Here is a 57098-nt window from a genome sequence, read left to right as displayed (position 1 = left end):
CTGCGTCCTGCCCGGCGCGCCCGACGCCGACGCCTACTGGAACCTGCTGATGCGCGCCGGTGACGCGATCGGCGAACTGCCCGCGCAACGCCGCGACGGGCACGGCTTCGACGACACGGTGCGCGGCGGCTTCATCGACGACATCGCCACCTTCGACAACGACTTCTTCACCGTCGCGCCGCGCGAGGCCGCCGCCATGGACCCCCAGCAGCGACTGCTCCTGCAGTGCGCCTGGCGGGCCCTGGAGGACGCCGGGCAGTCGCCGGCCGCACTGGCGGGCGGCGACACCGGCGTCTTCGTCGGCGTCATGGGCAGCGAATGGGCCCAGCTCCACCTCACCGACCCCACACGGGTCACCCCCCAGCTCGGGGCGGGCAGCAGCGCGGCGATGACCGCCAACCGCATCTCCTACCACCTCGACCTCAAGGGCCCGAGCCTCGCCGTCGACACCGCCTGCTCGTCCTCCCTGGTGGCCGTGCACCTCGCAGTCAACTCACTGCTGGCCGGCGAGTCCTCCACCGCCGTCGCGGGCGGCGTCAACCTCGTCCTCACCCCCGCACCCGGACTCGTCTACGAACGGATGGGCCTGGCCGCCCGGGACGGCCGCTGCAAGCCCTTCAGCACCGACGCCGACGGCATCGGCCGCAGCGACGGCGTGGGCGTCGTGGTACTGCGGCGCCTGACCGACGCCCTGGCCGACGGCCAGCGGATCTACGCGGTCGTCCACGGCACCGCCGTCAACCAGGACGGCCGCAGCAACGGCCTCACCGCCCCCAACCGGTGGTCGCAGCGCGAAGTCGTCGCCGCCGCCTGCCGGCGCGCCCGCATCACCCCCGCACAGGTGAGGTTCATCGAGGCGCACGGCACCGGGACCGCGCTCGGCGACATCATCGAGTGCGCCGCCCTCGGCGAACTGCACGCCGTGCAACGGGACGAGCCCTGCGCCATCGGATCCGTGAAAGGCAACCTCGGCCACACCGAGGGCGCCGCCGGCATCGCGGGCCTCATCAAGGTCGCGCTCGCGCTGCACCACCGCATCGTGCCCGCCAGCCGCTTCGCCGACCGCGAGAACCCCCAACTACGGCTCGCCGAACGCGGACTGCGGCTCATCAAGGCGCCCATACGACTGCCCGCCGACGACGTCTGGGCCGGCGTCAGCAGCTTCGGCATGGGCGGCACCAACGCCCACGCCGTCCTCGCCGGCGCCCCGCGCCCCCGCCGCACCCCGACCGCACGCGCCCCGCGCCCCGCCGCCCGCGCCGTGGGCGTGTTCACCGTCTCCGCCAACACCCCCGAGGCGCTGCGCCGCAACCTCGCCGTGCAGGCCGACGCCGTCGCCCGCCGCCCGCGCGGCGCCGCGGCCCCCCTGTGCTGGAGCAGCAACCTGGTCAAGACCGGCCAGTCCTACCGGGCCGCCTTCACCGCCCGCGACACCGTCGAACTCGCCGCCGCGCTGAGCGCCGCCGCCGACGACGAACAACTGCGCGCCGGCATCGCCGACCGGGCCCTGCACCCGCCGGCCATCGGCTTCCTCTTCAGCGGCCAGGGCGCCCAGGAACCCGGCATGACCGGCGCCCTCTACCGCGACAGCGCCTCCTACCGCCGCCACCTCGACACCGCCGACGACGTGCTGCGGCCCCATCTCGGCGCCTCCGTACGGGACATGATCCTGGACGAGGACCCGGCCGTGCACCGCACCGGCTGGGCCCAGCCCGCCCTGTTCGCCGTCGAGTACGCCCTCTTCCGCACCCTGGGGGACCTCGGCATCGAGCCCGACGCCGTCCTCGGGCACAGCGTGGGCGAGTTCGCCGCCGCCGTCGCGGCGGGCGCGCTCACCCTCGACGACGCGGCCCGGCTGGTGTCGGCGCGGGCCGCGCTCATGGAGCGCCTCCCGGACGGCGGCGGCATGCTCGGCGTCCGCGCGGCCCGCGCCGACCTGGCCGCGCTCCTCGCCGACGAACCCGACGTGTGCGTCGGCGCCGTCAACGGCCCCGACCGCACCGTGCTCTCGGGACAGCGCACCGCACTCGACCGGATCGCCGCCGCCCTGCACGGACAGGGGGTGCGCACCGACCGCCTGCGCGTCTCGCACGCCTTCCACTCCCCGCAGATGGCGCCGGCCCTGGACGGCCTCGCCGAAGCCGCCGCCGGCCTGCGAACGACGCCGCCCGCCCTGCCCATGGCCTCCACACGCTACGGCGCCATGCTCGACGACCGCCCCCTGGACGCCGCGTACTGGCGCGAGCAGGCCGCGGGCCCCGTGCTCTTCGCCGACGCCCTGAACGCCCTCATGACGGAGACCATGCCCGCCTGCCTCATCGAGATCGGGCCCAGCCCCCACCTCGTACAGCTCGCAGGACGCGCCGGACTGCCCTGCGGGGTCCGGCTGCTGCACCCCGTCCCCGGCCGCGAGGCGAGCGTGAGGGACCTCGCCGAGACCGTCGCCGCCCTCTACCGCTCGGGACTCGAACCCAGGTGGCGCGAACTGTACGAGCCCGCCCAGCGCACCACCGAACAGCTCGCCCCCTACGCCTTCTCCACCGAACACACCTTCTGGCAGCCCGCGCCGCGCCGCACCGACCGGCCCGAACCACCCGCCGCCCCGCCGCCCGCCACCGCCCCCCCACCGGCCGGCGCGCACACCGGCCCGCACACCGACGAGGAGACGGACCCCGTGCTCGCCGCGGTGATCGAGACGGTGGTGGAGGTGGGGGAGTACGACCCGCAGCGCGTCGGACGCCAGACCCGGCTCTACGCGGACCTCGGATTCGACTCAGTGATGATCATGCAGCTCAAGGACCGCCTCGAAGCCCGGCTGCCGCAGACGGAAGGAGTCACCGTGCAGCAACTGCTGCCCGCCCTGCGCTCGGTGGGCTCCCTCGCCGACTTCCTCAGCGACTGGAACAGCGTAGGAGCCAGGACATGACCCCTCACGACGCGCCCGGCGCACCCCTGCACATCGCCGGCACCGGCACCGCCCTGCCCGGCGACCCGGTCGACAACGCGCGCCTGGGCAAGACCTTCGGGATCGACGAGGAGTGGATCGACCTCTTCGTCGGCACCCGCACCCGCCACTTCGGCTGGGACCTCGCCACCGGCGAGATCCGGCACAGCCTCACCGACCTGTGCGCCGAGGCGGCCGCCCGCGCCGCCGACGCGGCCGGCGCCCGCCTGCAGGACCTGGACTTCCTCGTCCTGGCCACCACCACACCGGACCGGCTGCTGCCCACCACCGCCAACGAGGTCGCCGACCGGCTGGGCCTGGACCACCTGCCCACCTACCAGATCCAGGCAGGCTGCTCGGGCGCCGTCCAGGCCCTCGACCTGGCCCGGGCCCTGCTCGCCGCCGGGCACCGCAGCGGACTCGTCATCGGCGGCGACACCACCGCCCGCTTCCTCGACCCGAGCCGCACCCCCACCGACCTGCCCACCCAGGAACTCGTCAACTACGTCCTGTTCGGCGACGGCGCGGGCGCCGCCGTCGTCAGCGCCGAACCCCTCGGCGAGGCCCTCGCCGTCCGCACACTGCTGCACCGCTTCAGCGGCCGGGGCCGGACACCGGGCCAGATCATCGACTGGGACGGCCCGGTGCGCCGCGACGCCGGCCGGCAGATGCTGTCCGAGGACTACAAGGCCGTCGAGGAGGGCGTGCCCGTCCTCGCGGGCGAGATCTACTGGGAACTGCTCGACTCCGTCGGCTGGACCCCCGCCGACGTCGACTTCCTGCTGCCGCCGCAGCTGTCCGCCCGGATGACCCGGCGCATCACCGAGAGCCTGGGGGCGTCCACCGCGCACGAGGTGTCCTGCGTCGTGGACACCGGCAACACCGGCAACGCACTGCCCCTGCTCCAGCTCGACAGGCTCCTGGACCGGCTGCCGGACACCGGGCGGGCCCTCGCCCTCGTCGTGGAGTCCAGCAAATGGATCAGGGCCGGCCTCGTCCTGGAGCGCACGCACGCCGCGGAGCCCCGCCCATGACGACACCCTTCCAGCGCCTGCGCGAACTGTCCGCCTCCGGACAGCTGGCCCGCGCCCACCCGCAGGTGGCCCCGCTCCTCGCGGAGATCACCGACGCCGGCGACCGCGAGCCCGCCGCCGTCCTCGCCGAACTGGCGCGCTGCGGCCACCTGCTGCGCGGCCTCGCCGCCCCCGACGTCCTCGCCCACCACCCCGACACCCCCCTCGTCACCGTCGCCGTCACCGGGCACTCCACCCTCGCCCAGCTCCCCGACGCCCTCACCGCCGAACTCGCCCGGCACGGACTCCTCGCCCGCCTCCTCGTCGGCACACACGGCGCCTACCTGCGCGACCTCACCGACCCCGACAGCGAACTGCGCGCCCCACAACCGGACCTGACACTGTGCCTGCTGGACGCGGACGCCGTCTTCGACCGACTCGGCACACCCTGGACCACCGACGACGCCGAAACGGCCTGCGCCCGGCTCGGCGAACGCGTCGCCGCCATCGCCGCCGCCCACACCGCGACCGGAACCGGCACCCTCGTCCTCAACACCCTGCCGCTGCTGCGCCGCCACACCCAGCAGATCATCGACCAGCGCCGGCGCGCCCTGCTCGGCGCCCTGTGGCGCGAGTTCAACGCCCGCCTGCTGCGCCTGACAGCCGACCACCCCGCCGTCACGGTCGTCGACCTCGACCCCCTGATCGCCGACCTCGGCCCGGCCAGCGACCCACGACTGGCCCTCTACACCCGCTCGCCCTTCACCGAACAGCTCCTAGGCGCCTACGCCCGCGAGGCGGCCCACATCCTGCGGGCCCGCAGCGGCCTGACCAAGAAGTGCCTCGTCCTCGACCTCGACGACACCCTGTGGGGCGGCGTCCTGGAAGAAGTCGGCGCCGACGGCCTCGGCGTCGGCGACGACCTGCTCGGCGAGCCCTACCGCCAGATGCAGCGCACCGCCCGGCAACTCGCCGCCCAGGGCGTCCTGCTCGCCGTCAGCAGCAAGAACGACGCCGAACCGGCCGTACAGGCACTGCGCGACCACCCGGACATGACGCTGCGCCCCGACGACTTCGCACGGATCAACGCCAACTGGGAACCCAAGGACGCCAACCTCCGCGACATCGCCCACCACCTCGGCATCGCCACCGACGCCCTCGTCTTCGCCGACGACTCGCCCCAGGAACGCGCCCTGATCCGCCGCAGCCTGCCCGCCACCCCCGTCGTCGCCCTCGGCCGCGAACCCGCACTGCACACCGAGGCACTGCTGCGCGACGCCTGGTTCGACACCCCGCACGTCACCGACGACGACCGGCGCCGCACCGCCCGCTACCGCCAGGCCGCCGCCCGCGACGAACTGCGCCAGGGCGCGGGCACGTACGAGGAATACCTGCACGACCTCGGCATCGTCGTGCACGTCGCGCCGCCGGGCCCGGCCGACACCGCCCGCGTGTGCCAGCTCTCCCTGCGCACCAACCGGTTCAACCTCACCGGCGAGCGGCTCCGGGCCGCCGAACTCGCCGAGATGGCCGCCGACCCGGCCCGCCGGGTCCTCGCCGTACGGGTACGCGACCGCTTCGGCGACAGCGGCCTGGTCGGCGCGCTGCTCACCCGCGACGAGGACGACGGCCTGTACATCGACAACATGATGCTCAGCTGCCGGGCCCTGGCCCGCGGCGTCGAGGACGGCTGCCTGGCCGCCGTCCTCGAACACGCCCGCTCCCGCGGCCTGCCCCGGGTCAGGGCCCGCTACCGGGCCACGCCCGCCAACGCCGCGGCCCGCGGCTTCTACCCCTCGCTGGGCTTCACCGAGGAGCCGGGCGCCGGCCGCGAGCGATGGTTCCGGCACGACCTCGGCCGGCTCCCGGACCGGCCGGGCCACCTGACCCTCGAGGTCCGACTGGGAGGAACGGCCGATGAGCACCACACGCCCCTGGGATGAGTTCGCCGGCTTCGTCTCCCTGCTCCGCGACGAGCTCGGCCTCGACCTGAGCGAACAGCAGGCGGCGGCCGACTTCGACGCCCTGCCCTCCTGGGACTCCGTCCACCTGCTGCGCCTCGTCACGCTCATCGAGCGCGAGACCGGCCGGCGGGTGCCCGTCGCCCGCGTGCTGCAGGCCCGTGGACTGCGCGAGGTCCACGCCCTCACCCGCCCCGACCGCGAGGACCGGCCATGACCGCCCCGACAGGCCCCGCCACGCGGTCGCTGGGCGAGCCCATCGCGTCGACCACGGTGCACACCGACTGGTCCGACGTACGCGCGGACCTGCGCACGCACGGCACCGCGCTGGTCCACGGGCGCCTCGCCGACTGGCGGCCCAAGGACCCCGACGGCCCCGAACTGCGCGCCGTGCTCGGCCGGGACTGGGCCCGCTACCGCGACATCACGCACGAGGACATGCGCGGCCGGTACGCCGCCTCCCGCCGCCTGCTGAAGTACGCCGCCGCCGCCGCGCTGCGCGCCGACGCCCGCGACCTGGAACTCATGTACGGGCCGACCGGCCGGCCCTATCTGCGCGGCTGCGACCAGATCGACATCAGCCTCAGCCACACCGACGACCTGCTGCTGGTCGGGCTGACGACACGGGGCCTGATCGGCGTCGACGCGGAGCGCTCGGACCGTCGTATCTACAGCCGCGGCCTGGACCGGCAGATCTGCACCCCGCACGAACGCCTCACCGTGTCGCGGCTGCCGCTGGCCGAGCGCGACCCGAGCCTGGTGCGGCTGTGGACCCTGAAGGAGGCGTACAGCAAGGCGATCGGCCAGGGGCTGCAGTTCCGGTTCACGGAGTTCGGGTTCGGCGCCGACGGCCGGCCGACCCAGGTGCACCGCCCCGACGGCACCCCGGGCACCGGCGACGAGTGGACGTTCTGCACCTATGTGCTCGGCAGCGACGGCCTCGAGTTCTGCGTCAGCACCGCCGTCTACGACGCGGGGCTCGGCCGCACCCTGGACGCCGAGATCACCACCATGCTCGACGCCGACGCCGTCGCCGCCCTCAACGAGGCGCTCAGCGGGGTGCGCCCGCACGGCTGACTCCCGGTCACAGGTCCTCCACCACCGACGCCGTGGCCTCCAGGACGGCGCTGCCGGCCTGGACGAGGCTCAGCGTGACCGGCGTCAGACGCCGCCCGTCGGCGTCCTTGCCGAGCCGGTCCCACACGGCCGTGCAGCGCATCGGCAGCTCCGGGTCCGCGTAGCCGCGGAAGTGCACGCGCAGGGCGCCCAGAGTGCTGTGCGCCGGCTTGAGGGCGTACGCCCGCCAGGCGGTCAGCAGCGCCGTCTGGCGGACCGCCTCCAGGAGCAGCGCGTGCGCGGGGACTGTGCTGGGCGGCAGCGCCACGTCCACGGCCAGCTGTCCCGGGCACGGCGTCACCGGCCGGCGCAGCAGGACGTCGCCGACGAGGTGGCGCCCCACGTCGGCCGGGGCGACGCGGGCGCCCGGCCCGGGCGCGGCCGGCGTGGCCGAGGCGGCGTCCGCCGCGGCGGCCAGGGCCGCCCGGGAGCGCTCCCGGTGGCCGCGGTGCACCGTCGGCGCCAGGAACACCACGCTCGCGCTCCCGCTGCCGCACGGCACGTCGTCGATGCGCGGGGCGATGGCGAACTCCAGGACCCGGGGCACGCCGTCGACCACCTTGTCGGGGCGCACGCGCAGATGCAGGTCCAGGGGGGCGGGGGAGGACCGCACCCGCCAGGGCGTGACGTCGTCGGCGCGCAGGTCGAAGCGGTAGAAGACGCCGACGCGGGCCGCGGGCACACCGAAGTGCGTGTGCCCGATGAACTCGCCCGCCTCGCGGACCATCTCGGCGGCCGCCCGCAGATCGTGGTGACGGCCGGCCCGCTCGCCGAACGGCCCCAGCCCGTCGGCCAGCTCGCCGGCCAGGACGAACTCCTCCTCGACGTCCGGCGCCGCGGCGACGGGATGCAGCCAGGACCGCGGGCGGTGGACGAGGTGCCGGACGGTCCCCGCCGTCCGCCGCCGGCCTGCGCCGGGCGCGCGCTCCATACTTCCCCCTTCTGTACGGACCGTGCTCGCAACACGATGCGTCGAGGGTGCACGGATTCGGCCACGCCCGGCCAGCCCCGCCCGCTGACAGCTTGCTGCGCGGCACCTACTCCGCCGGCAGGCCGGGCCCGCCCTCGTCGAGGAGCCCGGCCAGCGCCACGTTGACGCCCGCCTGGAACCGGCTGGAGGACTCCACCTGCTCCATGATCTCCGAGATGTACCGCCGGCAGGTGCGCACCGACATGCCCAGCCGGCGCGCGACCAGCTCGTCCTTGTGGCCCTGGGCCATCAGCTTGATGATCGACCGCTTCAGGTCGTCGGCGACGGGGGTCTGCGCCGTGGAGCCCGGGGTGAACGCCGTGCCGGTGTCCCACAGATGCTCGTACACCTTGCACAGGAACGCCACGAGGGTCGGCTCCCGCACGACGACGGCGCCCGGCGGCCGGTCCTCGACGTGCTCGGGCAGGAACACCGCCTCGCGGTCGTAGATGATGATGCGGTCGATCAGCTCGTCCGTGGTGCGCACCTCGGCGCCCGCCGCGGCCACCGCGCGGATGTACGACGTCGTGGTCAGGTCGCTGCGCACGGTGTGCTGGTAGAGATGCCGCACCCGCACGCCGCGCGCCAGCCGGGCCAGGGTGAGCGGGCGCGCGTTCTCCAGATACCGGGGCGGGCGGGGGCCGCCCGGCTGCGCGGTGAGGATCTCCGTGCGGCAGCGCGCCCCCCAGTCGTCGAGCATGGCCTGCAGGACCCGGATGTCGCTGATCACGTCGAACGCCTCGGCCTGGTTGCGGCGTCTGCGGCTCTCGAAGTAGGCGGGCTGCAGCGAGCGCATCCGGGTGCGCACGTCGGTGACCGCCTGCTGCAGCTCGTGGATCTGCTGCTCGGTCGGCCCCACCAGATCGGCCGCGGCGGCCTCGGGGCTGACCGGCATGAGGGTCTCGGGCTCGCCCGGCATCGGATGCAGCAGGCTGAACTCCGTCAGGGTCTGCTCGACCCGCACGGCCACCTCGAGCGACGTGCCCAGCGCACGGGCGATCTGCTCGCGGTCGAACCGCCCGAGTGTGACCGCCTTCTGGTAAGCGGTCGCGCATATGCCGTCGAGTTCGTTGGAGTTCGGCCCGGAAAGAGAACCTTCTTGCATTACGTTGTCGCACCCCCGTACGCAAAGAGAAAAGCTGTCATGCAACTTTACGTCATCGAGAATCGCTTGGAAGCGGCTGGAGCGGCAGGGCAGTCTTCTGCGTGGAGAAGCCAAGCATAAATAGGGGGCAACGATGAACAAGGGCATGTTCGCCAAAACGGCAGCGGCCGTGTGCGCGTCGTTTGTGATTTTGGGAAGTCTTGGTTCAGGTTTGGCGGAGGCGTCAACTCCGGATGTGTCGGTCGGTCTCTCGCCTCTCATCGTGGTGCTGACGGGGGACACCTCGATGTGCCCGGAAGACGACCAGTGGGGTTCCGCTTGCCCGTGACCGGCGCGGTCCGGTGCACGACACCCTGAACGGCGTGGCTCCAGGCGGCCGCCGGGCATGGGGGAGACGGTGGAGTCCGAGGCCGGCTCCCGGACCCCCCTCCGCGCGACGCCGCTCATGACGCCCCGCTGTGCGGCACCTGTGTGCCGTGCGGCGGGGCGCTGCCTCTGCCGCCGCCGGCCCGCGGCGGCGGCGGTATCCGGCCGTTCCCGGCCGCCTACGGGGCGCCCGGCCCGGTCCCGCTGCGGCCGACCGCATGAGCGACTTCTGCCCGAGAATTTACTCCGAGTTTCTTGAATATGCGGCTCATGTGCGTTTCGACGGTTTTCGTGCTGATGCCGAGGTGAGCGGCAATGCGCTGGTTCGTGTATCCGGCGGAAACCAGATGGGCGATCTCCGTCTCCCGGGCACTCGCCGCCGCGAGCGGAGAATTGGCGGGCCGACCGGAAGAGCGGCCTTTCTTTTCCTCGGCGATCCCGTTCGCGAAGGAAAGCATCCATGAATTCCCGTGGCCGGCCGAGACGGCGGCCGCGAGTTCGCCCGGGAATTGTGCGGCGTCCTGGTCTCCGCATTCCCTGCGGGTGCGCGCGAGCCCGAGAGCCAACGGGGCAATGGCATGCCCGTGGCCGAGGAAAAGAGCCGCGCGCAGTCCCCGCTCGAATCGAGGAGCGGCCCGCCCGGGCATGCCCAGACGCAGTTCCGTCTCGCCCAGCCACCGGCAGGCCTCCAGACGGTCGACCCAGTGCGCGCCCTCCGCCGCGCCGCCCGGCGTCCCCCCGGCGGGCCCTGCGCCCGCGTCCGCTCCCGCCGCGCCCGCGCCCAGCGCCCGGTCCACGCGATCGGCCGCATCGCGCGCCGCGGCGGTCGCGCCGCCCAGCACGTGCGCGGCGCCGAGCAGGGCGGCCACCGCGAGCCCCGGCCCCGCCTCGACGTCCTCGGACACCGCCCGCACGGCGCGCTCCACCGTTCCCGCCCCGGCGCTCACGCCGAGCTGAGCCATCTCCACGGCCAGCGCCAGCCGTTCGGCCCGCACCCCCCGCCCTCCGTCGCCCGCCTCCATGCCGCGCGGGGGCGCGTCGAGCAGCGCCCCCGCCTGCGCGTACCTGCCGAGCCCGCGCAGCCCGCGCACCCGCCACAGCACCGCGTCCGCGGCGGTCGCGTCCGCGGCGGCCGGCAGCCGGTGCCACGTCGCGGCGTACAGCCGCTCGGCCGCACCCGGCTGCCCGGCCAGCACCAGCGCCTCGGCCCGCCACAGCGCCGGCTCCACCGGATCGCCCAGCACCGCACCGGCCCGGGCCAGCGCCCGGGCCGCCCGGGCCGGCTGGCGCCACAGCGTCTCGCGCGCCGCCTGGGCCAGCACCCCCGCGTCGTCCGCCGTCAGCGCGTCGCAGTCGACGAGATGCGCCGCCAGCGCGAGCGTCTCCCCGGCCGCGCGCAGCGCCGCGACCGCCCGCAGGCGGGCCGCGTGCCGCCAGCCCGCCCCCGACGCATGGTGGATCCGGGCCCGGACGGCCGGCCGGACGAAGCGGAAACGCCGCCCGTGCGCGTCCGGCACCACCAGACTCTCGGCGTGCAGCGCGTCCAGAGCGCACAGCACGTCGGACTCGGGAAGCTGGGCCGTCGCGGCGACCACCGACGGCAGGAACGAGTCGCCGACCACGGCGGCCGCACACGCGGTGCGCCAGCCCAGCGACGACAGGCAGTGCAGATCGAGCCCCCGCGCCGCGGCGGCCGACGGCGGTACACCGGTGGCCACTTCGAGCACGCCGTACACGCCGCCGCCCGCCCCGCCGGCACCCGCGCCGCCGCCCGTTCCGCACGACGGCCCGCCCGCGCCCGCCCCGCCGAGCAGCCCCGGCACCCCGCCCGCGTCACGCAGCGCCACGGCCACCGCCACCGGGCCCGGCCCCGCGGGCAGCAGCGCCCGCATCCGGTCGTCGGACAGCGGCGCGAGACGCAGATGGTGCAGGTTCGGGGCCTCGTAGGCCAGGGCCGTCAGATGCCGGTCCGCGGGGACCGCACGGTGCGCGAAGACGGTCAGCACCGGAGCCCTCGGCGGACAGCGCACCAGGTACTCGATGAAGTCCGTGGTGAGCGCGCAGGCCCGGTGCGCGTCGTCCAGGACCAGCAACAGGCCCCGGCCCGAGGCCAGTTGGGCGACGGCGGCGCGCAGCGCCCGCAACAGGCCGTAGTGGCCGGCCGCCCCGTCGGCCATCCCGCCGGTCATCGCGTGGGCCGTCCCGTCGGCCGCCTGCGGGCCGTGCAGCGAGGGGAAGACCGCCGCCAGCCGCCCGGTGGCCGCCGCGCCGAGCTGCTCGAACAGCGAGCCGTCGGCCCGGGCCAGGACGTCGTCCAGCGCGTCCACGACCACCTCCAGCGGACGCGTTCCGCCGCCGCGCGGGATCCGGCCCGCCGCGACCGTCCAGCCGTCCCGCCGGGCCGAGCGGACCAGGCGACGCAGCAGATGGGACTTGCCGACCCCCGGCTCACCGCTGACCCGCACCACCTGCGGGCTCTGCCCCGACAGGGTCAACCACCCACGCAACAGGCCCAGTTCGGCATCCCGCAGGAACACCGGACCCCCGAGCCGGGCCGCTGCTCCAGGCACTGGCGCCGCTTCCGGCACGACAACCTCCTTGCGCGAATATCCGCCAGGAAAGAGTGCCCCGCCCCGAGGAGCCGGCCAAGTCGCGGCCGCTGTCCACACCTTGCCTGGCAGAAAGTCCGCCCCGGGCGCGGAGCCCTGCCGAAATGTCGGGGAGAACCCTGAACGGCCCCACGACACGGACAGCGAAGGTCTCCCGAATGCTTTGACATCTGAAGGGAGAACAGATGCGAACAGATGCGGGCATGCTTTACCTGAACCTTTCACGCTCTCCGCCCCACCCGCGCTCCTGGAGTTCCTCTCAGGGGAAACCCCGACTGGCGCACCGGCCGCCCCGCGCACACCCTCGGTCGCGTTCTTGCGTGCCCGATTCCTTATCCCGCGGAGAGTGAAAGTGCCCACCCCCAGCAGCGTCCGGCTGCGAATCGGCTATGCCTGCGGGGCCCTGGTGACTGGCGCGTTCACGACGCTCCCAGGGCTCCTGCTGCTCCCCTACCTCACCGACACCCTCGGCGTGGGCGCGGCCCTCGCCGGATGCGTCGTCCTGATCCCCAAAGCGTGGGCGGTGCTGCTCACCCCCCTCGCCGGCCGCGCCGGCGACCGCACCCACGCCAGACGAGGCAGCAGACGACGCCACATCCTGACCGGCGGCCTCGGCGCCGCCGCCGGATTCGCCGCGATGCTCGCGGGCGTCACCGACGGCGCCGCGGGCGCGGCCTGGACAGGCCTCGGATTCCTCCTCACCGCGACAGCCTTCGCCTTCTTCCAGGCCGCCTACGCCGCGCTCCCCGCCGACCTCGCGGACAGCCCGCGCGAACGGACCCGGCTGGTCGGCGGCCGGGTGGCGGGCATCGCCGTGGCCGCCCTGACCATCGGCTCGGCCGGACCCGCCATCGCCGACGCGGACGGCGGCAGCCTCGCCGGACACCGCTGGGCCGGCCTGTTCGGCGCCGCCGTCATGGCCGCCGGAGCCCTGGCCGTCGCCTTCGGCCCCGCCCACACCCGCCCCGCCCACACCCGCCCCGCCCACACACGCCCCGCGGCCCCGCCCGCACCCCCCGCCCCACCCCGCACGGCGGACGGCGCCCACCCCGCACGCCGGCTCGCCCTGCTGCGCGAGATCCCCGCCTTCGCCGCCCTGCTGCGCACCACGGCCCTCCAGATGGCCGCCACCGGCTGCCTGCTCGCCGCGGGACCGTACTTCGCCGAACACATCCTGCACGACCCCGACCTGACACCCCTGCTCGTCGCCGCGTTCGTCCTGCCCAACCTGCTCGTCGTCCCCCTGTGGACCCGCTTCGCCGCCCGCCACGGACACCGCGCGGGACTCCGCACGGCCTGCGCCCTCTTCGCCGGCGGCTGCCTGCTGCTGGCCGCCGCGCCCGCCCTGCCCGCACCGTACGCACCCGCCGTGCTGCTCATCATCGGCACGGCACACGCCGGCCAACTCCTCTTCCTCTACGCGATGCTGGCCGAGACCACGGCCCACGACAGCGCGCACACCGGCCGCAACCGCGTCGGCGCGCTGTCCGGACTGTTCAGCGCAGCCGAGGCCCTCGGCATCGCCGCCGGACCCTTCCTGGTCGCCCTCGTAGCGCTCCAGCCCTTCGGCTACACCCCCTCCACCACCGGGCAGGCGGCCCACCAGAGCGCCACCGCCCAATGGGGCGTCCTGGCCGCGATGTCACTGCTCCCGGCCCTGCTCACCGCCGCCGCACTGCTCCTCCTGCGCGACCGGCGCCCCGGCACACCCGCCCCGACCATCGCGCAGACGACCGGCGAGCTCGCACAACCCCGGCTTTAGGCGGCGGATCGACGCTCGGTGCCGCGCCACCCACCCGAGCCGGCGCACCCGTGTCGAAGAGGGGCCTTCCATTGAGCATGACCGACGAAAGGCCGGTGAGGGGTGCGCAGGCGCCGCCGAAACCCGCGACGACCCGCCCCACCTCGCTGCGCGAGCGCACCGCCGAACTCGTCGCCCTGCGCGAGCAGGTGGCCCGCGGACCCAGCGAGCAGGCCACCCGGGCCCAGCACGACAAAGGCAAACTGACCGCCCACGAACGCCTGCGGCTCCTCTTCGACGAAGGGACGTTCGTCGAGATCGAAGGACTGCGCCGGCACCGGGCCACCGGATTCGGCCTGGAGTTCAAAAAACCGCACAGCGACGGCGTGGTCATCGGCTGGGGCCGGGTGCACGAGCGCACCGTCTTCGCCTACGCCCACGACTTCCGCATCTTCGGCGGCGCACTCGGCGAAGCCCACGCAGCGAAGATCCACAAGGTGATGGACCTCGCCGAGGCCGCCGGCGCCCCCGTCGTCGGCCTGTGCGACGGCGCCGGCGCCCGCATCCAGGAAGGCGTCACCGCACTCGCCGGATACGGCGGCATCTTCACCCGCAACGTCCGCAACTCCGGAGTCATCCCCCAGATCTCCGTCGTGCTCGGCCCCTGCGCCGGAGGCGCCGCCTACTCGCCCGCCCTCACCGACTTCGTGTTCATGGTCCGCGGCACCTCACAGATGTTCATCACCGGACCGGACGTGGTGCAGGCCGTGACCGGCGAACACGTCACCCAGGAACGACTCGGCGGCGCCGACAGCCACGCCGCCGTCTCCGGCGTCGCCGGCTTCGCCTACGACACCGAGGAGAGCTGCCTCGAGGACGTCCGCTACCTGCTGTCGTACCTGCCGTCCAACAACCGCGAACTGCCCCCGCCGGCCGACGCCGACGACCCCGCGGACCGCCGCTGCGACCGCCTCCTCGACCTCGTCCCCGCCCAGCCCAACCAGTCGTACGACATGCGCGAGGTGATCGCCGAAGTCGTCGACCACGGCGAGTACTTCGAAGTCCACGCCGGCTGGGCGCAGAACGTCGTCTGCGCGTTCTCCCGCCTCGACGGGCAGGTCGTCGGCATCGTCGCCAACCAGCCCGCCGCCCTCGCCGGCGTCCTCGACATCCACGCCTCCGAGAAAGCCGCACGCTTCGTCCAGTTCTGCGACGCCTTCAGCGTGCCGCTGGTGACCCTCGTCGACGTGCCCGGCTTCCTCCCGGGCGTCGACCAGGAACACGGCGGAGTCATCCGCCACGGCGCCAAACTCCTCTACGCCTACTGCAACGCCACCGTGCCCCGCATCTCCCTCGTCCTGCGCAAGGCCTACGGCGGCGCGTACATCGTGATGGACTCCCGCTCGATCGGCGCCGACATCGCGCTGGCCTGGCCCTCCAACGAGATCGCCGTGATGGGCGCCGAGGGCGCCGCAGGCGTGATCTTCCGCCGGGAGATCGCCGCCGCCGACGACCCCGACGCCGTCCGCGCACAGAAGATCAAGGACTACGAGACCGAACTCATGCACCCCTACTACGCGGCCGAGCGCGGCCTCGTGGACGACGTGATCGACCCCGCCGACACCCGCTCCCGGCTCATCACCGCCCTGTCCATGCTGCGCTCCAAACACGTGCCGCTGCCGGGACGCAAGCACGGGAACCTGCCCCTGTGAGCGCCGGGAGGAACAACCCCGAACCCGCCACCGAGCAGGCGCTCGCCCAGGCCTCCCTGCGGATCCTGCGCGGCAACCCCACCCTGGAGGAGGTCGCGGCGCTCGCCACCGCCCTCGCGGCCCGAGCGCGCACCGCGAGCGGCGGCCGCCGGCCGCACACCCCCGCAGGCCCGGCCGACCCGACGGCGCGCACCCGCCGGCAGCGACCCGGCGAGGACTTCAGGGCCCCCGGGGCATGGGCCTCGTGACCCCACGCCCCCCGGCCCCGGACCCGCGCCGCAAACCCGTCGCCCGGACCGGCGCCCCCCGCACCCTCGCCGCCCCCATCTGCGCAAACGACACGTAGGGGAACAACCATGTCCACGGTCAACGAAGCACCCGCCGCGCAGACCGCGACCCGGCACAAGGACGTGCGACGTCTGCACCGGGTCGTCATCAGGTTCGCGGGTGACTCCGGCGACGGCATGCAGCTCACCGGCGACCGCTTCACCTCACAGACGGCCTCGTTCGGCAACGACCTGTCGACACTGCCGAACTTCCCCGCCGAGATCCGCGCCCCCGCCGGAACCCTGCCGGGCGTCTCCTCCTTCCAGCTGCACTTCGCCGACCACGACATCCTCACCCCCGGCGACGCCCCCGACGTCCTGGTCGCGATGAACCCGGCCGCACTGAAGGCGAACATCGCCGACGTCCCCCGCGGCGCCGAAGTCATCGTCGACACCGACGAGTTCACCCCACGGGCGATGACGAAGGCCGGCTACGCGACGTCCCCCCTCGAGGACGGCTCACTGGACGGCTACCGCACCCATCCGGTGCCCCTGACCACCCTCACGGTCCAGGCGCTCAAGGAGTTCGACCTCTCACGCAAGGAGGCCGAGCGCAGCAAGAACATGTTCGCGCTCGGTCTGCTGTCGTGGATGTACCACCGGCCCACCGAGGGCACCGAGAAGTTCCTGAGGTCGAAGTTCGCGAAGAAGCCCGACATCGCGGCCGCCAACATCGCCGCGTTCCGGGCGGGCTGGAACTTCGGGGAGACGACCGAGGACTTCGCGGTGTCCTACGAGGTCGCGCCGGCCGCGCAGGCCTTCCCGGCCGGCGTCCACCGCAACATCTCCGGCAACCTGGCCCTGTCCTACGGCCTGATCGCCGCCTCCCGGCAGGCGGATCTGCCGTTGTTCCTGGGCTCGTATCCGATCACGCCGGCCTCGGACATCCTGCACGAGCTGTCGAAGCACAAGAACTTCGGCGTGCGCACCTTCCAGGCCGAGGACGAGATCGCCGGGATCGGCGCGGCGCTGGGCGCGGCCTTCGGCGGCAGCCTGGCCGTCACCACGACGTCCGGTCCGGGCGTGGCCCTCAAGTCGGAGACGATCGGCCTCGCCGTGTCACTCGAACTGCCCCTGCTGATCGTGGACATCCAGCGCGGCGGCCCCTCCACCGGCCTGCCCACCAGGACGGAACAGGCGGACCTGCTCCAGGCGATGTACGGCCGCAACGGCGAGGCCCCGGTGCCGATCGTGGCCCCGCGCACCCCCGCCGACTGCTTCGAGGCCGCACTGGACGCCGCCCGCATCGCCCTCACCTACCGCACCCCCGTCTTCCTCCTCTCCGACGGCTACCTCGCCAACGGCTCCGAGCCCTGGCGCGTCCCCGACACCGGCCGACTCCCCGACCTGCGCACCCAGTTCGCCCAGCACCCCAACCACACCCTGGCCGACGGCACCGAGGTGTTCTGGCCCTACAAGCGCGATCCGCACACCCTGGCGCGCCCCTGGGCGATCCCCGGCACGCCGGGACTGGAGCACCGCATCGGCGGGATCGAGAAGCAGGACGGCACGGGCAACATCTCCTACGACCCGGCCAACCACGACTTCATGGTCCGCACCCGCCAGGCCAAGATCGACGGCATCGACGTCCCGGACCTCGAGGTCGACGACCCGCACGCCGCCCGGACCCTGGTACTGGGCTGGGGCTCCACCTACGGCCCGATCACCGCGGCCGTCCGCACGCTGCGCGCCGCCGGGACGCCCATCGCGCAGGCCCACCTGCGCCACCTCAACCCCTTCCCGCAGAACCTGGGCGAGGTCCTCGGACGCTACGACAAGGTGATCGTCCCCGAGATGAACCTCGGCCAGCTCGCCACCCTCATCCGCGCCCGCTATCTCGTCGACGCCCACTCCCACAACCAGGTCAACGGCATGCCGTTCAAAGCCGAGCAGCTCGCCGCGGCGCTCAAGGAGGCCATCGATGACTGAGACGTCGACACACCACCCCGGCGGCACGACCGACGCGCTCGCCCTCGTGCCCAAGGCCGAGGCCCGGCAGTCCATGAAGGACTTCAAGTCGGACCAGGAGGTGCGCTGGTGCCCGGGCTGCGGCGACTACGCGATCCTCGCCGCCGTGCAGGGCTTCATGCCCGAACTCGGCCTGGCCAAGGAGAACATCGTCTTCGTCTCCGGGATCGGCTGCTCCTCGCGCTTCCCGTACTACATGAACACCTACGGCATGCACTCCATCCACGGCCGCGCCCCCGCCATCGCCACCGGCCTGGCCTCCTCGCGCCGCGACCTGTCCGTCTGGGTCGTCACCGGCGACGGCGACGCCCTCTCCATCGGCGGCAACCACCTCATCCACGCCCTGCGCCGCAACGTCAACCTCAAGATCCTGCTCTTCAACAACCGGATCTACGGCCTCACCAAAGGCCAGTACAGCCCGACCTCCGAAATCGGCAAGATCACCAAATCCACCCCCATGGGCTCCCTCGACGCACCCTTCAACCCGGTGTCCCTCGCCATCGGAGCGGAGGCCTCCTTCGTCGCCCGCACCGTCGACTCCGACCGCAAGCACCTCACCGACGTGCTGCGCCAGGCGGCCGCCCACCCCGGCACCGCGCTGGTCGAGATCTACCAGAACTGCAACATCTTCAACGACGGCGCCTTCGAAGTCCTCAGGGACAGGCAGCAGGCGCAGGAGGCCGTGATCCGCCTGGAACACGGCCGGCCGATCACCTTCGGCGCCGACGCCTGCCAGGGCGTCGTCCGCGACCCGGCCACGGGCGAGATGAAAGTCGTCGCGGTCACCGAGGACAACAAGGCCGACATCCTCGTCCACGACGCGCACGCCGCGTCCCCGACCACCGCCTTCGCCCTCTCCCGCCTCGCCGACCCCGACACCCTCCACCACACGCCCATCGGCGTCTTCCGCAGCACCGAACGAGCCGTCTACGACACCCAGATGTCCCGCCAGCTCGACGACGCCGTCGAACAACACGGCAAGGGCGACCTCGCCGCGCTGCTGGCCGGCGGCGACACCTGGACCGTCGCCGGCTGAACCGGCAGACCCCCTCACCACCGCCGGGAGGCACAACGCCGTGCCCCCTCGACGCTGCCCAGCGGCCCGCACACCACCTGCCGCACCGCCGACGCGGCACGCGCGGCACTCGCGCAGGAGCCCACCGCACGGGCGCGGCGCCCCGCTGGGGAGCGCCCCCGCCCACCGCGCCGAAGGCGCCGCCGCCGGTTTCAGCCGAACCAGGTCTTGACGGCGAGCAGCAACCGGTCATGGGCGTCGGCCGGCCCGAGCCAGGCGATGTGCCCGTCCGGGCGCACGAGCACGGCCTGCGCGCCGAGCTCCGCGGACGGCTCGGCCGCCACCACGTCCAGCCGGTCCGCCCACGCCGACAGATCCGGCAGAGTGCCCTCGCCCGACCGCCCGGGCCCCAGGACCAGACCACGCCCAGACGACAGCAGGGGCCCGGCCGGGACGACCCCGTCCGGCGTCCTCAGGGACACCTCGGGCAACACCGCCCCGAGCAGCGGGTGAGCCGGCCCGCCGTCCCCCGCGAAGGGGTAGCGGACCTTGGTCACGTACTGCACGAGAAACGCGTTGACCTCGTCGGACCGCATCAGCTCGGCGAAGATCTCACGCAACGGGGCGGCCTGCTCCAGCGGCGTCTGCAGCGGAATCTGGGCGAGCGCCCGGCGACAGGCCCGCTCACCGACCGGCCGGCGCTCGTCGTCGTACGTGTCCAGCAGCCCGGCCGGGGCCCAGCCGCGCACGGCGGCGGCCAGCTTCCAGCCGAGGTTCACCGCGTCGTGCACGGCGGTGTTCATCCCGTGCCCGGACGACGGCGGATGCGGATGGGCTGCGTCCCCCGCGAGGAAGACCCGGCCGACCCGGTAGCGCCGCGCCAGCCGGGTGGGACTCCCGTACCGTGTCATCCACCGCACGGCCCGCAGGTCCGGAGCCCGCCCGGTGATCCGCTCGATGGTGGAGCGGATCTCGTGGACCGTCACCGGCACGGCGCCGCCCGGCGGCTCACGGTCGAACTCGACCGTCATCAGCCGCACTTCGCAGGGGTCGGCCGGATTCACCGGCAGCACCCCGAACTGGCCGTCCGGATACGAACCGGCCCTGAACAGCGCCTGGGACTCGTCGTCCACGACGACGTCGGCGATGACGCCGTAATAGGAGGGGGCCAGCACATCGAAGTCGAACCCGGCGGCCTGCGCCACGGCGCTGCCGGGCCCGTCGCACCCCACGACATACCGGGCGCGCATCCGGCCCGCGCCGTCCCGCCCGGCCACCGTGAGCGTCACCCCGGCCGCGTCCTGCTCGAGGCCGACGACCTCCGCGCCGAGACGCACCTCGACCCCCAGCTCGACCGCGCGCTCGCGCAGCAGCTGCTCACTGCGCCACTGCGGCACGATCAAGTCGTAGTCCGTCTTGGCGAGTTCACCGTCGATGTCCCGGTAGACGAGACCGAAGTGCGACCGGCCCCACGTGGGGGTGTCCGGGCCGAAGAAGCGGCCCGCCAGCCCCCGCATCCGCAGAAAGTCCGCGATGTGCGCGTTGAGGAGCATGCCGCCCGAACGCTCGGGCAGCTCGTCGCGGCGCTCCAGGACAACGGTGGGAACCTCGGCCAGCCCCAGCTCGCAGGCGAGCATCAGACCGGCCGCACCCCCACCGACGATGATCACAGGATCAGACATGAACAGCAGCCTCCGCCACCGCCCTTAAGCCCGGACAAAGCCCCCGACGCACCCCTCCCGGGCGCCCGCCGACGCCCAGGACCGTGCACGTGCAGGGCCACCGGCCTCAGGCCGGGACGCCGCCGTGCCGCGAGAGGCGCGGCACGCCGAGCAGTACGCGCGCCTGGCGGCGCCGGTTCGCCGACCTGTGCCTGCCGGGCCAGGCCCGCTGGTGGCCCACGCGCGCTCCTGAGCCCTGCGCCCGGTCGTGGGATTTCCGGCCGGCTGACGCACGTCTGGTCTACCAGGGCAAGGAGGACACGCTCCGAAATACCTAATGTCTTATCTTGTCGGGTTTGGTTGCCGGGTCTATCGGAGGATCGAGTGGGACTGTCAGGAAGAACATCCGTCCACAGGATGCTGGCCGCGTGCGCCGTGCTGTCGGCGATCGCGGCCACCGCGGCCGTGACCGGCCCTGCGCAGGCAGCCGAGCCCGCACCGGCGCAGCGGTGGATCGTGCAGCTGAAGGACACCGTCACCGATCCGGGCAAGGTCGCAGAGGAGCAGACGAAAGGCCTGGCGCGCGACGGCCGGAGCAGACTCCGGCACGTCTACAACGCGGCCGCGGACGGGCTGGTCCTCAAGGGCTACGCCCTGGAGGCGACCGCGGAGCAGATCGCGTCCATCCGCGCCGATCCCCAGGTCGCCGCAGTCGAACGTGACGAGCAGGGATCCGTGCCCGAGCCCGTTGCCGGTCCGGCGCCGAAGCCGCCGCAGCAGCGGACGGGCAGGCCCGGGCAGGGCGGCGTCCTGCATGCGGGCGACCCCTTGCTGGCCGGGCAGTGGGGCCTGTTTCGGATCGGTGCCGTGGCCGGCGGCGAGCGCGGCTTCACCCTGCCCTCCCCGGCCCGGGTCGGGGTCGCCGTGCTGGACACCGGCATCGACGTCAACCACCCCGATCTCCGGGTCGCCGGGAGCGTGAACTTCTCCGGCGCGGCCACTGCGGACGACTTCTACGGTCACGGGACACACGTCGCAGGCATCGTCCAGGCACTCAGTAGGTGTTTTTCAACCCGATGCCGCGTTGGCGAGCAGCTCGTCGAGTGATGCCTCGTGGGGCTCTGATCCGAGTCCCCTACTTGGTTTCGTTCGATTGTTCGATGGAGTGGGAGTGCCGGTGGGTTGCGACTCGTTCGCGGGTGGCGCATCGGCGGGAGCAGTAACGGCGCTCCGGGCCGCTGCCTTGGGCGATGAAGACGTTCTGGCAGCTAGTTGAGGCGCAGATCCTTCCCGGCGGGCGTTGGCGGTCCCAGACGAGGACGGTCAGGGCCATGCAGGAGGAGGCGAGGAGCCACTCGTCCCAGGCGGCGTTGTCGTCGTGGTCCAGGTGAGGATGCCAGGGGGTGTTGCCGCCGTGCGAGGTCAGGCGGAGCGGTCCGGTGTGGTCCAAGAGAAGGCGGTTGAGGGTGGCCGCGGCGCCGTCCGCGTGCTCGGCCGCGAAGACTTGCCGCAGTAGGTCAGCGGCTGCGCGCATCCCGGCAACATCCCGAGTCGTGAGTTCGATGGGGTCAGCCTCACCGTATGCACGAAGCACGCCGGCGACGGCGATTGGGTCAGGGTGCTCGTCAGCGAGGGCGTTGATCAGGGCGGCGGTGCGCCGAGCCGTGGTCAGCACGGAGTGCCGAGTGGACCAGTCGTCGCTGTTGAAGGACACCTGCGGAATGTAACGCATCTTGCTGAGTTTTGAGTTACCTCCGTAACGTCTTGTCGATGACAAAGCGTTACTCACTCCGCTTCTATCTCGCTGGAGCAGTGGCAGCTCGTGCGGGGGACGAGATGTCGGGACCGTCGCTGATGCTGGCAGCATTCGCCCTGGCCGGATCGGCCGTCGACGCGTCGTCGCTGCTCGCGGGCATCACGATCTCTGCTGCGGTGGGTGGGCCGGTGCTCGGAGCGCTCCTTGACAGAGCCGGACGGCCGGGACGCCTGCTGACCGGGGCCCTCGTCCTGTATGCGGCGGGGCTGGGGATGATTCTCGCGGGACTGGGCCGCTTGCCGTTCGGTGTCACCATCGTGATCGCTGTGGTGGCGGGGCTGCTGGGGCCGGCCCTGTCGGGCGGATGGACGGCCCAGCTGCCCCGTGTGGTGCTGGGCGACCGCCTGCCCCGGGCAAACGCGCTCGATGCCATGACGTTCAGCGTGGCGAGTCTGGCCGGTCCGGCTCTCGCAGGGGGCGTTGCGGAGACGCTGGGGGCCTCGACGGCCGTGGTGGTCTCCGCGGTGCTCATCGGCTTGGCGCTGCCCGCTGCCTGGATGCTGCCCGCCCGTTCCGGCCGGACGCAGGGTGCTCAGGCAAGCTCAGTGGTCAGTGATCTCGCTGCTGGTCTGCGAGTCGTCGTCGGGAGACCGTCATTGGCCCGAGCGACCCTCACCTCGGTCCTCTCGTGCTTTGCTCAGGGCATGCTGGCGGCCTGTATTCCGCTCCTGGGCGAGCGCGTCCTGGGCGGAGCCGGCCGCGGCGCGGTGCTGCTCTCCTGCACGGCGATCTCCGCGATGATGGCCAACGCCGTACTCGCGCGGTTTCCACGTGTGGTCGCCCCCGACACGGTTATCTGGGTCAGTGCCCTTGTCCAGGCTGCCGCGTTGTCCTTGGCCATATGGGGTCAACCAGCCGTGCTCATCGTGGCCGTACTCATCGCCGGGATCGGTGAGGGACCTCAATTGGCTGCCTTGTTCGCAGTCCGCCACCGGGAGGCCCCTGAACGACTGCGCGGGCAGATATTCACCACCGGCGCCAGCTTGAAGATCACCGGATTCGCCCTGGGGGCGGCGGTTGCCGGACCGGTCGCGACCCGGTCCCTTCCAGGCACCTTGGCGCTCGCAGCGAGCGTGGCAGTCCTCGCCGCACTGGGATTCTTCGCTGTCCCGTCGGCATCTGCCACCCCGTCCGAGGACCGTGCGAGATCGGATTGATCAGGCGCGGGCTGCCGGAGGCTTCTTGGTCCACTGGCTGGTGCGGGGGCTCTTTCGGGTGAGGCGCCGGGTCATCATGGTGATGAGTGCCCAGTTCAGGTGGGCTTCGGAGTGCTGGGGAAGGCGTTCGTAGTCGCGCGCGTTGCGGCGGGCGTTCATGCACCAGCCGATCGTGCGCTCGACTTTCCAGCGGCGGGGCAGGACGACGAAGCCCTTGGCCCCTTTGGGCCGGGAGACGATGCGGAGGCTGAGCCAGAGGCGTTCGCGGGCCCAGCCCACAAGTTCACCGGCGTAGCCGCGGTCGGCCCAGACCTGGGTGATCTGCGGCTGAGTGAGGCGCAAGCGCCAGAACACGTCGCGGGCGGCGTCGCGGTCCTGGATATCGGCGGGCGTCACCGTGATCATCACGGGCAGGCCGAGGGTGTCCACGGTGATATGTCGCTTGCGGCCGTTGATCTTCTTCGCGGCGTCGTAGCCACGGCTGTTCCTGCCAACGGTGGAGGCGCCCTTGACCGACTGGGAGTCGACGATCAGCGTGACCGGGTGCGGGCAGCGGCCCTTGCCGGTACGAATTCGGCGGCGGAGCTGGTCACGGATGTAAGTGACGACCCCGGCCCGGTTCCACCGCCAGAAAAACCCGTAAACCGTCTCCCACGGAGGGAAATCCGCAGGCAGGGCCCGCCACTTCGCGCCGTTGTCGACGATGTAGCGGATGCCGTCGACGATCTCCCGCCGGGGCCACTTCTCCGGATGCCCGCCGGTCTTGGTCTGGCAGGCCGGGACGGGCAGCAGGGGTTCCAGCAGTGCCCATTCGGCGACGGAGGTGTCGGACGGGTAGCGGCGGCGACGGGGGACAGCGGGCATGGAGGGCTCAGCAGGGGTGATCGGCGGTGGGCAGAGGCTATTTGGAGAGCTGGGCAAGAGTGGCGCGGACGCCGGTGAGTTGGGCGGTGGCGAGCTGGGCCCATTCGTCGTCGGGGTAGCGGGCCAGGTGCGGATCGAGCGTGCCCGTGATCACCCGGGTGAGGCGGCCGAGGATCTGCCGGAATTGCCGCTTGTCGTACTCGATCCAGTCCGCGGGGTCGTCGGAGAACATGAACCCGTCGCGGCGTGTCCATGTGATCGGCGTCAGGTTCTCCGCGGCGACGACGTCGCGGACGTGCCGGATGCCGCGGCCGATCTGCGAGCGGGTCAGGCGGGTGGCGGCCATGAGCTGGTAGGTGTGCAGGCCGGCGGGGCGTGCTTCCATCAGGGCGACGCGGACCAGGTCGCCGTAGTGCTCGGACAGCGGCCGGGCCTCCCGGCGTCGCGGCATGGCCTACTCGCCCTTGAGCAGCTGGACCAGCTGCTCATCAAGGGTGAACTCGCCGTTGTCGAGGGCTCCTTCGAGCCAGTCCGCCGCGGCGCGGACCCGGCCGATCTGCCGGCGGACGGTCTCACGTTCGTCCTCGGTGAACTCCTGCCCCCGCAGCTGCGGGACCAGGCGGCCCAGGGTGGCTACGAAGTTGTGGCAGGAGCCGACCAGGTCGAGGTACTCGATGGTGTGCTCGATCGCGCGGACGGCCGGGGTGCGCTCCCGGATCCTGTCACGTGTCTCGTTGGAGTTGTCGAACTGGGCGCGGTTGACGAGCATCCGGGTGGTGTCGTCCCGCATCGTCTTCCGGGCGACATCCGGGCGGCGCAGCAGACTGCTGGTGACCTCCTGCGCGACGGTGTCGTCCCGGGTCAGCTCCGTGACGACCCGCACCCGTTCGGCCGGAGTGACGTGCTCGGTGACCGCCGGCCGCTTCAGCAGGTCGGTGGCGACCTGGGCGGCGACCTCGTCATCACGGGTCAGGTCGGCCACGGCCTGGACCTTCTCATCCACCGTGACCGGCCGGTCGACCCGCTGGCCGACGGCCCGCTTCGCGCCGTCCGGCGTCCACTGCCTCGCCCCCGTGCGCGGGTTGAACGGCGCGTCCTCGATCGCCGCCCACCGCTCGTCCTCGTCCACGACCGACGCGAGGATGCGATGAACAGTGAACGACACGCCCTCCCTGCGGCGCTTGGCCGGCCACCGGTTGGCGGTGTAGCGCCAGTCCTCCACCGTCCGGCGCTCCACCCCGATGTCGTCCGCGAACATCTGCAACGACTCCGTCACGGTGAACAGGTCGTCCGTGCCGTTCGGCATCGACCCGCCCACCGCCCTCATCGGCTCAATCTCCAACGCCATGTCACCGAGGGCAAATTGCGAGCGGGCGATCTGCGCGATCAGTTCCTTCGCCCGGGTGACGAGCTGTTCGTAACGCTGCCGGGTGACGTTCCCGATTCGGTCGGTCACGTCGGTCATGATGACCACCGTCCTCGCCCGGGTCCGGCCCAGCCGCCACGACGGGACCGATCAAAGGGGCGCCGGCCCCGGTCACTGTCCACCGTGACGCGCGCGCGACACGCCGGGGCAGGGCGTGAACCAGGGGCGCTCGAAGCGCTCGGCAGTCGCTCCCAACTACCTTGCAAATCCTGGGGTGTTGGAGGTGTTGGCGAGGCGTTCGGCTATGGCGTTTCCGTTACGCCGTTCCGTGACGCCCGCCGCTGGCGGCAGGCCCGTACCCGGCAACGGTCCGAGCAGTACACCGCCGCCTTTGACCGCTCCACTCCTACCGTCCACGACCGCCCGCAGACCGGGCACTCCGCCTGCTCTCCCCGCTGCATCGCCATGACCCGCTGGCGAGTCTGCTGAAGCCTCCGCCACCGTCGTGACCTGCACCGCCCCGAGCAGAACACCGCCTCCGCCGCCATCGTCTGCGGAAGCGGATCACCGCACTCCCGGCAATACCGCCGAGCCGTCCCGCCAACCCCCACGACTCAGATCATCCAGGCGTAGCCACCTCACGGCCAGGGATCAAAAACACCTACTCAACAACAGCGTGGGAGCGGAAGGCGCCGCACCCGGCACCCGGCTGTGGAACGTCAAAGTCATCAAGGACGACGGCTCACTGCTCAACTCCGACCTCATCGCCGGACTGAACTGGCTCGTCCAGAACGCCAAGGCCCACAACATCCGGGTCGCCAACCTGAGTCTGAGGACCCCGGACAGCCTCCTGCTCCACCAGGCGATCCGCCTGGCCGACCGGGCAGGCGTCACCCTGGTGGCCGCCGCGGGCAACGACGGCACCACCGCCCCGAACTACCCGGCTGCCTACCCGGAAGCAATCAGCGTGGCCGCCACCACCGTGTTCAACCAGAAGGCCGGCTTCTCCAACCACGGAGCATCCTGGGTCGACATCGCGGCCCCCGGCGCCGGCATTCTCTCCACCCTCCCCACCCACCCCACGCCCCCGGGCGAAGACTACGGCTTCGAAGACGGCACGAGCATGGCCACGCCCTTCGTCTCCGCCGCGACAGCGCTGTGCCTGACATCCGGACACTGCCGGGGTGCCGTCGGTGACATCCGGCGGACACTCGGCCGGGACTCGCTGCCCATCGCCGGCACCGGCACCGAGTACCGCTACGGACTCGTCCAGGTCGCCTGCTACTGGCAGACCGCCCTCCGCTGCTCGCGCACGAACACCGCCGACAAGGTCTCCTGACGACGCGGTCCCGTGCCCGGCCGTGTGCCCGGGACCACGTCGGGCCGGCCGATCGGGGCCGGCGAGCGACCGGGCGAGGACTGCAGCCCCAGGCCGGCTCCTCGTCCTGTGGACGGGGACGGCGTCCTCATCCGGATACTCGCCGTCCTGCCCGTCGCAGAGGACGAACCCGTCGGCCGAACGGACGGACCAGCCCGGCGAGGGACACAAGTACGGCCGGACGACACGCAGTTGGTGTAACGGCTGTGGTGACAGCAGCGACAGGGCCGCGACAAGGAAGCCCACAACGGTCGGCGGCCCTGTGCGGTCTCACTGTGCGTGGGCGGCGCCGACCGGCCGTCCCGTCGTGAGACCAGCAGGGGGAACACCATCATGAGACCGCGGCCTGTGCCCCTGACCTGAACGGCCGCCGGCGTGGCCGACCCGCGGGCCGGCCACGCCCACGGCCCCGCAGCACGACCTTCCCCCCCCCGGTCCGGATCCCGTCCACGGCATCCCGGTACGCCACGTGAACGCGATCGCGTCGATCACCTCCCCGGCCGTGCCGTCTCAAGACATGGGTTCCTCGCCGTCAGGCTCGGCGGGCGCAGGACGTGAGGCGATCGGCGAGCGCGATGACGAGGTCGCGCAGTTCAGCGGGCCGCTCGATGACAAACGGCCGGTCGAGTGAGGCGAGTGTCCGAGGCAACCAGTCGAGCCGCTGCGCCCGCAGCTCGACGCGCAGCCAGCGCTCGGCCGCCGCGTCCTGGCCGGCCGCGGGCTCGTGCTCCTCCAGGCTCGCGACGCCGGCGGGCAGGTGCGCGCGGATCTGCTCGACTGTCCCGTGGATCCGCAAGGTCACCTCGTGCTGGTACTCGGCCGTGGCGAACCCTGACAACACGCGCTGCGCCGGATCGGCACCCACGGGCGCTTCGAATGAGCCGGGCAGGGTCCTCGCGTCCGCGATGCGATCGAGCCGGAAGGTCCGGTCCTCGCCGACCTGGGCGTCCTTGCCCGTGACGTACCACCGGCCCGCATGGGCGACGATCCCGTACGCGTGCAGGGTGCGTTCGCTGCGCCGTCCGTCGCGGTCGGTGTAGCGGATCGAGACCGGCCGACGGTGGCGCACCGCATCGGCGACGGTGAGCAGGAGCCCGGTGCCCGGGTGATCCAGCTCGCCGGGCTGATCCGTGAAGGCGAGAGCTTCCAGGAGGGCGTCGAGCCGGCGCGCGATGTGCTGGGGCAGCACCCGCCGGATCTTCGCCGACGCCGTCTCGTTCGCCGTGCGCTCCGCCGTCGTCAGCCCCGCCCGGCGGCCGGCGACCAGACCGAGCAGCACGGCCAGCGCCTCGTCGTCGCTGAGCATGAGCGGAGGCAACCGGTACCCGGGAGCCAGCCGGTACCCGCCGTAGCGGCCGCGCACCGACTCCACGGGCACGTCCAGGTCGATCAGCTGGCCCACATACCGCCGCACCGTGCGCCCTTCGACGCCGAGACGGTCGGCGAGCTCGGCCACAGTCCGGGTGCCGCCCGACTGCAGCAGCTCCAGGAGCGTCAGTACGCGGCCGGTGGGTCGTGGCATGTTCGCAGCCTAACGCGAATACAGGACCGATTCTGTCCCCTATTTCTCCTAGCCTGCGACATGTACGCCCCCAGCACGGCCAAGGAGATTCCCATGGACTTCGTCTCGATCCGCATCATCACCAGCGACGTCGCACGCCTCGTCGAGTTCTACGAGCGAGCCACAGGGATGCAGGCGACACGGGTCACCGAGGACTTCGCCGAACTCAGGACCGCGGGCGCGACCCTCGCGATCGCCGGCACCCGCACGGTCCCGCTGTTCGCCCCGGGCTCTGCCCGCCCGGCGGACAACCACAGCGTGATCACCGAGTTCCTCGTCGACGACGTGGACCGCGTTCACCAGAACCTGACCGGCTTCGTCACCGACTTCGTCAACGAGCCCACCACGATGCCCTGGGGCAACCGCTCGCTGCTGTTGCGCGACCCCGACGGCAACCTCGTCAACTTCTTCACCCCCGTCACCCCGGCGGCCATCGAAAAGTTCGCACGCTGACACCACGCACAGCCGCTCACGCGGGAGCCCCGAGACCCCAGGGCTCCCGCGGAGCCGCGGCCGCCGAGTCCAGCAGCGCCACCAGCAGAGGACACCGCAGCGCACCGCCGGCCCCCGAAGGACGGCTGCGCCTCTGCCTGCGGGTCGACGCCGGACGTCCGATCGCACACGTCGCTGCGGAAGCAGGGTCGGTGACCTTCGCGCCCCGGTCCGGGCTCACACTCGCCGCCCCGCCCTCTCAGGCGGAAATGACGGGGCAGGCGTTTAATCGGATGTGCGTGCGGCGCGGGGTTGTTAGGTTCGCCGTGTGCCGAAGCTGAACCAGATCATCGCAGTCGAAAAGGGCGTCAAGTCCAAGGCCCTTCAGGAGCTCACCCAGGCTCACCAGGACGTGCAGAAGCCCGCCCTGCTGGCCGGCATCTCCCGGACCTACCAGCCCAAGGACGAGGAGGGCGAGCAGCTGCCGCCCGAGTCCACGCGGGTGCAGATCAAGGCCGAGGACGCTCTGCGGGCGACCGCCGGGACGCTGACGCGGCTCTTCGACGTGACCGCGACGAAGGACTGGGCGAACCGGTCCGCGGCCGCGGACGTGGTGGTCGACGGTACGGTGCTGTTGCCCCAGGTGCCCGTCCCCTACCTGTTGTTCCTGGAGAAGCAACTCACCGACCTGCACACCTTCGTGCGCAAGCTGCCAGTGCTCGACGCCTCCGAGTCCTGGAACCTGGACCCCTCGACGGACTCGTGGAAGACGGACCCGGTGCGGACCATCCGCACGAAGAAGGTTCCGCGCAACCACGTGAAGGCCGAGGCCACGGAGAAGCACCCGGCGCAGGTCGAGGTGTACTACGAGGACGTCCCGGTCGGTTACTGGACCACGGTGAAGTTCTCCGGCGCGCTGCCGGCCCGGCGGGTCAACGAGCTCCTCGACCGTGTTGAGAAGCTCCAGCAGTCCGTCAAGTTCGCCCGCGAGGAGGCGAACAACACCGAGGTCACCGACCAGCGGGTCGGCGACGCGGTATTCGGCTACCTGTTCCGGTAGCCTCCACACACGCCCTCCGTCGCGAGCGGAGGGTGCGCGATGAGCGCAAGCTGAAACTGATGTTGAAGCTGATGAAGGGGTGTCAGTTGGGGGTTCGAATCCCTCTCCCCGCACCACGTGCGGGGGTGGCCCAAGCCTGGCAGAGGCGGCCCCGTGAAACTCAGATTCTCGCTCCAGTCTCAGTATTCGCCGCCGAACACCGGATCGACCGAGCGTGGGCGAACATCGACGGATGGGGGTTCAAGTCCCCTCGGCGCCTCTCTCGTGGCGCTGTAGTTCAAAGGCAGAACACGTCGATCTCAACATGACCCGCGGTTCTTAAACGCCGTCGGTGTGCGCAAATGGGTGGCAAGCTGGAGCCCGGGAGCTGGACATGCTTCCGGGCTCCGTCACGTTCCGGCCCGCGGCTTGTGCTGTGCGACGCGAGGGAGTCGTCCTCTTCGCGGAGCCACCGGTCGGGCGACGGCGGCTGAGGGCCGGGGCCGGTGGAGAGTGCGCGGCAGCACCCGGGTCAGCCTCCGAGCCGGTGCGCAAGATGGAGCAGATCTTCCAGGTGCAGCACCCGTCCGTCGAATCCGGGGAGGGGAACGTGCAGCGGCCGGGTCCAGCGGTCGGGGACGGCGTCCAGCCCGTAGTACGCCCCCGCGAGGCCTCCGGTCACCGCGGCGACGGTGTCCGTGTCACCGCCGAGGTCGATCGCCGCGCGCATCGCGTCCTCGAAGCCGGAGGTGGTCCGCAGGGCCCAGACGGCGGAGCCCAGGCAGGGCCAGACGGCGCCGTTGAACTCGGTCGCCTGGTCGGGGTGCCAGTCGGCCGCGAGGACGGTGGCGTAGCGATCACGGTGGTCGGGGTGGACGTGAGCCAGGATGTCCGGAAGCGCCGCGAGGGGGTCGCTGCCCTCGAACGCGACGCGAATGAGCTCGTGGAAGATCGCGGTGCCTTCCCAGGCCGCGCGGTCGCCGTGGGTGAGGGCGGCGATGCGCCGGGCCGCGTCCATGGTGGCTTCCCGGCCGGCGGCTGCGAAGTGGACCGCGGAGGTCGACGCCCGCATCAGGGAGCCGTTTCCGGCTGCTCTCCGGTTGACCTGGGAATGGATCGCGGCGGCGAGATCCCAGGGCATGCCGTTGGTCAGGACGTCTTCGGTCTGCAGGCCGATGTCCTTGGGCTCTGATGCCGCCCACCGCTGGAAGCGGGCGAAGACGTCCGGCAGATCCAGACCGCCCCGCTCGAGCAGGGACTCCGCGACCAGGACGGCCATCTGCGTGTCGTCGGTCGCCTCGCCGGGATCCCAGCCGCCGCCTCCGCACATCTCGCCACCCGAGCCGGGGGAGGGGAACCGCGCGGAGAAGGCTCCCCGGGGGCCGAACTCGAAGGGGCCGCCCAGGGCGTCACCCACCGCTGAGCCGACGATCACGCCGGCGGCCCGCTGCATCCGCTGCATCCGCTGCATCCGCGCAGGTTATCTGCGCCGCGCAGACGGCCGCGGCCCTATAGGCGCCGCGCAGACGGCCGCGGCCCTATGGTCCCGCGCCGTCGCGTCCGGCCGGACGATCTGAACGACCGACCGCATACCGGCAATCAGGCGGCGACGAGCTCCTGCTCCCGCTCACGGTCCGGCGTCTTGACTGCGGGCTTCTTCTTGTTCGGCAGCGAGAGCCGGAAGACCTTGTGCCACGCGGAGAACACCTGCTTGGGCAGCGGCCCGGTGACGTACTCCAGCTCGTACTTCTCGAACAGCGCGCGCACCTTCACCGCGACCTCGGCGTACCGGTTGCTCGGCAGGTCCGGGAACAGGTGGTGCTCGATCTGGTGCGAGAGGTTGCCGGTCATGAAGTGCATGGCCTTGCTGCCGCTGATGTTCGCCGAGCCCATCATCTGGCGCAGGTACCACTGGCCGCGCGTCTCGCCCCTGATCGACCGGCGCTCGAAGACCTGCACGCCCTCGGGGAAGTGCCCGCACATGATCACCGAGTGGGTCCAGACGTTGCGGACCAGGTTCGCGGTGAACGTGGCGGCGAGCGTGGGCAGGAACGACGGCCCCGACAGCAGCGGGTGGATCACGTAGTCCTTGAGGACCTGCCCCCGGATCTTGCGGCCCACGGCCCGGGCCCGCGCCCGGAACTCCGGGTTCCCCCGGCGGCGCTTGTGCAGGTTCTTGCCGAGCTCCAGGTCGTACGCGGCGATGCCGTACTCGAAGAAGCAGGCGTTGAGGAAGTTCCACAGCGGCTGGCCGAGGTGGAAGGGGTGCCACTTCTGGTCCTCGTCGACGCGCATGATGCCGTAGCCGAGGTCGTTGTCCTTGCCGATCACGTTGGTGTACGTGTGGTGCAGCTCGTTGTGCGAGTGCTTCCACTGCTCGGACGGCGAGACGTGATCCCACTCCCAGGTGGTGGAGTGGATCTTCGGGTCCCGCATCCAGTCCCACTGGCCGTGCAGGATGTTGTGGCCGATCTCCATGTTGTCCATGATCTTCGCCACGGACAGCCCGGCGGTGCCGATCAGCCACGCCGGCGGGAAGAGCGAGAACAGCAGCACGCCCCGGCTGACCAGCTCGAGCTTGCGCTGCGCCGAGATGACCTTGCGGATGTAGGCGGCGTCCTTCTCGCCGCGGCCGGCGATCACCTCGTCGCGGATCGCGTCCAGCTCGCGGCCGAGCTCCTCGATCTGCTCCGCGCTCAGGTGGGCGGTGGGGTCGATGGCGGTCAAGGTGCTCCTACCGTTCGATGTCGCAGGGGCCCGCAGCGGCGGACACACAGGTCTGGATGAGGACGCCGGGCTCGGCCTCGGTGATCTCGCCGGTGCGCAGGTCGCGGACGGCGCCCGCCTTGAGCGGCGTGATGCAGCCGAAGCAGATGCCCATGCGGCACCCGGAGGGCATGAGCACGCCGGCCTCCTCGCCGACGTCCAGCAACGGCGTGGCGCCGTCCGCGTCGACCGTCTTGCCGGAGGCGCTGAACGTGACCTCGCCGCCGTCGCCGGCGACGACGATGCTCGGGCGGAAGCGCTCGGTGTGCAGGCGCTTCTCGACGCCGTGCTCGCTCCAGTGCTGTTCGGCGGCGTCGAGCAGGCCCGCGGGCCCGCAGGCCCAGGTCTCGCGCTCGGCCCAGTCGGGCACGAGTTCGTCGAGACGGGCGATGTCGAGCACGCCGTCCGTGTCGGTGTGCACCTCGGTGAGACGCAGCTTCCCCTCCGCGGCCAGGCCGTGCAGCTCGTCGCGGAAGATCACGTCGTGCGGCCGTGGCGCGCAGTGGACCATGACGACGTCGTCGAACCCGGTGTCGCGCAGCATGCCCATCACCGGCGTGATGCCGCTGCCGGCCGTCAGATAGAGCACCTTGGCCGGCTTGGCCTGCGGCAGCACGAAGTCACCGGTCGCCTGGTCGAGCTGGATCAGCGTGCCCGGTCTCGCCCTGCGGACCAGATGGTTGCTGACCTTGCCGTCCGGGATCGCCTTCACGGTGATCGTGACGCGGCCGTCCTCACGGCTTGTCGGCGAGGTGATGGAGTAGGCACGCCACAGGCGCACCCCGTCGACGTCGACCCCGATCCGCACGTACTGACCGGCCGTGTGGCCGCGCCAGCCCCGTCCCGGCCTGATCACGACAGTCGCGGCGTCACCCGTCTCGGGGTGCACCGCCTCGATGCGCCCACGCAGGTCAGCGCCCGCACGCAGCGGGCTGACCAGGTCGAGGTAGTCCGACGGCAGCAGCGGCGTCGTGACCATCTCCAGCAGTTTCCACGCCCTGCTGCGGAGCGCTGCACTCGTCATGACTCCAGCTTGCTGCGCCGCAGGGCGTAAAGTCCTGACCGCAGGACGTAAATCTGCTCGACAGAGTTGTTCGCAGGGAACAAAGCATGAGTCATGTGATCCGCAGAGCCAGCGAGCTGGCCCTGGACGAGACGACGGTCACCGCACTGCGGGCCGCACTGAGGACCACCGCCGACGAGGTCGTCCAGGCGATCATCGACGAGGTCCCGCCCTACGCCAACGCCCTGTCGGGACACATGGGCGCCACCATCCGCCGGGCCGTGCGCACCGCCCTCGGGCACTACCTGGACCTCGCGAGCGGGAACGCCACAGGCGGCGACGCCGGTGACGCGGCCTACGAGCTGGGCCGCGGCGAGGTACGCGACGGCCGCTCGATGGACGCCCTGCTCAGCGCCTACCGCGTCGGCGCACGCGTGGCCTGGCGAGGCCTGGCGGCGGGCGCCGTACCCGCAGGGCTGCCCGCCGCCGAGGTCGCCAAGTTCGCCGAGCTGACCTTCGCCTACATCGACGAGCTCTCCGCCGCGAGCGCCGCGGGCCACGCCGACGAACTGGCCGCCCGGGGCAGGGCCCACGAGCGCCACCTGGAACACCTGGCCCGCGACCTCCTCGCCGGCGCGAGCCCGGACATGCTGCTGGCCTCCGCCCAACGCGCCGGATGGCAGCCTCCGGTCTCGCTGACCGCGGTCCTGCTGCCCGCCGCCCAGGCCCGGCCCGCCTACCGCACGCTCGACCCGAGCACCCTCGTCCTCGACGACTCCCCGGACGCCACCGGCGTGCTCCTCGTCCCCGACGCCGACCGGTCACATCTCCTGCGGCAGCTGACCGACCGCGCGGCCGTGGTCGGCCCGGCCCGCCCGTGGATTCGCGCGTCGGCCTCGTACGCACGGGCCGCACGCGCGCGCTCCCTCTCCTGCGACATCCGCGACACCGAGGACCACCTGCCCGAGCTGGTGCTGAGCGCCGACGCGGACGCCTTCGCAGACCTGCGCGCCCGAGCCCTCGCACCGTTGCAGGCCCTGCCCGTCGCGACCGCACGGCGGCTGGAGGAGACGCTGCGGGCGTGGCTGCTGCACCAGGGCAGACGGGACGAGGCGGCGGCGGCGCTGTTCGTCCATCCCCAGACCGTCCGGTACCGCATGTCCCAGCTGCGGGAGCTGTTTCCCGACCTCGCATCGCCCCACCGGGTCCTTGAACTGACACTGGCGGTCGGCCTGCGGACCGGCTGACGCACACCCCGACCGCCCACCACCGCATCCGCGACCGCGCCCACCACCGCATCCGCGACCGCGTCCGCGAGCGGTCCAGGAACCGGGCGGTGAGAACGGCCTTCGTGCCGGCGCGGAGGCGGACGCCGCCCTGCACGAACCCACCCACGGCCGTGCGGCGCGCTGCAGCCGGCTGACCGACGACGCGGCCAGGCCCGATCACCAGGGGCGGACGGCCGACCGGACCGGCGGGCACACCGCGCGAGGGATGATGAGCACGCAATGACGGAACACGAGGCCAGGAGCTTGCATGGCGAAGCGGGTCCACCGACCCCGTGAGGACGCGGAGTTCGATTTCATCCTCCGGACGAGCGCAGTCCCGGTCCTCGCCTACTTCACCGGGACATGGCCCAAGGCCATCGAGCCCTGCCGGGAGATGGACCTCGTCGTCAGTGCCGTCGCCGACGACTGCACGGGCCGCCTGACGGCCGTCCGCACCGACATCACGCGCTGTCCGGCCGCAACCGAGCGGTACGGGATCACCGGAGCCCCCTCCTACGTCCTGCTGAAGGAGGGGGCGGCGGTGGCGCACGGCACAGGGCCCACGACCGTCGCCGAGCTGCGGAAGCTCCTGGAGGGCCACCTCTGAGCGGCCGCTGCGGCACACGGCCACGACGCCGGCCCGGCATCCGCCGGCAGCAGCACGAGCCCCGCGGCCCGAACGCCAGGGAAGCCGTCCTGCCTGCCCTGCGCGTCTGCACGGTCTCCCACCGCACCCGCCACGACCGCATCGCCGAAGCGCTGCAGATCATCACTGCCGGACCGAGCGCCACACCACCGCGTAGCGATCTGGGGCCCGCAGTCCCCGGCTCGCCGTGTACGCGGGCGGTGCTGCTGCACTCCAGGCGGCGCTGGGGGACCTCCAGCTCCGCGACGCCGCCACATCGTGGTCGTGATCCCTTCCTTCAGGAGCGCTGCCACGTTCCCCGCCCGGGGTCGGCCCAACTCCTGCCTGTAGCAGCCGCGTTGGGGCGCCCTCATTGGCTGACGGGTGATGCTCCGGGCGCGATACCGGCCTTCATGACCGCAGCGAACCAGCCGGCCACAGTCCACTTGAGGGCGTTCACCGAGGCCGACCTCGGCTTCCTCGACCGCCTCTGCACGGACCCCGATGCGCTCGGCGAGTTCGAGTGGCCCGGATTCGGTGATCCGAGGGCACGCCGCAAGCGGTGGGAGATCGACGGGCGCATCTCCGCCGAGTCTGCGGCGGTTGCGATCGTGCTGGCCGACGACACGGTTGTCGGCATCGCCGGCTGGAGGCCCCGCGGCTTCCCGTCGGGTGTCACCTACGAGATCGGCGTGGGGGTGCTGCCCGAGCATCGTGGACAGGGGGTGGGCACGGCGGCGCAGAAGCTGCTCGTGGATTACCTGTTCGGCCGCACGACTGCGAACAGAATCGAAGCCCTCACCAACGGCGGCAACCTCGGAGAGCAGAAAGCCCTCGAACGCCTGGGGTTTTGCCGGGAAGGGGTCATGCGCGGCAGGTCCTTTCAACACGGCGCGTATGTCGATGTGCTCGTCTACGGTCTGCTCCGCACCGAGCATCGTCCCGGAACGCCATGAGCGCCCCCCAACCTGTTTCAAAAGCAGGCGGGAAAAGGCTCACCGTCTGCCGTGGTTGCCACGTCGGCCGAGCAGTGCTCAAGACCTGTAGAAACCGGCGGCACCGATCGAAGGGTGAAGCGTGACGTCTCAGCCTGCCCCGAACCTGGAGAGTCTCTACCCCGAACTCGGCCAGGACGGAACGCTCCAGATCGCTCTGCAAGGGGCCGTCCAACAGGCCGGACATCGGATTGACGTACTCCCCGAACGAGCCCCGGGGTGGAGGCGAACAGGAGCCCGTGCGGAGGGTCGCGCGCGGACGACGGACGTTCACCTGGGTGTCCAGGAACGCTGCTTCGTCATGAGTTTCCGGGAACGCGGCGTCACGATGGCCAAGGGCGACACAACACGCTTGGACGAGGCTGCCACGGCCATCGGAGTCTGGCAGGCCGGCGCTGACCTGAAAGATCTGCGATCCGCATGCCCGTTCGTCCACTACGGGCCTTTGGCCGAAGCCCACGAGCGCGGCACCGCCGTCGAGACCATGTGGACGATCTACCGGCAGACCACGGCGACTCACGTCGACCACGACCTTATCGAGGCTGCATACGCTGAGCCGCGGTTGCGAGCACTCTTCCCCTTTCACAGCCACAGGTCGCTGAACTTCAGCCGCTGCACCGGATTCCCCTACACCCACGATGTTCCGGTGATTACCTCCGTGGACGGGAAATACCGCGTCACCTGGTGGAAGACTCGCTCGCCGCACGGCCCGGCGGACATCGGAGAGACTGAGAACCCTCATGACGCGGTCGCTCTGGTCCTCGTCCACCTTCCCGCCGGCTGCGGGCCGGCGGTCGCCGGCACTGCCGACGATCTCGACACATCAGATTCCGCATAAAGGGCGGGGAGTCCTGGACAGGGCTCGCCACGTGCAGCCGGTGTCGACGACGTAGTGGATCGCGTCGACGATCTCGCGGCGGGGGTGCTTTTCGGGCCGTCCCCCGGTGGGGGTCTCGCAGGCCGGGACGGGAAGCAGGGGGCTCGATGAGCGCGCATTCGTCGTCGAAGGCGCCGGAACGGATGGCACGAGGCCGTGACGGCGCGTCCTGGTCGACCGGTGGGGGGAGACCGAATCGGTCTCCCCCCACCGGCTTCTCGGGCTGACGGTTCAGTCGGGGGCGGGCAGGGTGTGGATGGTGACGGGGAGGTCGGTGCGGTTGCCCTGGCGGTTGATGCCGAGGCGGCCGGTCGCGGCGGGGACGGCTTCGTCGCCGAGGGTGTAGAGCTGGTTGGTGACGTCGTAGCGGTTGGGGGTGTGGCCGGCGGCGTTGGCGGCGGCGGTGTGGATGGCGGTGGCGGCGGTCAGGACGGCGTCGTGGGCGAGGACGGGCCAGTAGCTGCGTTCGAGGTGGCCGGCGGGGAAGTGCCGGCCGTGGTGGTCGGAGGTGAAGGCCTGGACGAATCCGGTGTAGAGGCCGTGGTCGCGGTGGGCGGGGGCGGAGAGACCGGCGGGGGAGGGGAAGGACGCGTACATGACGGTGATGGGAGCCTCGGGGTCGTGGAGGGCTTTCATGGCGGGGTCGAGTGCTGCTGCGTCGGATCCGGTGACGACGGTGATCGGTTTCTTGTAGCAGCTGCGGTGCCGGAGGGCTTCGAGGAAGGTGGGCAGGTATTTGGCCCGGGCGGCGTAGTAGACGACGTCGATGCTGTCGGCGCCGCGGCAGAGGTTCTGGCCGATGCTGGGCATCGCGGCGTCGGCTCCGCCCTGCGGGCTGAAGGGGAAGTCGGGGGAGTCGTCGTCCAGGTACTTGCTGAGGGAGGGGATGGTGCGGAAGCCGTTCTCGAGGGATTTCGTGTAGAGGTCGTTGCCGCCGGCGGGGGTCACGTCGCTTCCGATCAGGGCGACGGTGTGCGGGCCGGTGTCGAGCTTTTTGCCGAGGGCGGTGAGCTGGTCCTTGTTCGGCATGGCGACGCGGACGAGGCCGTTGATCGGCCCGTGGGGGTCGATGGCGCCGGTGCTGTCGAATCCGTCGGCGGTGATGAGGTCGGCGACCATCGCAATGCCGGCCTTGCTCAAAGCCCGGGCGGCGTCGACGGACTGCTGCTGGCTCAGGCCCATCCCGACCACTGCCACGAGGCCCTTCTCGGCTTTGAGGCCCTCGACGGCGTGTGCCCACCGTTCCTCGCCGCTGCCCATGTTGGCCAGGACGAGACGGATCTTCGGATGGCTGTCGCTCTCGTTCGCCCGTTCGACGGCGGTGTAGGCGCCTTCGATCTCCCCGACGAACTGGTCGAGCGTCAGGTCCTTCTGCTTGCCCTGTGACGTCAGCGGCGCCAGGAACCCGATCGTGACGTAGTCGCCGTCCTTCACCGTCTGCCGGTTCTCCGCACCGAGAGCGGTCAGGACCGGCTTCAGGCCGCTGCCGAAGACCCCGGCGCCGTCCTGGCCGTCCGTCACACCGGTGCATTCCCCGGCATGCACCATCAGGGCCGTGTTCCTGCTGCCGCAGTGGCTTCGCGCGAATGCCTCGGCCGCCTGCACCTGCTCGTCGTGGTCGCGCTGTGCCTGGACGTGCCGCACGTGGATCTGCCACCCGCCGACGGCCGCGGCCAGCGACAGCGCTGTCACCGCTGAGCCGCCGGCGACCAGCCCCCGGCGGGTCCTCAGCCACCGGCCGGCCCGCTGCCACCACCGACCAGGCGGCGGCGGTGGCGGTAGGGGAGTGCCCGCGGCGCCGTCGGGTTCCACCGGCGCCGTTCCCTTCCTGACGGCTTCCCAGGCCCGCTCCCACCGCTTGAGCCCCTCGCCCGTCACACCGCAGGCGGTGACGTAGGCGGCCACGAAATCCCAGTCGGGGAGAGCATCCGCTTTCAGCGTGGTGCTGACCGTCGGAGACGTCAGCCGCTTCGAACCCGGCCGGTCCGTCTCCGTCTCCAGCTGCTTCAGCGTGATGCCCCTGTGCTCGCGTAACTCCTTGAGCGCCTGACGGAACTCGCGCTGATCCGCGATCCGCAGCGGGTCGGGCCCCTGGCCGCCCGCATCTCCCACGCCCGCTCCGTCCTGGGTCTGCTCGGTCACTGGGCGCCGCCCGGGGACGAGGCGCCCAGACGCTGCTCGCTGAGCCAGGAGCCGATCTGGGCCGCGGCGGCGCCGGCGGCCATGACCATGCCGAGAGCGGTCGTCACGGACTGCCCGCTCGAGACGCAGACGACGACCACCAGCAAGATCACGGTGAACACGGTGATCCGGTGCCCGGGCGTGAGAGACGTTCCGCACAGAACCTGAGACGCGGGTGCGGGCTGCGGGGGTGTCCTTCGACGAAGGTGCACAGACATGACGGGATACCTGCCTTCCTGGGCGCGGCACAAGTGCCGGCATGAGAGCCCCACTTCCGGTTACCGGCCGGGATGCGGAGCAACGTGTCCGGATCTCATTGTTTGTCTCCGCGGAACCGAAACAACCCAGTTGGCGGCATCGGAAATAAACCGAACTCGCACGCTCGATTAGTGGATCGTTTCTTCCTTTTTTCCGCTCGTTCAAGCGACTCGTTCCAAGCACCTGCCGGCCGGCCCCGAGCCGCCGCTGTACTCCCCGCTCGACCCCGAAGCCCGTGTGCTGCTCCAGCGGGGAGGCGTGCCCGGTTTCCGAACGAGCCACCTGAACTGCGCATTCGCCGTCCAGGTTCTTCGGAACGCCTCAAGGATCTTGCGAGAGAGCCGCGGTGATGGTGACCTGGTGCCATGAGCGGCTCCGGCCGCGCCCCCAAGATGCCGAACCGCCTTCCTGGGCACAGCAGCGCATCGACAGGGCACAGAGGGGGCTCCCGTTACCGGCTGGAGCCCCCTCGTCATTCTCCATCCCGGACCGTCGCCTCCGGTTCGCATGGCTCCGCGCTATTCGGAATACAGCCGCTCGCAGAGGAATGTCCACAACCGGCGAAGTGGCGCCACAGGCCCGCTTTCCGTACGGAGGCCCTGCGATGGGAGACCAGGCAGGCTCATTCGCGATTCGATTCCCTGTCGCGTTATGGGCCGCGGCCGTGTTCGGGAATCTTCGCGGTGCTGCAGGAGGTGCGCTGTCTCTCCGCACAGGTCGTCAGGTGGCCGGCAGGGACAAGGAGACGACGCGGGAGGCGGCTCATACTTCGAGATGGGTGACGTGAAGCTCGGCGCCGCCCCACACCCGCAGCAGCAGGCCGCGGCACCTCGCCGGCGCCGGGAACGTTCCGACGGGTGCGCTGTCGATGGTCACGTCGTACGTGTCGCCGTTCCGGGTTGCGACGACGTGATGCCTCCGGGTGATGTCCGGGACCGCTTGCTGCTGCTGGGATCCGATCCAGGCGCCGCTGGGGAGTCGGACCGTGCGGGCGTAGAAGCTGCCGTCGTTTTGCCACTCGTCCTGGAGCGTGGAGCCCACCGGCTGGTCGTCGTTGCCGACGTCACCGAATCCGACGGCGAAGCCGTAGCCGTCGGAAGCGGTGGGAGGAGCGTCGACGACGGTGTCGAAGGAAACGGTCGAGGCGTAGCACCCGCTGCCCGGCACCCACGCGCCGTACAGGTGTGCGTACCGGTCGGCCCCGCCGGGCGAGCTGATGTCCACGGCGTCGCCGGACTGCGTGAACGTGAATGTGCCGTAGCCGTTCCCGAAGGGCTGGAAGACCACGGCCGTGGCGCGCGGCGTATCTGCGGCCGAACTGCATACCGCCTCGGGCTCTGTGACAACGGCGCTGGAGGAGTCGCGAGCCGTGATGCGGACGGTCCCCTGTGTGATCATCGCTTCGGCGTTCGTGACGCACAGCTTGAGTTCGTCGCGCCCCTTGATCTCATATCCGTCGGTCTGGTCCACCCCCTCCACGGGGCGGGTGATGTAGACCCGTGTGTGAGAGTCGTCGGGGGACGACTCCAGCGCCTCGGTCACGCTGAAGGTGCCCAGGGGAGTGACGAAGTCCTTGGAGTAGCTGACACTGACCTTGCCGTGCAGGTCGACACTGAACTTGAGCGGCAGGTCGGGCAGTTGATACGACACCTTGGTGTTGCTGTCGCACGCCGTGAGGAGCGTGAAGGACAGCAGCATCGCCAGCCAGGGACGGCTGCCGTGCCGCGTCCGCAAACGGACCAGGTGTTTCGTTCGCCCTCCGACGGCGACCGCGGTCGCCGCCCGGAGCGAATTCCCGTGCATCGCGGTGAGCGCCATGACATCCCCCTCTTCCAGGCCACAGCACGTAATGCGAAATGTAACTACCTGGAAGGCGGGGCTGGTTCGCAGACGTACCATTTGATGAAAATGTGACGCTTGGGTTAAGTTTAACTATCTAAATAAAAAGGCTAAAATGACACATAAAGGGGGCGCGTCTTGAGCGGAAGTACGCCCCTGGAAACCCTGCGCGCCTCAAGGGCGTCGGACTGCACCCGGCGGCAACTGCCACCAGTCTTCGGCCCTGCCCGGCCCACCGTCCGCCGACGTTTCGCCCAGCGGAGCCGGGACCGTGTCCGGGCCCGGCCCCACCGCGTGCTCCCCGACGAGCTCGGCGCCGTCCTGGCTGGCCGGATGCCGCCGCCTGCACCGGCGCTACGAACGCAACACCGACCACTTCCTCGCCATCGCCGGCACCACAGCGGCTCTCATCTGCCATCACCGTCCAGTAAGGCAGAGCGCGCCCCGGAGCAACGGTGGACAGGCGCCGCTCCACCGCTGTCACAGGCACCCGGCATGCTCTGCCCGTGAACGAGAACGCCTTCTGGCAGCTCATCGACGACTGCGCACCGCCCACGTCCGACCCGGAGCCGAACAACTGGCTGCGACATTGACGAGCCAGCTCTCCGCTGAACCGCCGGCGACCGTCAACGCGTTCGCCGAACAGCTGTCATGGGCGCTCTACCGGCTGGATCGCAAGGAGTACGGACACGACCTGTCCAGCGACAGCTTCCTCCACACCCGCGCAGCCATCGTGGCCGCCGGCCGTGAAACCTACGAAGCCACGCTTCACGATCGCGTGTTCAACGACGTGAGCAGTGCCGCCGACCTGGCGCGCGATGGGACCTGCTCAGAGCCTTTGGCGCGGTCAGGAACACTGCACTCCTCAGGCGAAGAGGCATACCGGGTCCTGCACGCGTGTGCGGGTGGCCGGCGCCCGGGCCGGGAGAGCCTTCGGCCCGGGGGTCACCCTTCGTAGCGGGTGGCCAGGGTGCGTGCCGTCTCGGCGATGCGGTTGCGGAGTTCGGCCGGTGCCAGGACCTCGACGTCGGCGCCCAGCCGCAGGAAGTCTCTATGGGCGTGGCCGATCGACTCGATGGGCACGCGGGCCTCCGTCCACCCGTCACCCGTGGGTGTCACGCCGAGGCAGCGGGCGCCCTCCGGAGTGAGCCGCACCAGGGCGTCCGCGGTGTGCAGCCGCGCTCGGAAGTCGGCCGCATAGACGTTCCAGTACCCGGCCAGGTCGAACCCGTCCGGAGTGACGAACTCCTCGTCCAGCGGCCGGACTTCGAGGATCTGGTCGACACGGTAGGTGCGGATCCCGGACGGCCCGCCGGCGACCACGTACCAGCGGCCTGCCTTGAGGACGAGCCCGTACGGCTCCACCCGTCGCTCGATCTCCTCCGGCGCCCGCCACCGCCGGTAGCGCAGCGCCACCACCGGTAGCGCAGCGCCACCGCCCGCCGCTCCCACACCGCGGCGGCGACCGCCGCCAGGTGAGGCACCCGGTCGACGCCGCCGTACCAGCCGGGAGCGTCGAGCAGGAAGCGTTCCTGGATCCGCTCGGCGTGCTCGCGCAGCTCCGCCGGAAGCGCGGCCCGCAGCTTGAGCCGGGCGGCGGCCAGCGCCTCGCCGAGGCCGAGCTCGGCGGCGGCGCCGGGCAGCGCGACGAGGAACGCGGCCTGCGCCTCGTCCACGGTCAGTCCGGTGAGCCGGGTCCGGTAGCCGCCGACCAGCCGGTAGCCGCCGGAATGGCCGGACGCGCCGTACAGCGGGACACCGACGGCGCCGAGCGCCTCCACGTCCCGGTACACCGTCCGGACGGAGACCTCCAGTTCGTCGGCCAGCTGCCGGGCCGTCATCCGGCCCCGGTTCTGGAGCAGCAGAAGCAGGGTGACCAGCCGGCTCGCACGCATGCCGTCCAGTATCTGCTGACAGAAGATGTCAGCAGACCGGCCCTAACCTGCGGCGCATGGACGACAACTGGACCATGAACCTCACACGCACCGGGCAGGCCACCGCATGAGCATCGTCGAACTCCGGCAGTACACCCTGCACTCCGGTGCCCGGGAGACGCTGATCGAGCTGTTCGAGCGCGAGTTCGTGACCGGTCAGCAGGCGGTCGGCATCACCGTCGGCGGCCGGTTCCGCGACCTGGACGACCCGGACCGCTTCGTCTGGCTGCGCTCCTTCCCCGACATGGCGCACCGCCGGCGTGCGCTGGAGGCGTTCTACACCGGCCCGGTCTGGCGGGAGCACCGCGACACCGCCAACGCCGCCATGCTCGACAGCGACGACGTCCTGCTGCTGCGCGGCCCGGGATTCACACCGGAGCCGGGGACGAGCGAGGTGCTCGCGACCGTCTGCCATCCCGCCGACGCTGCCCACTTCGACGCGTACGCCGCCCGGCACCTGGGCCCGGGCCACGCACTGCACCGCACCGAGCACGCCGAGAACGACTTCCCCCGCCTGCCCGTCCGCACCGGCGAGGACGTCCGGGTCTGGTTCGGCCCGGCCGCCCCGGCGCCCTGGCCGGCCCGGCTGCTGCGGCTGGAGCCCGTGAAGCCTTAGCCCGCGCTTTTCCGAGTCGGCCTGGCCGAGGCTTGACCAAACACGTGGAGAGTGCTGCTGGCGTGCAACGACGGGACGTGCCGAGGGTCCTGTCAGCTGCAGAGAAAGGATCGACAACAGGCACTCACCGTGACGTTCATCGTCCAGCGCCGGGCACGCAGTCCCGCTCGGACGTCAGTCCCATGCGTTGAAGAGCACTCCGCCCAAGGTGGTGATGCCGTAGAAGCGAACTCCGCGCCACTCGCCCTGGGTCAGGACCGAGGTGTCGACGTCCGAGAGCGACAGCGTGAGCTGCGCGCGATCAAGCACGACGAACCCCAGGTCGGTAAAGATGTGGGCCCACGATGGCGGTGCGAGGAACTCCTCGGTGTACCAGTCCCGGCGTTCCTGGACGAATGCGATCCAGGGGTGGTGGGCGTGACACAGGACGACGCACTCGCCGGTGCCCCCGATGACCGACGCGGTGTGGAACGTACGAGGGTACGTCTGTTCCTCCATCTCGCCCACCTGACCTCCGGCCGCCCGGGCGGCCGCATACAGCGCCGCCCGGAACGTCCGCCGGTCGGTCTCCGGCAGCGGCCCGTCCTTCGGCCGGACGAAGCCCGTGGCGCCTCGCGGCAATGTGAACGCTGCGTCCTCGTCTACGGCCATGGGGCTCATTCTGCCGAGGAGAAACGACCCGCCCGCCGCGGCCCCTGCACATCCTCCTGGCGGATGCAGGACACCCCCGACGCCCCCGCCCCCGCGACCCTGAGCGACCAGCTGACCCGCCGGGCTCCCGGCCCGCCTCCCGCAGCAGTTCCCTACCGTCCGCTGCCTCGCCGTGGACGACCGCACCCCGGCCGTCGACGCCTGGTTCGCGCGGGCCACCGCGGGCCTGCCGGAGCCGTTGACCGGCCAGCCCGCCCACTGGATGGCCATCCGCCTGCCCGACCACCGGCGAGCCCTCGCGCAACCGGCCCCGCTCCGCGGTCACCGTCCCGCCTCGCCGACGCCCGCAACCTCACCGACGTCACCCCCGGGCAGCTCCGCAAGCAGCCGGCCGCCTGCCGCCTGACCGGCACCGACTCGTTCGCGAGTCGGTCCCCGTCACATCCGCGTGCGCCGTGCCGTCAGTGCTGTGAAGACGCCGACAAGGCCGATGCGAAGGAGAGCAGCCATGACGAACACCTCCATCTCCCGGATGCCCAACCCGGCCCAGTTCGTGCCCGAGCTGAACGACATCACCGCCGCCCTCTTCCGGGCCACCGGCAACCGCTCGGTGCCCCGCACCACGATGAGCCTCGTCCACCTGCGCGCCGGGCAGATCGCCGGCAACACCTACCTGACCATTTTGAACACCGGCTTCCTGCGCAAGGCCGGGGAGTCCGAGGAGCGCATCACCGCCGTCTCCTCCTGGCAGGACGCCCCCTACTTCACCGACGCCGAGCGCGCCGCCCTCGCCCTGACGGAAGCCACTCTCCAGCCCTCCCCGCACGGCACAGAACGCGTCTGCGACGAGCTGTACGCCGAAGTGGCGAACCACTACGACGAGAAGGCACTGGCCACCCTCACCATCGCGATCGGTCAGATCAACTTCTTCATCGCCCTGGCTGTCATCGGCAAGCCGCAGCCGGTCAGCTCGCTCGCGGACGAGCAGTGGGACTGACCTGTCCGAGATGGGGGTCGGCCGATCCGGCGACACGGGACCGCACAGTCGTCGACGACCACAGACAGAGCAACCAGTGGCCCGGCTCGGCTCGGATGGCCGACCGTGTAAACGACTCCGCACGACGGCCCGGTCTCTGGCGCCGGGCCATGCACGGCATGCCGACGGGGAGGGCGATTTCCGCGCAGGTGAAAGCGGATTGCCGCCCGGACGCCGTGTGAGCAGCGTCGCCGTCTGTGACCCCGACGCTGCGCACTGAGCGGCTGCTGCTCGAGCCCTACGGCCCTGAGGACGAAGAGGACTTCGTCGCTCTGCTCCAGGACACCAGAGTGTCGCAGTGGATGGGCGACGGCCCTGCTTCCGAACAGGCGGACCGAGCCCTGTTCGGGCGGATCTTCACGAAGGTCTATGCCCAGGACCTGTTCGACGTCTGGGCTGTCCGCCGGGACGGACTCCTGGTCGGGCATGCCGAGATCAAGTCGACCGACGTCGTCGCAGGCCACGAGATCATCTACGCTCTGGCCCCGGCCGTATGGGGGCTCGGCCTGGGGACCGAGGTGGCAGAGGCGATCGTCGCGTACGGCTTCGACACCCTCGCTCTGACCACGGTCCACGCCCCCGTAGCCGCACCGAACAAGGCGTCACTGACCCTGCTGGACGGAATCGGTTTCGAACATGTCCGAGACATCGCAGAGGACGACGGCAGCACCACCCGCGTGCTGGCCCGTCACCTGACTGCGAGCGACAAGTCCCCCCTCACCCGATAAAGGCGAGCAAGCCGCTGCCCGTGAGACCACCCGGACAGGTTCCCGGCCACATCGTCTCTACGACGAAGGCCGGGGACGCGGCCGTGCACGCCGCATACCCCGATCGTCGGCCTGTCGGGCGGGGTTCCTGGCTGCGCTACACCCGCCGACTCATCGGCCACACGCCGACCGCCAGCCGCCCGAGCTGAGCCCGCTCGCGGGGACCCGGACACGGTGAGTGTGCTGCGGGTATACGACGCGGTGGTGTGAAGGAGGCACCGGGCGCAGGGGCGCACCCCGTCCTCGCTGATGATCTGCGACCTGTCCCGCCACGGCATCCAGGCAGCCACCCGATACACCCCGCCTCACCTCATGGCAGGGACCAGCACGGCCAGCAGCGCGATGAACGGCGTCATGACGCTGAAGAACACAAACCTGCCGAGGGGCCGGTGGCCGTGTGATCGTCCATCGCGGGGGTGCTTACGGTCGTCGAGAGAGGGGAAGTGATGATCTCCATGACGAGCGTGATGCAGAACTACGGTCTCCTGTGGACCGACCCGGACGGCACCCCGCAGGCGTCGGCCGGCAGGTACGACAAACGGTCCGCGAAGCATCGCCGCACCGAACTCAAAGCCGTGGGCTGCACCCGTGTCGAGATCGTGCCGCTCAGGCCTGGCGAAGTACCCGAGCCGGTCTCCTGAGCGAGCGGGACGAGGCAGAGCACGCGACCAGGCAGACGTACCCCGCCCAGCAGCACCTGAAGGCCACGCAGCGCGTCGACCAGCCACCGACCATCCCTCACTCGAACAGACCGAGGTCCGCGAGCAGCCCGCGCTGTGTATCCGGCAGCGAGTCCCGCCTACTGCGCATGTTGCTGCGCCATACCCCAAGGGTTTCCGTTGCCGAGTGAGCCACGTGCCGATGTCCATGCCATGGACGGTGACGCCGGGCAGGACCTCGGTCTGACCGGCCTCCTCGCTGGCGAATCTTCCGCAGAGCCCGATGCAGCCCAAATCGCATGACGTCAATCACCAAGGCCGTCCTCACCCTGGAGCGGCACCGCTGAAAACCCTCAGTGATGGCATGCACAATGCGTCCATGAGTCACGACTACAGGCCTGGTGACGTGCTGTTGCTGGAGTGCCCGTTCACTGAGACCGCCGTCACCGGGGTCACCCGTTACTACGTGTCCGTGCAGTGGCCGTGGCTGGAAGTGGCCCCGCAGGCTGAGAACATCAGGTGGAACGGCCGAAGGGCGCTTCCAACGCCTGCGGCCCGTGAGTGGGAGATCTTCCGAACGGAACCGGTGGAGACCGCACTGAAGCCGGGCGATACCTGCCTGGTGGGTATCCCCGCGACCGTGGTGCACGTCCAGACGGTCCACCGCTTCGATCCGCCCCTGGTCACCGGCATGCTGCCCCGGCCCGCGTCCTACCTCGAGGTCCTGCAGCAGGGTGAGACCCATGACCCTTCCCTCGAGGACCAGGGCTACACGATCGATCCGGCCGGCGGCGAACCCGTACGCATCGAGCTGTTCTTCCGTCCGTACGCCTTCCTCGAACTGGGTGATGAGGTTGCTGACCGGAACGGGCGCGCCTGGCGGTTCGATGCGGCCTGGAACTGGCACTCCTTCGACGGTGAGCAGTCGGGCACTCCGACCTGGCCGCTGACGTTGCTCTTCCGCCATGGTGAGCCGACACCGAAGGAAGCCGAAAAGGTCGCCCGGGCAACAGCGGTCGGCAGCCATGCGGACGAACTGGAGCGGTGGAGCGGACTCACTCACGCGCGACCAGCCGCCCATCAGCAGTAGCCTCGCGGGACTCTACTGGCTGCGCTGCGACAAGACGGTGGAGACCCAAATCCAGGCTAGTGAACGCCCATCAGCCTTCCGGATGTGGCGGTGCGGAGGTCAGCGGAGAGTGCGACCAGCGGACGGGGGTGCCGTCAGAGCCGTTGGTGAGCCAGGAGCCGTCTCCTAGGGGCACCAGTTCGTACGGGTTGGTCACCTCGACGGCGATCTCGCCGCTGAGCGTGCCCGTGCGCACGTCGATCAGGTGGTAGCGGAACCACTCCTCCTCGTCCTGGCCCTCACCGCCCAATGTGACGACGGCCAGGTCTGGGGTCAGGTAGCCGCCGCTCCATTCCACGAAGGTCTCCTCCGGGTCGTATCCGAAGGCTTCGACGGGCAAAGTGAAGAGCACGTCCCCGCTGGAGTGGCGGTGGAAGGCGACATCTGCCTGCCCGTGGTCGACGGTCATGAACTGCTGCCCGCCCGGCGCCAGGTCGATCAGACAGCGGTCCGACCACGGGTACGTCACGAACTCCGCCTCGCCGTCGGCCCGAGCCGTGGCCCTGAGAATGACTGAGCCGTCCTGACCCTCACCGATGTCGAGGTAGATGCTGCCGTCCACCGGGTGCACGTAGTGGCCGGCGCCGTGCCCGACTGTCTCCAGTTCCCGGCGGACAAGGACCGCCCCGCTATCGGCGTCGTGTACGACCCACTGGTCTCCGCTCCCGCGTCCCGCCATCGCGTCTGGCCGGTAGACCCATACGGTCCGGCCGTCCAGGGACAGCGCACAGCCAGGCCGGTGACCATGGCGCTGGTCGGAGTAGGGCTCGAAGTTCGATGTCCACACCAGGCCACCAGCGCGCGTGAGGCAGACGACGCCGTTCAGCGTCGTGTACACGACTCGCTCCAGATCGGGCCAGACCGCCGACTCCACAACCTCGTCGCCGGGCCGCGGCTGGAACACCGCGGCGGGCTCAAGTGCCCCGAACACGCCGGAGTCCATCACGAAGGCATGGATCCGCCCGTTGCGATGGCGCGTGATCACCTTCAGAGGCCGCAGAGTAATCATCTGCCGAGGCTAACGCCCAGTTCAGGCCGACCGACAACCAGGATCGGTGGGCGCACCGTCCTCCAAGGCGACCACCTCCAACGAAGGGGCCGAACCGCCCGGGTTCGGGTGCCGAGAGCGTTCAGTCACACCAGCTGGTGTCAACCAGCCTGCCTATGCGACAACTACCGTGCTTCGGCTCAGCGGGGCGTTCGGGCCGTAGCCCCGGCCGGCGCGGTCAGTAGTCGAGGTCGAGGTAGTCGATGTCGTTGAGAGTGACGTCGGAGAGCCCCATGGCGCGGCTTCCGCCGTCCTGGAAGTACACGTCTTTGAAGCCTTCGGCGATGATCTGGCGCATCTCCTGGTCGCTGGCGCCTGTATTGCGGGCGTGGAAGAGGCGTTGTGCGTAGGTGGGGGGGAGGTGGACGGTGAGGCGGCGGAAGCGTCCGTCGTCGGTGGTGCCGATGGGGGCGGTGTAGCCGAACCGGGCCCTGGTTTCTACGGTGATCCCGGTCGCGGTGGCAGCTTGTTGCTGCCGGCGTTTGCGCACCTGGGGCTGCCAGCGGGCTCGTACGGCGGCGTCGATCCGGTCCGCGATCGCTTTGGGCGGGTGCTTGCGTTCGCCTGTGCGGTAGCGCTCCACTGACCGCTGGGTGACTCCGAGCTCCTGGGCAACGGCTTTGGTCGTCTTGAGCTGCTTCATCAGGAAGTTGATGCGTGCCTGGAGTGTCTTGGGCGGCTGGCGGGTGAAGGCTTCCCGGTCGGCGCGTTCGATGGCGTCGTCGATCTCTCCCACAGCGCCCTACTCTCCTTCGTCGAGGACGGCGTCGCCGCCCTTGATGTGGCGGGCCGGGTTGTAGTCCTTCTCCATCAGGTCGACCGCCCAGAGCATCGACTGGACGCCTTCCAGCTTCGCCAGGCCCGGTGTCGGTCCGAGGCGGAAGCCGCCGGGCTGGGGCTTGCCGGACGCGGCGTACGGCAGGAAGTCCAGGGGGCTGTCGCCCGGGCTCGGGTAGACGACGCAGTCGGACAGCACGGCGAGCGGGTACAGGCCCGTCATCTTGACCATGTTGGTGAGTTTGCGGTGCATGTTGACCCGCGCCTTGGAGATGACGGCGGCGCGGATGTCGGGACGCCAGGTCGGCCGCTGCAGGGCCGGCCACCTCTCGCCCTCCTTGTACTTCTTGCCCTGCGGGCGTTCACGGAGCTTGCCGATCCCGCCCTTCACCGTGGCCTTGATGGCGGCCAGGACGGCCGCCAGGGCCGGGTCGGCCTGCTTGTGCCGCTCCATCGCTGCGAGGAAGGCCCGGTCGTCCAGCTCCCGGGTGACGCCGAGGTCGGCGAGGGTGTCGACGTAGGCCGCTTTGAGCCGGTCGTGCCACGGGTCCAGGTAGGCGCCGGTCTCCCGGCGCAGGTACGCCTCGATCGGGGCGACGTTGTGGCCAAGTTCCTGGGCGTAGGCGACGGTGTGCGTCTGGTACCAGGCAGGTCCCGCCGGTTGCACGCCGTCCGGGGTGAACGGCGAGGGCAGGCGCGGATCCACCTCGACGTGGGACAGGTCGACCAGCCAGGAGCCGGGGATCTTCGGGTTGAACGTCGGCGTCTGGAAGTGGTCGGGTGCGGACAGGCCGACGACCAGGCGGGCCGCGGCGGCGAGGAACGCGGTGTTGAGGTCCAGGCCGACCGCATACGGCAGCGTGCACTCCTCATCGGTGAGCAGGCTGACGTCGCGCACCCACTGGTAGGCCTCCTCGTTGAGGAATCCGCCCGTCCAGCCGGATTCCACGACGACGGGGTGCTCGGGGGTGGCCTCCGGCGGCGCCGGGTCCATCGGCTCCATCCCGAGGCTGCCGGGATTGTGGCCGGGCACCCAGTTGCCGGTGGCGGGGTCCTGCGTGGGGCGTGTGGGTGGCCGCAGCGCCGTCATTAGCTCAAGGCCCGATACGGCGGTGGAGCCGCGTGGGGTGATGACGCGGGTTGCGTAGATGCCGAGGACGCGGGCGACGTCGGCCGGCTCCATCTCCGCAACGCCTGGCCAGGACCGCTCGTCGAGCGCATCCCATGACAGGACCGCCAGCTGCACGCACTGCCGCTCGCGCCCCTGGGCCTTGCGGTAGATCCTTGCCCACGGCCCGAACCCGCGCTGGGTCAGACGCCATTTCGCCTTCACCACCTGCTTGACCACCGGGTGATCCTCCGGCAGGCGCAGGGAGCGGCGCTGCTCGTGGCCTTCCAGGCGCTCGGGGAGGCCGAGCCTGACGGCGGCCGCGGCGGTGAGCACGATCAGCGGGTCGGAGTCCTTGCCGTAGCGGTTGAGCCTGGGCGCGCCGAGGCCGGACTCGCGCAGCGTCCACTCCACCAGCTCCACGACCGTGGTCGCGGGGCAGTCCAGCACGAGCCCGTCGACGCCGTATGCGGAGCCGTCACCGTCCAGCACGGCGAGCGGCCCGTGCGGGAAGCGCGGATCGGCAGCGGGCTGCGCCGCCTTCTTGGTGGCCGGGCGCCGCGATGCCGCGGCGGGCCGGGGAGCGGGCCGCGCCGGCGCCGCGGCGGGAGCCTGCGGGGCGTCTACCGTCTCCACCGCGGATGTGGCCGGTTCACCAGACGCCGCGGGCGCCGTCGCGGAGGCCGAGGCTGTCGGGGCCGCGCCGGGGACGGGGTACTTCGCTGCCCATCCGTTCAGCAGCCGCTGGTAGGCGTCCAGGCGCGGCGACTTCGGCTCGCTGCGGCCGTTCTCCCAGTTCTTCACCGACTGGGTCGTCGTCTTCAACGCGGTGGCCAGGCGGGCCTGCGTGATACCGGCAGCCTCACGCAGCCGGGCCCGCTCCGCGGGAGGCGGCAGGTGCGGCTCCTCGTTCAACAGAGCGTCGACGGACGCGAACAGCTCTTCCTCAGAAGCCATGCCCTGCCACCTTCACCTCAGGACCCGATATCACTTAACCACAAACTTACCCCACTCCTTAACCTTCCTGCGCCCAGGAGAGTCCGAGGCCGGCCAGCGCCTGGATGTCCGGGAGCGGTTTTTTTGATCAGTGGGTGGTGGGGTGGCCTGCGCTGCTCAGTTTGGTGTCGGTGGTGCTGGGGGCTTCAGAGCGGCTGGTTTTGGCTCGGTGATGGAGGAGTGGACGTTTTGGCTGTGTGCTGAGCTGTCGCTTTGTCAGGTGGAGTGGGTGTTGGTCAGGTGTGGTCAGTTCGCTTGCGTGCTGATCAGGTTCGTTGAATGCTGGTATGTGCCGGGTGTGGTGGTGGGGTGGTTGAGCCAGTACAGGGCGGTATCGATGTCTGTCAGCTGCGCGGGGGCTGTTCCGTGGCCCAGGCGTAACCCAGCTCGGCGAAGGCTCCTCGCTGCTCCGCATCCAGACGCTCCCGCCTGGTCTTCTGGTTGCTCAGAAACACCCCTAGCCTGACCACCGAACCGTCCGGCAGCTCTTCAACGTGGGTCCTTCCCACGACAGTTCTGCCTTCGCGCGCGATGTACTGCGCGAGGGCCTGGATACCCCGTTGGAAGGCCGCCGACGTCTTTCCCCCAGCGCTCTTCGCGCCGTCCTTGGCGGCCGGTGCCAGCTGCTCGGCGGGCTTCACACCCAGGCTTGAGAGCCTCCGCTGCTGCTCCTCGGAGAGCTGAAACCACTCGCGGGACTGTCGCTGCAGCCATCGTCCGAGGTCGTCGCCGTCCATCAGCACGCCGGGTGCGATGGCCGGGAGGATGCCGTGGGGTTCGTCGGCGGCGAGGTCGGCGAGGATGCGGTGGTGGCGTTGCCAGTCGAGTGGCCAGGGACAGTTCCAGTCGGGGTCGATGGCGGTCAGTTGCTGCGCGCGCTGTGCCGCCCGTTCTGGGTTCTTGCCCAGGCCGCCTGTGCGGCGGAGGTTGGCCATGTGCTGTCCGATGGGCACTAGGCCCGCGGCTTCGCTCTCGCCCCATACGGCGTCCTGGCGGGGCGCGAGGTGCCCGGTGGCCCGCCGGTAGGACCGGAGGGCGGCGAGCTTGTTCTCCCAGGCTTCTTCGCCGGGCTCCCAGACCATCCCGGCCTCCGGCGCGTCCAGCAGGGTCTTGCGCCGTTCCTCCAGTTCTCCGGCCCGCAGCGCCTTCCTCTGTTGGTGGACCCAGCGTCCCAGGGGGAAGTCCTTCGTGACGCCCACCGTCGTTTCGGTGTCGTAGGGGACGGCGTACAGGCCGGTGATCTCGTTCTCGGCCCGCCAGCGGATGAGGGCTTGGTAGCCCTCGAGCCAGACCAGGGACTCGGGCCGGTAGACCCGGGTGCGCAGGAACGCGGCGATGGTCGCGGCGTCGCGCGGGGTGGAGAAGTGGAGCAGGGTGGCTTCGGCGGCGGCCTGTGTGTCGTCCTCCTGGTCCTTGCCGTCACTCTCGCCGCCGGTCCCGATGATCCGGCCGTCTTCATCGCGCCGGAAGTGGACCGTGCGCTTGCCGCTGGTGAGGGCGCGGGAGGCGAGCTGCTCGACGAGTCGGGCGTCATGACTGCGGAGTCCTTGGAGGACGGCTACAAGAGGGCGGAACGAGGCGGAGGCGACCATGTCCGTCGGATCCTCGCCGGGCTCCAGGAACACGGGCACGATGATCCGCGCGACCTTCGTGGAGCCGTCGCGGTTCAACCTGAGCGAGCGGCCGATGTTCTGCACGATCTCGACCTGGGAGCCGCGGGTGTCGGCGAAGCAGACGGCCTCCACGCCGCGCTCGCCGGTGATGTCCACGCCTTCTCCGAGCACGCGGCAGCTGGCGAGGAAGGCGCGGTGGACCCGGCGGCCGGCCGCGTCGATGCCGTCTGCGAACTGGCGCAGGACCTCGCGCCGCTCGCTGACGAGGTGGTCGCCGCACAGCCATGCCGACCACACCCGGTCCGGGGGTACGTGGCGGTCGGCCTCGAGTTCGTAGAACCCCGCATCGATCGACGACGCGGGGAGCCGGCCTGCGGCGGCCAGGTCGTCACCCGTGGCGTCGTTGACGTACAGCTCGGCAGCCGTCTCGGGCAGCTTCTGTGCGAACGCGGCGGCCTCCTCCACCTTCTGGTGGAACGTCATGACCGTACGCAGGTTATACGCCGCCGCGTGCTCCAGAAGAGCGGTCTGCAGGAGCGCCAGACGTCGGCCCCGCCGCGCCTCCTCCGCTTCCCCGAGGACGGGGGAGGGGTCGCGGATCTCCAGGACGTCGATCTCGAACCCGGCGAGGATCTCCCGCTCGATCGCCTCCGACAGCCCGAGCTCGGCGAGCCACGACCCGTACGTCCCGTCCGGGTCGTCGGCCATGCTCGCGATCTCCGCCTCCTGGCCGACCGCGCCCTTCTGCGGGCTGGCCGCGGCGAGGATGCGGGGGGTGGCGGTCAGGTAGAGCCGGAAGTCGGCGGGGATGCGGGCGTTGTCGTGGATCGCCGCCCACGGACGACCAAGATCACCGGCAGTTCCGTGCGCCTCGTCCACGACCGCGAGGTCGAAGCCCGCCATGCGCTGCCCGTACAGCCGGTCTCCGCCCGCCAGGGCGGCCTCCAGCGGCCCGCGAACCTTGCGCTGGCCCTCGGGTGCGTCGATGTCCTCTCGGTCCACGAGAGAGGCGTACGTGGCGAACACGACGACCGGACCGGAGCCCGCCCACAGGGCGAGCTGGATCGGGTTGGTGGTGGTGCGCACCCCCAGCGACTTGAGGACCGCGTCGTTCTCCAGCGAGCACACCGCGACCATCGGAGCCCGGTGGCCCACCAGACGCCACGCCTGGGCGGTCTGCGCGAGCAGGTCCAGGGTGGGCACGGTGACGAGGATCCGGCCGTCTGCGAACGACTCCAGCGCGCACGCGGCGGCCGTGATCGTCTTGCCCGAGCCGGTCGCCGACACGATCGTGCCCCGGGCACCCTGCGGGGGCACAGATGACCTTTCAGGGAATCCGACCCACCTGCGGAACGCGGAGCGCTGATCGACCTGGTGTTCCTTGAGCTGAATCGCTGACATTTCCACGCCTCCCCGAGCGGTCAATTCCTGTGGTCTTTCAGAGGGCCGCATGCGGATGGTGGCCGCGCCCGAGTCGTTCCAGATCGACGCATCCGCCTTGTGCCGGCCGCCCGGCATTCCGTCCTTGAACGGCGGCTTGTCGTCCAGGTCGTGGCGCCCGGCATCGAGCGTGCAGAGCACGACGTCTCCGTCCGCGTTCCGCTTCCGAGCCGCACACACCGCCAGCCTCGCCCAGCGCCTCCAGCACCCGACGCCGCGCCATGGTGTGCGGGTGCCTGCGCGGCAGCACGTTCTCCCGGACGAACCTCTCCAGCCGCACCAGGTCGGCCCGCTCACGCCGCCTCACGTCCGCGATATGTACGGCCAGTTCAGCGACCCCGGCCGACCGGCCACCGCGCCGGGACCACTCCCGCTCCGCGATGCCCACCAGGGCCTCGAGCACGGCCCTCCCGCCGTCATCCCACCCGTCCGCGGACAGCACGCCCCGAGAGGCCGGCGCTATGCCGCCCAGCTCCACCACCTGGCACTGCTCCCCAGCGACCGCCCCGGCCTCCAACGCGGCCACCAGGTCGTCCGACCTCACTCGCGGGTACACCCTGCGCCCCCAGGAGCGCGAACACCTTCAACCGAACGTTCACGCCCGCCGTCTGGCACTGCGTCACCCGGCGCACAGAACCGCCGCTCAGCACGGGATCGGGTCCTGTAGATTCGTTGGGTGCCTTCATATGCGGTCGTTCCTCTCAGAATTCCGAGGAGATTACGGCTGGCTTGGGGTGTTCCGTGTTTCCGCCAACGGTACATGCTGCATCAATCTGATGCACGCGGTACAGCGGATCCCACACGAACGAACGACACCCACCACACCTCGAAGCGCAGGGCAGTCCCCGCCCTCGCAACTCCCGTGCAGGGACTGCGTGTCGACCGGTGGGCTGGGCACTCGACAGACATGACTCGACTCAGTGCGACCGCCGCAGAACTGGCCCAGGACGCCAGGCCGGACGGGCCTCCATGGGTCAAATGGACGTTCCTGGCCGTGTGGCTCGCCCTGGCCCCAGTGATCATCTACAAGCTGCACCAGCGCGGTTACTTCAGAAGACGACACTAAGAGCCACAAGACCCCCGAACAGGCCCACCCCTCACAGCCAGCCCGGCCCGCGCCAGCGGGCCCCAACGGTCCTGGAGGCGCAGCCGGAAGGACCGTCAGGCGGGGGAGCGCAGCGGACCCGCCGGCCAGGCTGAAGCGAAGCGGAAGCCTGGCAGTGGGACAGAGTCCCACCGGTCCGGGAGCGCAGCGGACGGACCGTCACCCTGCTCGCGCAGCGAGCAGGGTGAGCGGGGGGCGCAGCCACCCGCCAACGCTCCCGCGGAGCGGAGCGCAACACCCGCGCGCAGCGCGGGTGTTCGCTTGCACATCGCGCAGCGATGTGGTAC

General features: G+C 71.0%; 49 protein-coding genes and 4 pseudogenes (1 of these 53 running past the window's edge). 31 read left to right on the top strand and 22 right to left on the bottom strand.

The genetic code is table 11. The annotated features are described in order from the left end of the window. The 5 genes in view from OHS82_RS00260 to OHS82_RS00240 are tightly spaced (each overlapping or abutting the next) and all read left to right on the top strand, a layout consistent with a single transcriptional unit that may run on beyond the window. Positions 1–2926 carry the 3' portion of a type I polyketide synthase gene (locus OHS82_RS00260; RefSeq protein WP_057578430.1) on the top strand. It extends 35 nt beyond the left edge of the window, so 2926 of the gene's 2961 nt are visible here — the last part of the coding sequence; the start codon falls outside the window, past its left edge; the stop codon is at positions 2924–2926. Beyond that, the gene (locus OHS82_RS00255) at positions 2923–3978 is read left to right on the top strand and encodes a 3-oxoacyl-[acyl-carrier-protein] synthase III C-terminal domain-containing protein (RefSeq protein ID WP_057578428.1); all 1056 of its coding nucleotides are present in this window, start codon (positions 2923–2925) and stop codon (positions 3976–3978) included. The genes OHS82_RS00260 and OHS82_RS00255 overlap by 4 nt, the downstream gene beginning before the upstream one ends. Next, positions 3975–5900 (top strand): HAD-IIIC family phosphatase, encoded by a 1926-nt coding sequence (locus OHS82_RS00250; RefSeq protein ID WP_328432903.1) that lies wholly within the window; start codon positions 3975–3977, stop codon positions 5898–5900. The genes OHS82_RS00255 and OHS82_RS00250 overlap by 4 nt, the downstream gene beginning before the upstream one ends. Next, the gene (locus OHS82_RS00245; protein ID WP_057578424.1) at positions 5875–6135 is read left to right on the top strand and encodes an acyl carrier protein; all 261 of its coding nucleotides are present in this window, start codon (positions 5875–5877) and stop codon (positions 6133–6135) included. Before OHS82_RS00250 ends, OHS82_RS00245 begins: the two co-directional genes overlap by 26 nt. Continuing rightward, on the top strand, positions 6132–6995 hold the full coding sequence (locus OHS82_RS00240) for a 4'-phosphopantetheinyl transferase family protein (RefSeq protein ID WP_057578422.1): 864 nt from the start codon (positions 6132–6134) through the stop codon (positions 6993–6995). Before OHS82_RS00245 ends, OHS82_RS00240 begins: the two co-directional genes overlap by 4 nt. 7 nt (positions 6996–7002) lie before the next feature. Here OHS82_RS00240 and OHS82_RS00235 read toward each other — a convergent pair whose 3' ends face one another. Then, on the bottom strand, positions 7003–7965 hold the full coding sequence (locus OHS82_RS00235; RefSeq protein ID WP_328432902.1) for a hypothetical protein: 963 nt from the start codon (positions 7963–7965) through the stop codon (positions 7003–7005). 106 nt (positions 7966–8071) lie between these two features. Beyond that, positions 8072–9109 carry a hypothetical protein gene (locus tag OHS82_RS00230; RefSeq protein WP_057578418.1) on the bottom strand — a complete coding sequence of 346 codons (1038 nt, stop codon included), beginning with the start codon at positions 9107–9109 and terminating at the stop codon, positions 8072–8074. Positions 9110–9242: 133 nt separating this feature from the next. Between OHS82_RS00230 and OHS82_RS00225 the strand changes: the two genes are divergently transcribed. Next, positions 9243–9437 (top strand): hypothetical protein, encoded by a 195-nt coding sequence (locus OHS82_RS00225; RefSeq protein WP_157876361.1) that lies wholly within the window; start codon positions 9243–9245, stop codon positions 9435–9437. 217 nt (positions 9438–9654) lie between these two features. Here the strand turns inward: OHS82_RS00225 and OHS82_RS00220 are convergent, their stop codons facing one another. Further along, positions 9655–12063 (bottom strand): helix-turn-helix transcriptional regulator, encoded by a 2409-nt coding sequence (locus tag OHS82_RS00220; RefSeq protein ID WP_328432901.1) that lies wholly within the window; start codon positions 12061–12063, stop codon positions 9655–9657. 373 nt (positions 12064–12436) lie between these two features. On the opposite strand from OHS82_RS00220, the gene OHS82_RS00215 reads away from it, so the two are divergent. The 5 genes from OHS82_RS00215 to OHS82_RS00195 all read left to right on the top strand — a co-directional run bounded on the left by OHS82_RS00215 (position 12437) and on the right by OHS82_RS00195 (position 18867). Next, positions 12437–13846, top strand: coding sequence for an MFS transporter (locus OHS82_RS00215; protein WP_328432900.1), 1410 nt, complete (start codon positions 12437–12439; stop codon positions 13844–13846). Positions 13847–13923: 77 nt separating this feature from the next. Beyond that, positions 13924–15537 (top strand): acyl-CoA carboxylase subunit beta, encoded by a 1614-nt coding sequence (locus tag OHS82_RS00210; RefSeq protein ID WP_057578411.1) that lies wholly within the window; start codon positions 13924–13926, stop codon positions 15535–15537. Further along, positions 15534–15785 (top strand): acyl-CoA carboxylase epsilon subunit, encoded by a 252-nt coding sequence (locus tag OHS82_RS00205; RefSeq protein ID WP_057578409.1) that lies wholly within the window; start codon positions 15534–15536, stop codon positions 15783–15785. Before OHS82_RS00210 ends, OHS82_RS00205 begins: the two co-directional genes overlap by 4 nt. A 108-nt stretch (positions 15786–15893) precedes the next feature. Next, on the top strand, positions 15894–17792 hold the full coding sequence (locus tag OHS82_RS00200) for a 2-oxoacid:acceptor oxidoreductase subunit alpha (protein WP_328432899.1): 1899 nt from the start codon (positions 15894–15896) through the stop codon (positions 17790–17792). After that, entirely contained in the window at positions 17785–18867 is a 1083-nt protein-coding gene (locus OHS82_RS00195; RefSeq protein WP_328432898.1) for a 2-oxoacid:ferredoxin oxidoreductase subunit beta, read from the top strand. Before OHS82_RS00200 ends, OHS82_RS00195 begins: the two co-directional genes overlap by 8 nt. A gap of 191 nt (positions 18868–19058) precedes the next feature. On the opposite strand, the gene OHS82_RS00190 is transcribed toward OHS82_RS00195, so the two are convergent. Beyond that, a complete protein-coding gene (locus OHS82_RS00190) occupies positions 19059–20528 on the bottom strand; it encodes an FAD-dependent monooxygenase (RefSeq protein ID WP_063894259.1) in 1470 nt (489 codons plus the stop codon). 396 nt (positions 20529–20924) lie between these two features. On the opposite strand from OHS82_RS00190, the gene OHS82_RS00185 reads away from it, so the two are divergent. Beyond that, positions 20925–21614, top strand: coding sequence for a S8 family serine peptidase (locus tag OHS82_RS00185; protein ID WP_328432897.1), 690 nt, complete (start codon positions 20925–20927; stop codon positions 21612–21614). A 28-nt stretch (positions 21615–21642) separates the two neighbouring features. Here OHS82_RS00185 and OHS82_RS00180 read toward each other — a convergent pair whose 3' ends face one another. Continuing rightward, positions 21643–22239, bottom strand: a complete 597-nt coding sequence (locus OHS82_RS00180) for a CGNR zinc finger domain-containing protein (protein ID WP_055634467.1) — start codon at positions 22237–22239, stop codon at positions 21643–21645. 122 nt (positions 22240–22361) lie between these two features. Between OHS82_RS00180 and OHS82_RS00175 the strand changes: the two genes are divergently transcribed. After that, positions 22362–23480, top strand: coding sequence for an MFS transporter (locus tag OHS82_RS00175; RefSeq protein ID WP_443061759.1), 1119 nt, complete (start codon positions 22362–22364; stop codon positions 23478–23480). On the opposite strand, the gene OHS82_RS00170 is transcribed toward OHS82_RS00175, so the two are convergent. The 3 genes from OHS82_RS00170 to OHS82_RS00160 are packed head-to-tail and all read right to left on the bottom strand — an operon-like array spanning position 23481 to position 25809. After that, a complete protein-coding gene (locus tag OHS82_RS00170; RefSeq protein WP_328432895.1) occupies positions 23481–24344 on the bottom strand; it encodes an IS5 family transposase in 864 nt (287 codons plus the stop codon). Between the two features lie 37 nt (positions 24345–24381). Beyond that, positions 24382–24795: a hypothetical protein gene (locus OHS82_RS00165; protein ID WP_328432894.1), complete on the bottom strand. Its 414-nt coding sequence runs from the start codon at positions 24793–24795 to the stop codon at positions 24382–24384. Between the two features lie 3 nt (positions 24796–24798). Further along, positions 24799–25809 (bottom strand): DUF6192 family protein, encoded by a 1011-nt coding sequence (locus OHS82_RS00160; RefSeq protein ID WP_328432893.1) that lies wholly within the window; start codon positions 25807–25809, stop codon positions 24799–24801. Between the two features lie 577 nt (positions 25810–26386). Between OHS82_RS00160 and OHS82_RS00155 the strand changes: the two genes are divergently transcribed. Next, a complete protein-coding gene (locus OHS82_RS00155) occupies positions 26387–27049 on the top strand; it encodes a S8 family serine peptidase (protein ID WP_328432892.1) in 663 nt (220 codons plus the stop codon). A 571-nt stretch (positions 27050–27620) separates the two neighbouring features. On the opposite strand, the gene OHS82_RS00150 is transcribed toward OHS82_RS00155, so the two are convergent. Further along, on the bottom strand, positions 27621–28610 hold the full coding sequence (locus OHS82_RS00150) for a helix-turn-helix transcriptional regulator (protein ID WP_057578402.1): 990 nt from the start codon (positions 28608–28610) through the stop codon (positions 27621–27623). Positions 28611–28703: 93 nt separating this feature from the next. On the opposite strand from OHS82_RS00150, the gene OHS82_RS00145 reads away from it, so the two are divergent. After that, positions 28704–29102: a VOC family protein gene (locus tag OHS82_RS00145; RefSeq protein WP_057578469.1), complete on the top strand. Its 399-nt coding sequence runs from the start codon at positions 28704–28706 to the stop codon at positions 29100–29102. 307 nt (positions 29103–29409) lie between these two features. Then, a complete protein-coding gene (locus tag OHS82_RS00140; protein ID WP_057578400.1) occupies positions 29410–30141 on the top strand; it encodes a DUF7873 family protein in 732 nt (243 codons plus the stop codon). Between the two features lie 511 nt (positions 30142–30652). On the opposite strand, the gene OHS82_RS00135 is transcribed toward OHS82_RS00140, so the two are convergent. The 3 genes from OHS82_RS00135 to OHS82_RS00125 all read right to left on the bottom strand — a co-directional run bounded on the left by OHS82_RS00135 (position 30653) and on the right by OHS82_RS00125 (position 33865). Next, positions 30653–31582: an ADP-ribosylglycohydrolase family protein gene (locus OHS82_RS00135; RefSeq protein ID WP_328435998.1), complete on the bottom strand. Its 930-nt coding sequence runs from the start codon at positions 31580–31582 to the stop codon at positions 30653–30655. 137 nt (positions 31583–31719) lie between these two features. Next, on the bottom strand, positions 31720–32847 hold the full coding sequence (locus tag OHS82_RS00130; protein WP_328432891.1) for a fatty acid desaturase family protein: 1128 nt from the start codon (positions 32845–32847) through the stop codon (positions 31720–31722). A gap of 7 nt (positions 32848–32854) precedes the next feature. Beyond that, positions 32855–33865, bottom strand: coding sequence for a ferredoxin reductase (locus OHS82_RS00125; RefSeq protein ID WP_328435997.1), 1011 nt, complete (start codon positions 33863–33865; stop codon positions 32855–32857). Between the two features lie 131 nt (positions 33866–33996). Here OHS82_RS00125 and OHS82_RS00120 point away from each other — a divergent pair, with 131 nt between their 5' ends. The 4 genes from OHS82_RS00120 (at position 33997) to OHS82_RS00105 (ending at position 37615) form a co-directional block, all read left to right on the top strand. Beyond that, positions 33997–35136 carry a helix-turn-helix domain-containing protein gene (locus OHS82_RS00120; RefSeq protein ID WP_057578393.1) on the top strand — a complete coding sequence of 380 codons (1140 nt, stop codon included), beginning with the start codon at positions 33997–33999 and terminating at the stop codon, positions 35134–35136. A 289-nt stretch (positions 35137–35425) separates the two neighbouring features. Beyond that, positions 35426–35764, top strand: coding sequence for a thioredoxin family protein (locus OHS82_RS00115; protein ID WP_328432890.1), 339 nt, complete (start codon positions 35426–35428; stop codon positions 35762–35764). Positions 35765–36195: 431 nt separating this feature from the next. Beyond that, the gene (locus OHS82_RS00110) at positions 36196–36738 is read left to right on the top strand and encodes a GNAT family N-acetyltransferase (protein WP_328432889.1); all 543 of its coding nucleotides are present in this window, start codon (positions 36196–36198) and stop codon (positions 36736–36738) included. A 340-nt stretch (positions 36739–37078) separates the two neighbouring features. Then, complete coding sequence (locus tag OHS82_RS00105) at positions 37079–37615, top strand: DUF6193 family natural product biosynthesis protein (RefSeq protein ID WP_328432888.1); 537 nt, start codon at positions 37079–37081, stop codon at positions 37613–37615. 18 nt (positions 37616–37633) lie between these two features. On the opposite strand, the pseudogene OHS82_RS00100 reads toward OHS82_RS00105, so the two are convergent. The 4 genes and pseudogenes from OHS82_RS00100 to OHS82_RS00085 all read right to left on the bottom strand — a co-directional run. Continuing rightward, positions 37634–37799: pseudogene (locus OHS82_RS00100) on the bottom strand (transposase); the annotation flags it as partial. A gap of 86 nt (positions 37800–37885) precedes the next feature. Then, entirely contained in the window at positions 37886–39796 is a 1911-nt protein-coding gene (locus tag OHS82_RS00095) for an ABC transporter substrate-binding protein (protein WP_328432887.1), read from the bottom strand. After that, positions 39793–39948 (bottom strand): hypothetical protein, encoded by a 156-nt coding sequence (locus OHS82_RS00090; protein ID WP_157876358.1) that lies wholly within the window; start codon positions 39946–39948, stop codon positions 39793–39795. Before OHS82_RS00090 ends, OHS82_RS00095 begins: the two co-directional genes overlap by 4 nt. A 907-nt stretch (positions 39949–40855) precedes the next feature. Further along, the gene (locus OHS82_RS00085) at positions 40856–41911 is read right to left on the bottom strand and encodes a hypothetical protein (RefSeq protein ID WP_328432886.1); all 1056 of its coding nucleotides are present in this window, start codon (positions 41909–41911) and stop codon (positions 40856–40858) included. A 340-nt stretch (positions 41912–42251) separates the two neighbouring features. Between OHS82_RS00085 and OHS82_RS43315 the strand changes: the two are divergent. The 3 genes and pseudogenes from OHS82_RS43315 to OHS82_RS00075 all read left to right on the top strand — a co-directional run. Next, positions 42252–42356: pseudogene (locus OHS82_RS43315) on the top strand (IS5/IS1182 family transposase); the annotation flags it as partial. 31 nt (positions 42357–42387) lie between these two features. Next, entirely contained in the window at positions 42388–42525 is a 138-nt protein-coding gene (locus OHS82_RS00080) for a hypothetical protein (protein WP_328432885.1), read from the top strand. Then, positions 42522–42890 (top strand): hypothetical protein, encoded by a 369-nt coding sequence (locus OHS82_RS00075; RefSeq protein WP_328432884.1) that lies wholly within the window; start codon positions 42522–42524, stop codon positions 42888–42890. Before OHS82_RS00080 ends, OHS82_RS00075 begins: the two co-directional genes overlap by 4 nt. Here the strand turns inward: OHS82_RS00075 and OHS82_RS00070 are convergent. Next, positions 42878–43827, bottom strand: a pseudogene (locus tag OHS82_RS00070) (helix-turn-helix transcriptional regulator). The gene OHS82_RS00075 and the pseudogene OHS82_RS00070 sit on opposite strands and share 13 nt — an antisense overlap. A 106-nt stretch (positions 43828–43933) precedes the next feature. Between OHS82_RS00070 and OHS82_RS00065 the strand changes: the two are divergent. Continuing rightward, positions 43934–44482 carry an NIPSNAP family protein gene (locus tag OHS82_RS00065; RefSeq protein ID WP_328432883.1) on the top strand — a complete coding sequence of 183 codons (549 nt, stop codon included), beginning with the start codon at positions 43934–43936 and terminating at the stop codon, positions 44480–44482. A gap of 174 nt (positions 44483–44656) precedes the next feature. On the opposite strand, the gene OHS82_RS00060 is transcribed toward OHS82_RS00065, so the two are convergent. Next, entirely contained in the window at positions 44657–45133 is a 477-nt protein-coding gene (locus tag OHS82_RS00060) for a hypothetical protein (protein WP_328432882.1), read from the bottom strand. A 172-nt stretch (positions 45134–45305) separates the two neighbouring features. On the opposite strand from OHS82_RS00060, the gene OHS82_RS00055 reads away from it, so the two are divergent. From OHS82_RS00055 to OHS82_RS00030, 6 genes and pseudogenes are all read left to right on the top strand, one after another. Beyond that, complete coding sequence (locus tag OHS82_RS00055) at positions 45306–45539, top strand: hypothetical protein (protein WP_328432881.1); 234 nt, start codon at positions 45306–45308, stop codon at positions 45537–45539. 102 nt (positions 45540–45641) lie between these two features. Further along, positions 45642–46130: a carboxymuconolactone decarboxylase family protein gene (locus tag OHS82_RS00050; RefSeq protein ID WP_328432880.1), complete on the top strand. Its 489-nt coding sequence runs from the start codon at positions 45642–45644 to the stop codon at positions 46128–46130. 236 nt (positions 46131–46366) lie between these two features. Beyond that, a complete protein-coding gene (locus OHS82_RS00045) occupies positions 46367–46897 on the top strand; it encodes a GNAT family N-acetyltransferase (protein WP_328432879.1) in 531 nt (176 codons plus the stop codon). A gap of 485 nt (positions 46898–47382) precedes the next feature. Beyond that, positions 47383–47577, top strand: coding sequence for a hypothetical protein (locus OHS82_RS00040; protein ID WP_057578371.1), 195 nt, complete (start codon positions 47383–47385; stop codon positions 47575–47577). A gap of 278 nt (positions 47578–47855) precedes the next feature. After that, a pseudogene (locus OHS82_RS00035) lies at positions 47856–47942 on the top strand (IS5/IS1182 family transposase); the annotation flags it as partial. A 32-nt stretch (positions 47943–47974) separates the two neighbouring features. Next, positions 47975–48685 (top strand): hypothetical protein, encoded by a 711-nt coding sequence (locus OHS82_RS00030; protein WP_328432878.1) that lies wholly within the window; start codon positions 47975–47977, stop codon positions 48683–48685. Positions 48686–48755: 70 nt separating this feature from the next. Here OHS82_RS00030 and OHS82_RS00025 read toward each other — a convergent pair whose 3' ends face one another. The 4 genes from OHS82_RS00025 to OHS82_RS00010 all read right to left on the bottom strand — a co-directional run bounded on the left by OHS82_RS00025 (position 48756) and on the right by OHS82_RS00010 (position 55667). Then, positions 48756–49733, bottom strand: a complete 978-nt coding sequence (locus OHS82_RS00025) for a hypothetical protein (protein ID WP_328432877.1) — start codon at positions 49731–49733, stop codon at positions 48756–48758. 217 nt (positions 49734–49950) lie between these two features. Beyond that, complete coding sequence (gene tpg / locus OHS82_RS00020) at positions 49951–50508, bottom strand: telomere-protecting terminal protein Tpg (RefSeq protein WP_328432876.1); 558 nt, start codon at positions 50506–50508, stop codon at positions 49951–49953. A 6-nt stretch (positions 50509–50514) separates the two neighbouring features. Continuing rightward, positions 50515–52614: a telomere-associated protein Tap gene (gene tap / locus OHS82_RS00015; protein ID WP_328432875.1), complete on the bottom strand. Its 2100-nt coding sequence runs from the start codon at positions 52612–52614 to the stop codon at positions 50515–50517. Between the two features lie 383 nt (positions 52615–52997). After that, entirely contained in the window at positions 52998–55667 is a 2670-nt protein-coding gene (locus tag OHS82_RS00010) for a DEAD/DEAH box helicase (protein ID WP_328432874.1), read from the bottom strand. A 946-nt stretch (positions 55668–56613) separates the two neighbouring features. On the opposite strand from OHS82_RS00010, the gene OHS82_RS00005 reads away from it, so the two are divergent. Further along, positions 56614–56772 carry a hypothetical protein gene (locus tag OHS82_RS00005; protein WP_328432873.1) on the top strand — a complete coding sequence of 53 codons (159 nt, stop codon included), beginning with the start codon at positions 56614–56616 and terminating at the stop codon, positions 56770–56772. Positions 56773–57098 lie beyond the last annotated feature (326 nt).

Origin of the sequence: Streptomyces sp. NBC_00425 (genome assembly GCF_036030735.1) — a bacterium.
Taxonomy (GTDB): Bacteria; Actinomycetota; Actinomycetes; order Streptomycetales; family Streptomycetaceae; genus Streptomyces.
Note: the sequence above shows the minus strand (reverse complement) of the source record. Positions and strands in the feature narration are given on the sequence as shown.

Coding starts and splice junctions, on each gene's coding strand:
- OHS82_RS00255 (WP_057578428.1), top strand. CDS start 2,923: ATGACCCCTCACGACGCGCCCGGCGCACCCCTGCACATCGCCGGCACC.
- OHS82_RS00120 (WP_057578393.1), top strand. CDS start 33,997: ATGAGTCATGTGATCCGCAGAGCCAGCGAGCTGGCCCTGGACGAGACG.
- OHS82_RS00060 (WP_328432882.1), bottom strand. CDS start 45,133: ATGGCCGTAGACGAGGACGCAGCGTTCACATTGCCGCGAGGCGCCACG.
- OHS82_RS00225 (WP_157876361.1), top strand. CDS start 9,243: ATGAACAAGGGCATGTTCGCCAAAACGGCAGCGGCCGTGTGCGCGTCG.
- tap (WP_328432875.1), bottom strand. CDS start 52,614: ATGGCTTCTGAGGAAGAGCTGTTCGCGTCCGTCGACGCTCTGTTGAAC.
- OHS82_RS00175 (WP_443061759.1), top strand. CDS start 22,362: ATGCTGGCAGCATTCGCCCTGGCCGGATCGGCCGTCGACGCGTCGTCG.
- OHS82_RS00165 (WP_328432894.1), bottom strand. CDS start 24,795: ATGCCGCGACGCCGGGAGGCCCGGCCGCTGTCCGAGCACTACGGCGAC.
- OHS82_RS00240 (WP_057578422.1), top strand. CDS start 6,132: ATGACCGCCCCGACAGGCCCCGCCACGCGGTCGCTGGGCGAGCCCATC.
- OHS82_RS00170 (WP_328432895.1), bottom strand. CDS start 24,344: ATGCCCGCTGTCCCCCGTCGCCGCCGCTACCCGTCCGACACCTCCGTC.
- OHS82_RS00135 (WP_328435998.1), bottom strand. CDS start 31,582: ATGCAGCGGATGCAGCGGGCCGCCGGCGTGATCGTCGGCTCAGCGGTG.
- OHS82_RS00030 (WP_328432878.1), top strand. CDS start 47,975: ATGAGTCACGACTACAGGCCTGGTGACGTGCTGTTGCTGGAGTGCCCG.
- OHS82_RS00210 (WP_057578411.1), top strand. CDS start 13,924: ATGACCGACGAAAGGCCGGTGAGGGGTGCGCAGGCGCCGCCGAAACCC.
- OHS82_RS00230 (WP_057578418.1), bottom strand. CDS start 9,109: ATGCAAGAAGGTTCTCTTTCCGGGCCGAACTCCAACGAACTCGACGGC.
- OHS82_RS00125 (WP_328435997.1), bottom strand. CDS start 33,865: ATGGTCACGACGCCGCTGCTGCCGTCGGACTACCTCGACCTGGTCAGC.
- OHS82_RS00190 (WP_063894259.1), bottom strand. CDS start 20,528: ATGTCTGATCCTGTGATCATCGTCGGTGGGGGTGCGGCCGGTCTGATG.
- OHS82_RS00150 (WP_057578402.1), bottom strand. CDS start 28,610: ATGCCACGACCCACCGGCCGCGTACTGACGCTCCTGGAGCTGCTGCAG.
- OHS82_RS00245 (WP_057578424.1), top strand. CDS start 5,875: ATGAGCACCACACGCCCCTGGGATGAGTTCGCCGGCTTCGTCTCCCTG.
- OHS82_RS00115 (WP_328432890.1), top strand. CDS start 35,426: ATGGCGAAGCGGGTCCACCGACCCCGTGAGGACGCGGAGTTCGATTTC.
- OHS82_RS00250 (WP_328432903.1), top strand. CDS start 3,975: ATGACGACACCCTTCCAGCGCCTGCGCGAACTGTCCGCCTCCGGACAG.
- OHS82_RS00180 (WP_055634467.1), bottom strand. CDS start 22,239: ATGCGTTACATTCCGCAGGTGTCCTTCAACAGCGACGACTGGTCCACT.
- OHS82_RS00005 (WP_328432873.1), top strand. CDS start 56,614: ATGACTCGACTCAGTGCGACCGCCGCAGAACTGGCCCAGGACGCCAGG.
- OHS82_RS00025 (WP_328432877.1), bottom strand. CDS start 49,733: ATGATTACTCTGCGGCCTCTGAAGGTGATCACGCGCCATCGCAACGGG.
- OHS82_RS00040 (WP_057578371.1), top strand. CDS start 47,383: ATGATCTCCATGACGAGCGTGATGCAGAACTACGGTCTCCTGTGGACC.
- OHS82_RS00085 (WP_328432886.1), bottom strand. CDS start 41,911: ATGGCGCTCACCGCGATGCACGGGAATTCGCTCCGGGCGGCGACCGCG.
- OHS82_RS00105 (WP_328432888.1), top strand. CDS start 37,079: ATGAGTTTCCGGGAACGCGGCGTCACGATGGCCAAGGGCGACACAACA.
- OHS82_RS00235 (WP_328432902.1), bottom strand. CDS start 7,965: ATGGAGCGCGCGCCCGGCGCAGGCCGGCGGCGGACGGCGGGGACCGTC.
- OHS82_RS00200 (WP_328432899.1), top strand. CDS start 15,894: ATGTCCACGGTCAACGAAGCACCCGCCGCGCAGACCGCGACCCGGCAC.
- OHS82_RS00050 (WP_328432880.1), top strand. CDS start 45,642: ATGACGAACACCTCCATCTCCCGGATGCCCAACCCGGCCCAGTTCGTG.
- OHS82_RS00195 (WP_328432898.1), top strand. CDS start 17,785: ATGACTGAGACGTCGACACACCACCCCGGCGGCACGACCGACGCGCTC.
- OHS82_RS00145 (WP_057578469.1), top strand. CDS start 28,704: ATGGACTTCGTCTCGATCCGCATCATCACCAGCGACGTCGCACGCCTC.
- OHS82_RS00110 (WP_328432889.1), top strand. CDS start 36,196: ATGACCGCAGCGAACCAGCCGGCCACAGTCCACTTGAGGGCGTTCACC.
- OHS82_RS00185 (WP_328432897.1), top strand. CDS start 20,925: ATGCTGGCCGCGTGCGCCGTGCTGTCGGCGATCGCGGCCACCGCGGCC.
- OHS82_RS00065 (WP_328432883.1), top strand. CDS start 43,934: ATGAGCATCGTCGAACTCCGGCAGTACACCCTGCACTCCGGTGCCCGG.
- OHS82_RS00160 (WP_328432893.1), bottom strand. CDS start 25,809: ATGACCGACGTGACCGACCGAATCGGGAACGTCACCCGGCAGCGTTAC.
- OHS82_RS00010 (WP_328432874.1), bottom strand. CDS start 55,667: ATGTCAGCGATTCAGCTCAAGGAACACCAGGTCGATCAGCGCTCCGCG.